We start from the raw sequence: 57,671 nt of genomic DNA, 5'->3' as shown, positions 1-57,671 counted from the left end.
TTTACACATGACTATTCAAACGGCTGTGTTAATTGAAACTTTACAAGCGCTTGGTGCCGAGGTTACATGGAGTTCTTGTAACATTTTCTCTACCCAAGACCAAGCTGCTGCTGCTATTGCTGCTGCTGGAACTGCAGTTTACGCATGGAAAGATATGACCGAAGAAGAATTCGATTGGTGTATCGAGCAAACCTTATTTTTTGGCGAAGACCGCAAACCACTTAACATGATTCTTGATGATGGTGGCGATTTAACCAATATGGTTTTAGATAAATACCCAGAATTAGCTGCAGGAATTAAAGGTTTAAGTGAAGAAACTACAACAGGTGTTCACCGTTTATACGAGCGCGTAAAAAATGGTACGTTACCCATGCCTGCTATTAACGTAAACGACTCGGTAACAAAATCTAAATTCGATAACAAATACGGTTGTCGCGAAAGTGCTGTTGACGCTATTCGTCGTGCTACTGATGTTATGCTTGCCGGAAAACGCGTAGTTGTTTGTGGTTATGGCGATGTTGGTAAAGGTACCGCAGCTTCGTTTAAAGGTGCTGGAAGTATTGTAACTGTAACAGAAATCGATCCAATTTGTGCTTTACAAGCTGCTATGGATGGTTTTGAAGTTAAAAAACTAGAAACCGTTGTTGGTAACGCCGATATAGTTATTACAACCACTGGAAATAAAGACATTGTTCGCACAGAACACTTTAAAGCCATGAAAGACAAAACTATTGTTTGTAACATTGGGCATTTCGATAACGAAATACAAATGGCTTGGTTAAACGAAAATTACGGCAACACTAAAAACACCATTAAACCTCAAGTAGATAAATATACTATTGATGGTAACGATATTATTGTACTTGCCGAAGGTCGTTTAGTAAACCTTGGTTGTGCTACTGGTCACCCAAGTTTTGTAATGAGTAACTCGTTTACCAACCAAACTTTAGCGCAAATCGAGCTTTGGAACTATAGTGATAAATACGAAAACGACGTGTACATGCTACCAAAACATCTAGATGAAAAAGTAGCCAAACTACACCTTGAAAAAATTGGCGTAGAACTTACCGAGCTTAAACAAGACCAGGCCGAATACATTGGTGTAACCGTTGAGGGTCCTTACAAACCAGAACACTACAGATATTAAGACAATACTAAATAATGTCACACTGAGCGCAGTCGAAGTGTTTTTCAGTATCTAAAAAACAAAATCCCAAGCAACATAAGTTTGGGATTTTTTTTGCTCTTTATTTTTTGGGCGTTACCACAAGGGTCGGGCTTTTCGCTATATCTTTTTCTCGTACCTCAAAAAAGGATGCCGCTACAATCCCTAACGCAAACTACTTCTCGATACTATTTATCGTGCCTTGAAACCACTCGAAGCGACGGTAACTTATAAAAAAACTTTAATAGTAAACACACGTCAGTTCGAGTGATCCCGATAACATCGGGATTGTATCGAGAACCTTTAATGATTAAATTTCTTTTTCGCTAAATTCGGTAGTTTATCAAACTCCCCATTTATTAAAGCTTCTTTCTTAGCTCTAGACCATTTTTTTATTTGTTTTTCAGTTTGAATAGCCATACTAATATCTGTGAATTCTGCATAAAACACCAATTCTAAAGGTCTTCGTTTATAAGTATAACTTTCTATATATCTTCCTGCTTTATGCTCTTCTAATCTTTTAGATAAGTTAGACGTTATACCTGTATAATAAGAATCATAAGAACATTTAAGGATATAGACATAAGATAATTTCATTTTCAAAATATAATTGCTTCTCGATACGATTTCTCGTGCCTCAAAATCACTCGAAGTGACGGTAACTTACAAGAAAACATAAATAGCAAACGCACGTCAGTTCGAGTGATCCCGATAACATCGGGATTGTATCGAGAACTTTTAATTGCTAAATCTAATTTGGTTTAACATAATATAAAATAAGACTTCTCTATACAATTTCTTCGTACCTCGAAATTACTCGAAGTGACGTGACGTACAAATTAATACTGCTCAAAATACCACCACAAACTGGAATCTATACTCGATTTCATTTTGTTAATATCGACTTCTTCTTTTAAAAACACGGTAAGGTTTTCATTGGCACGGTTACGGCCAATACTTTCTCTTATTTCAATAGTTTCAATTTCACTAAAATGCTCTAAATGTGTTTTAATTCTTGCATCTAGCGACTCATCGCCTAAAAAAATCTTGATGGTAGGTTGCGTTGGGGAATTACGAATTTCTGATCTAAACGGTAGCATAATCTCATCAATTTAAGTTAAACAATCTTGGTTTTAGTTGGTAATTACTAAAGTTACGAATTTATTTAATATCTTTTTCTAAATTAAAATGCAAATGAGTAACAGGCAACTAGACATATTAACTCAACAATTAGCGCAAATTGAAAACCTTATACCACAAATCAATTTAACTAATACTAAAACCTCTAAAGCCTCAATTGGTTGGCATTTAGATCATAGTTTGAAAGTATTTAATGTAGTTAGTACCGCAACAATACAATCGAATCCAGAAGATTACAAATGGACATTTAATTTCTGGCGGGCGCTTTTATTACCTATAAATTACATACCTCGCGGTAAAGCCAAAGCGCCTAAATACGTTTTACCTCCAGAAAACATACTCGAACAGGACATTCGCAATCAGTTAGAAACGGCAAGATTTAATTTAAATGCTTTGCAACATTTACCTAAAACTAGCTATTTTAAACATTTTATATTTGGCAAACTAAGCAAAAAGAAAACACTTAGATTTTTGCAAATGCATACACATCATCATTTAAAAATTATTAATAAAATATTATAAAAAAACCCTTCCTACGAATAGAAAGGGCTTCAAAAAAAATTAACTTCAAAAAAATTTACTCTAAATTTAATAAGGCTAAATCGTGAAAAAAGAAGTCTTTTTCATCATTCATAGAAACAAATAATCCGTTAGGGAATTTGCTTCCTAATGCTACGGTTGTAACATCGCAACCATCGGTTTCAATGGTTCCTAAATTTATTTCTTTAATAAAAGCATTTGTTTTTAAATCGAACACGTTAAACGTATGCGCTTGTTGATTCGAGACAATTACAAAGCCTTTATCTTGATATTTGGCAATACCAATACCTTCTATATCTTCAGTGAAGTATTCGCCTCCAAAACAACTTAATTCTTCGTCGCCCATACTTGGTTCGGCATAATATTTACGAATACAATGGCCTTCATCGGAATAATACACGATACCATTTTCGTTATCTACAGCAATGGCTTCAATTTCTTTTTTCCCACTAAAGTCACCAAACTTACGCACCAAGTTAGCATGTACGCCTAAACTATCGGATACCAATTCGTATTGATATAAATAACCTGTTTTTGGTCCTGATTTTCTTCCAACAATAGCGTAAATAGTTTCGGTTTTTGGCGATTTGTACAATGCAATTCCCATAGGTGCATTGTGTTCCAATTCGGTAGCATCGGTAAACACTTTAAAACCACCACCATCTAGTGGTTTCATATCTGGGACCGAAAATACGCGCATTTGTTGTTTTTCTCTTTCGGTGAAAGCAATTATATCGGTTTTGGTAGAATCGGTTAACTTAAAACCATATTCTAAATCGACGTTATTTGGACGTTGGATGTTTTTTATGCTTTTTTCATGGATTATTTTTCCATCTAAATCGAAGGCATAAACACCGCCGTTTGTTTTTTTATCGGTACCAAAAACTATACTTTTTGATGCATCGTTTGGGTTTACCCAAATGGCAGGATCGTCGGTATCGTTTGGTGTTTTTTCGGTAATAACTGTTGGCTCAATTACTGGCAATTGTTCTTTACAAGATACAATTGCCAGTAAGCTAAACCCGTATAAAAGTTTTTTCATTTTTATTTTTTAAATAAGTCGTATTTTATACCAATTGTAAAACGTTGCCCATAGTATTCGCGTTGCATTGTACGACTGCTTACACCTTGGTAAAAACGTAGTGGTTGGTTGGTAATATTGTTTAAGCTTGTGTATGCGCTTAACCCATTACCAAAAGCATATGTTGCGTTAAAATCTAAGAAAAATTGCTTGTCGTAGTAACGATCTTCAAAAGCATTTCCTCCAATTTCATCGATATAAGAATCTGAGAAATTACTAGATAAACGCACACTTAACTTGTTATTTGCATACCCTAAAGAAGCATTAAACATATTTGGCGCTGTGTTTGGTAAACCTAAATCGTCGCGCTCGTCGCCATCTTCGTTCCTAATACCATTAGCATCAGAGGTTAAATGTGTATAGTTTAAATATATATTAAAATCTTTAGCAAAACCTGGTAAGAAATCTAATTTTCTTTGGAAAGCAAATTCGAAACCTAAAACCGAAGCATCATCTCCGTTTAAAGGCTGGTATACTTCGAAACCTGTAGTGTCATCACCATAAGTATCATCGGTCGTTTCAGTTTGATAAGTATAAATAAAATCGTTTATTTTTTTGTAGAAAACACCTCCAGATAAAATACCAACAGATTTAAAATAATGTTCTGCCATAACATCAAAATTCATCGATGTTGTTGGATCTAAATCTGGGTTACCAAGTACAATTTCGTTGTCTTCGTTAATAATTTCTGCTCTAGGAATTAAATCGGCATAGTTAGGACGCGCCAAAGTGTTTGTCCATGCAAAACGAAAAACAGTGTTGTCGTTTAAATCGTGTTTTAAATGTAAACCTGGTAAAATATTAAGGTAAGAGTTAGTTTCGCTTACTGCTTCAACAATAATATCTTCATCGATGCCAGCATCTTCATCTTCTTCAATAAATGTTAATCTGTAACCTTCAGAGTCTAAATTTGTGCTTTCAATTCTAACACCAGCTAAAATGCTTAATTTGCTAGTTAATTGCTGACTTGTCATAATATAACCAGCGTAAACATTTTCGTTTACATCGAAGTTTCCGCTTTGGTATTCATCAACTAAATCTTCACCTTCAAATTGCGTAGCATCGGTTAAGTTTAAACTTCCAATAAACTCTGGTGTAGCAAAAGTTCCGGTTTGGTATTGGCTTCCAGCTAAAAAGTCTGGATCGGTATAATTTTTGGTTGGCAAAGTTCCTAATAAATCGAAGGCTGCATCCTCAGGAGAATATTCGGTAAAATCGTTATCTCTGTTTTTGTTTTTAAAACGCCCACGAACACCAAATTTTAAAAATCCGTCTTCGCTATTAAATAGGTTTACAGGTAATTTAAAGTTAACAAATACATTCATATCTGTTTCTTCGGTGTATTGGTTTTCTTCGGTTAACTCATCGAACTCAAAGTTATTATATGCGGCATCGGCTGCATTTACAGGTGTGTAAAGCGGAAATTGAGAGTCGTTATTATAGTTAATAGTATAGGCACTTTCGTGAACTAAATAACGTTCGTTTAAACGTTCTTCGGAAGCTTTTGCATAAGACGCCATCCAGTCTATTTGTAAGGTATTAGCCAAGTGATTACCACCTAAACTAAAGTTAAACATACGTTGGTCTTCTAAACGTGTGTTTTTGTTACGATTGTTATCTATACCTGCTTTTGTTTCGCGTTTAGCTTCAACAGGAAACATGGTTAAATTTCCGTTACTATCAACACTAAAATCGCCAGCTTCAATATCTTCGCCATCAAGAATTTCGTGTTCTAAAACAAAACGGTTTTCTCGATCGTCTCTCCAGTTGTAAATAGACTTAAAATAAACACTGTTATTATCGTTGAATTTATAATCTAAATTAGCCGAAAAACTTCTACGAATACGTTGCACTAAATATTGGCGTATTTCGAAAACGTTGGTGTATGGGTTAACATCAACTTCTTCTAAATTATCTTCGTCGCCATTATTGTACTCGAACTCATCGGTCCATTCGGCTTCAAAGTTATCACTACCAAAATCGTTATCGTTGATTGATGCAGACACCATCCAACCAAATTTACCGTTATCACTTCTATCACCTAATAAAAACTGACCGTTTAAAATACGTTTTCCGGTAATTGAATTTACACCAGAACCAGCGGTTGCAGATAAACGAAAGCCTTGAGGCGAAGTTCGTGTAATTAAATTTACCGAACCACCAAGTGCATCGGCATCCATATCTGGCGTTACGGCTTTATTAACTTCGATAGTTTGAATCATGTCAGACGGAATTAAATCCATTTGAACCTCTCTGTTATCACCTTCGGCAGATGGAATTCTACTTCCATTTAAAGTTACCGAGTTTAACTGCGGCGCTAAACCACGAACAATAATATTTCTAGCTTCACCTTGATCTACTTTCATGGTAATTCCAGGAATACGCTTAACTGCATCACCAATATTGGCGTCTGGAAATTTCCCAATTTGATCGGTAGAAACAATATTAGTAATATTTGTTTTATTCTTTTGAGTGTTTAAAGCTCTGGCTTGTCCACCAATAGAATAGCTTGTAATTTCAACGGCATCTAGTTCGGTGTTTTCTGAAGCTAAATGAATATCAACAGAAACAGTTTGTCCTGCCGTAACCGTTACCGCTTCTTTATAATCGGCATAGCCTAAATATTTAATTAATATGTTGTAGTTACCTTCTGGAATATCTACTAAGGTAAATTTACCATCAAAATCGGATACTGCTCCTTTTTTAAGTTGTTCAATTATAACTGTAGCCCCTGGAACAGTTATACCATTATCGTCTGTAATAACCCCTTGTAAATTTCCATTTTGTGCAAATGAAAAACTCGTAATTAATATTAAAACGAATAATGCGAAATAGTTTTTTCTCATTTTTTTATGATTAATTTTTAGTTGAGACAAAACTATGTTCCAGGCTATGTTTTTAGCTAAAATTAATGTTAACAAAAGGTAATAAACCACCCATTTTAGGCTATAAAAGAAGGCAACATTAACATTTAAGTAACATACAAAACATGTTTAGAAAACACCAACTATAAATTAATTAAATACGCCTGCAGGTCGTCCTTTTGAGCTATTGGTAGCTTTTTTCGCATTCTATATCGGGCAATTCTAACGCTATCTGGTGTAATATTAAGTATAGAAGCAATGGCCTTTGAAGTTAAATTTAAACGTAACAACATACATAAACGAAATTCGGACGATGTTAAGGTTTCATCTTGTAATTGCGCTTTTAAATTTTTAAAGAAATTGGGATGAATTTGACTAAAAAAGTCCATGAGTTCTGTCCATTCGTTATCGTTAGATAAATCGGAATTTATAGCTTTAGATAAATCGACTAATTTCGATTTTACGAACTCACCATTTCTAGATTTTAAATTGGTTAAAGTTCTAGACAAATCGGTAAGCATTTTGTTTTTGTGTGCTATTTTTAAACTGTAATTTGTAAGTGCCGAAATTTTAATATCTATTTCACGTTTTAACGCCTCTTCTTCGGCAGTTTTAATATCCAAATCGGCTTGAAGTAATTTTTGTTTATACTTTAACAGTTTTTGTTCTTGCTTTTTACGCTTTCGTAAATAAATTAACCAAAGCAAAAACACCAAAATTACAGCCAAACTTACCAATATAATAGCGGTTTGTTTTGCTTTACTAACTTGATTTTGCTGGTTTAATAATGCCACTTTAGCTTCAGCTTCCTTTACATTATGTAGCACTTGCATCGCGCTTACTAAATTAGCATTATGCACCTTTAACTCTTGTTCGCTAACCTGTTGTTGTTTGGTTGTGTAACTATAAGCCGTTTCAAAATCGTTTAATTCGGCATAGGTACGTGCTAAATCTTTTAATGCGCTTTCTTCTTGCGAAATATTACCCGATTTTAACGCTAACTGAAGTGCCTTTTCCGAAAACTTTAACCCTTCTAAAATAAAACCTTGTTTACGTTTTACATCTCCAAGATTGTTTAGGATATTTATTTTTAAATCGGAAAGACTATCGGTTTCAAAAGTATTGGCTTTTTCAAAAAATGTTTGAGCCAATTTGTATTGCTCTAAATCTTCATAAATACTCCCAATATTTTCGTTGGTTAGCGCTATTCCAGTACTGTCTTTTAATGCCTTGAAAATAGATAAACTATTGTTTTCATATTGCAATGCTTTGTTATAATCGCCTAATTTTTCAAAAACACTACCTAAAATCGCATTTGCCGTAGCTAAACCTTTTTTGTAATTAATTTTTTCGGCTAAAAAAACGCTTTCATTTAAATAGGTTTTAGCTTCATCAAATTGTTTTAAATTTTGGTGAATAGCCGCAATTTGATTATTTGCATAAACAAACAACGAATCGTTTTTTAATTGAAACTCTTGAGCAGTATGGTAATTTTTTATAGCCTCGCTATCTAAACCTAGGCTTTTATAAAAATCGGCTAATTGTATATAGTTTTTAGCCAACAGCATAGTATCTGAAGTTTTATTGGCAAGAATAAGCGCTTGCTTAAGTTGGTTAATTTTTTGAGTAACATGTTTTGAAACTTCTAGTTCTTGAGCTCCTAAAAAACCAACCAAAATTAAAAATACGCCAATAAAAAGTTGCTTAGAATACCGCATAAAAAACAAATATAAAAGTGCTAATAACTCACTTGTTTTTAAACTAGATGCAACCTAAACATTAATTTAGTATTAAACTTAATAAACACAGAAACCCTTTCTGAAAAAATCAGAAAGGGTTTATACTATATTTTTAAGAAACAGTGCTCCTAAATATTAAGCCTGAAAAGGCTCGATAGAAACATAAGATTTGTTATCTTTTTTCTTAGTAAACTTTACAATACCGTCAACTTTTGCATGTAAAGTATGGTCTTTTGATGAATACACATTTTCACCTGGGTGATGTGTGTTACCTCTTTGTCTAACGATAATGTTACCTGCAATTGCAGCTTGACCACCAAAAATCTTAACACCTAAGCGTTTCGATTCTGATTCTCTACCGTTCTTAGAACTACCTACTCCTTTTTTATGAGCCATTGTTTTAAGGTTTTATTGTTATACTTAAGCGGTTTTGCAATTACGCTTTACCACCGTCTAATTCGTCTTGCCATTTCTTTAACTCATCCCACTTACCTTCAGCAGCTAATTCAGCTTGCTTTGGCCAAGTATCTGTTACGTGGTTACCACGAACACCTGCGATAATTTCAGAAATTTTAGCAGCATCAGTTTTTGCTAATTGAGCGAAAGTGGTAATTCCAGCTTCAGCTAAAGTTTCAGCAATTTTTGGTCCAATACCTTCTACTTTCTTTAAATCATCACCTTTCGATGATTTTTTAGGAGCAGCCTTTTTAGCTTCTACTTTTGGCGCTTCCTTTTTTGGAGCAGCTTTTTTTGCTGGTTTAGCTCCTGAAGCTACAATGCTTTCAATTACGATTTCAGATAAGGCTTGTCTGTGACCATTTTTCACACGGTAACCTTTACGTCTTTTCTTTTTGAAAACTATAACTTTATCACCTTTAAGGTGCTTTAAGACTTTTGCTCCTACTTGAGCTCCGTCTATAGCTGGGGCGCCTACAGTTACATTGTCACCATCACCTAAAAGAAGAACGTTATCGAAAGAAACTTCTTTACCTTCTTCAGTTTGTAAACGGTTAACATAAACTTTTTGGTCTTTTTCAACTTTAAATTGTTGCCCTGCTATCTCTACAATTGCGTACATAGCGTAACGTTTATATTAATTAAATTATTTAAAAAATGAGTGCAAATATACGTCTAAATAATTAATCTACAAACGTTTTAAGTGTTTTGAATAAAATTTTTCGATTTTTTAAATAATTGCATCACTGTAAAGGTAGATACTAAGGTTGTTGCAAAACCCATAACTGCCACAATAAAGGTAACCATACCAACGCTTGTGTTAAAGGCATTGCCTTTTATGGTTTCGAATAATTCGGGTAAAAAGCTACTGTTAATTTCGGTACTGTAAACCAAAAAGAATACAGTAAATACAGCTGTGGCAATAAAACCAGTAATTAATCCTGTTTTAAAGCCTTCGCCATAGGTAAAGGCCGATAGATCTTCAAGTTTTTTAAACCTTATGGTTTCGTAAATACCGCAAGCCGTAATAAAGGCATTAAAAAAACTAAATGCAGGGTTAGTGTGTTTGTTCACCATGGCTAATACCAAAAAATAAGCTATTAAAATGGCACTAGTAACTAACCCAAAACGCAGTGGTAGTGATAAATTTTTCATAAAATGTCTTGTTTAGTTCCTTTAAATTTCGTGAAAATTTATCAGATTTAATAATTTTTAACCACATTTAAATAACTTAACACTACTATTTTCAGTAATTTTGCGATGTCTTAATTACAAATCAATTATACCATGAAATACTTAAAATTTATTTTAATGCTTGTTTTAACAGCTACTTTTTTTGTTAGCTGTAAAAATGAAACCAAACAACCTGAAGTAAAAACGGTTGAAGTTGCTACTGCAAAAAGTGAAAAAACATTAGACCCCAACGCTACTTATGCAAAAGCAGAATTTACTATTGATGGTATGACTTGCGCCTTGGGTTGTGCTGCACAAATACAAAAGAAAATTGCTAAAATGGATGGTGTAAAATCGGCTAAAGTTGATTTTGATAAAAAACTAGCCATGGTTGAATACGATAATGCCAAAGTAACACCAACATCGCTTACCGAAGCTGTAGCAACAGTATCTAACACTTACAAAGTAAACAACATGAAAACGGTTGATGCTTTTTCGTCTGAAAAAACCTGTGGTGAAGATTGCAAAAAAGCTTGCTGCACAAAAACCGAAGGCGAAAAAATGGCCTGCAAACCCGATTGTAAAATGGCTTGTTGCGCTAAAAAAGCGTAAAATCTGTCATTCTGAATTTATTTCAGAATCTGAAACAAGTTCAGATTAACAAAATTGTGACTTTTTTGATAGCGCTTTTTTATGCGTAATAATTAGTATTTTTGCTGAAATTAAAATAAAACCTATGTATACAGTTGTAAAAGAAGTTCACTCTTATTGGGCATTTTTAGTGCTAATTGTGTTGGCTATTGCTGTCATTAATGCTATTATTAAAAGCTTTGGAGATAAAACTTATGACCCAAACGATTTTAGAAAAGCCCTTTTTACCTTAATTGTAACGCATATTCAATTATTAATAGGAATTATACTTTATTTTGTATCGCCTCGCCTGCAACTTTTTGGTCAATTAGGTATGGGTGGTGTTATGAAAGATGCTATGAGTCGTCTGTATTTAGTTGAACACCCACTAATAAATTTAATAGCCGTAGCCTTAATTACTATTGGCTATTCTAAACATAAAAAGAAGCTAACTTCTAAATCTAAATTTAAGCTTATTGCTATTTTTTATAGTATTGGGTTAGTATTATTACTTTCAAGAATTCCTTGGAGTATGTGGTTGGGTTAAAACATATTGAGGCTATCTAAAAAGTGTAAAATCTATCATTCTGAATTTATTTTAAAACCTTAAACAACTGATTTTTTAACATACTATAGAATCTGAATCAAGTTGAGATTGACAAGAATGTAGCTTTTTAAACAACCTCTTTTTGTGTTTTTTATTTTTTAACTTCCTTAATTAAAAACAAGTAAACTGGAAAGTGATCGCTAAACCCATTGGTAAATCCATTACTCCAACTTTTAAACGGGTAACCTTTGTATTTTCCTGTATTCTGAATAACATATTGCTTATTATAAATTCCAGATTTATAATATTTAAACGAGCTGTAATCTTCTGTTTCAATTAAGGGTTTTGTTACTAAAATTTGGTCAAACAAACTCCAAGAATCCCGATAAGCTGTAGTACCTAAACCTTTTTTAAAGTAATTTTCAAACGGATTATAAATACCTTTTAAACCTATCTTTTCCCGATTACTTTTCGATTTTAAAACCTTTTTAAAACTCGCATTGTTTGGGTTATCGTTAAAATCGCCCATAATCACAATATTCGCATAAGGGTCTTTTATTTGAAGTGAATCCACCAGGTGCTTTGTTAATTTTGCTGCTGCCACGCGCTTTGGTCTACTTTTAGCTTCTCCGCCACGGCGCGAAGGCCAATGGTTTACAATAATATGTATTTTATCATTTTCAAGCATACCCGAAACAAGCAATTGGTCGCGCGTAAAAATGCGTTTTTGAGTTTTATTATCGTAAATTCTTAACTCATGCGAACTCGTTTGCGTTGGCGTAAAAAACTCCTTTTTATAAAGCAATGCCACATCAATTCCTCTTGCATCTGGCGAATTAAAATGTACGATACCATAATTTTGATGCCTCAATAGTGAATGGGAAATAACATCTTTTACAACCTTTTTATTTTCAACCTCCGAAAGCCCAATAATTACAGGCGATTTTTTAGTTTCATCTTTCCCAATATCTGCTAAAACTCGTGCCATATTGGTGACTTTTTTATTGTAAATAATTGTCTTATCAGTTTTAAGTTCCATAATCGGGCTGTATTCGTCAAATTTATTAGGATCGTTAATGGTATCGAATAAATTCTCCAAATTGTAAAATGCTACCGTATGTATTTTATAATTCTTTTTTTGACTGAATACTAAAAATGAATCAGTTATCAATAAACATAACAGAATAACCTCAACAAATCTTTTTAAAAGCTTCAAATTCATAAAAACTATATTACAAAATTTGAGTGGATTTATTTCAATTATAATTCAATTTTCTTACATTTAAAAGAATTATATGTCAATTAAACCCCTTATCATACCGCTCCTTTTCGGAATTATCTCGTTTACAGCACCTTGCCAAAACACTATGGTAATAGGCTCTATTCTCGATGCATTTTCATATCAACCCATCGAAGGTGTTACTGTTACAATTGAATCTACCAATGATTTTGTACTCACTAACATAAATGGCGAATTTAACTTTGAAGACAGTTTGCCATTAGGCGAGCAAATGCTTCAAATTTCTAAAACTGGCTATTTAAGTAAACGCATTCCTATAGTAATTAACGAAGGTAAAACCGTCGATTTAACTGGAATCACCCTTGAAAAAGACACCTCGCAAAACACCGATTTATTTACCATCTCACTTACCGATGATGAATTAAACGACGATTTTTCAGGAGCCGATAACATTTCTGGGTTACTTGCTTCGTCTCTAGATGTGTTTCAACGCACCGCAGCATTTGAGTTTAGCAGTTCCTTTTTTCGCATTCGCGGATTAGATTCCAACAACAGTTCTATCCTTATCAATGGCATTGAAATGAATAAAACTTTTAATGGTCGACCGCAATGGAGCAATTGGGGTGGTATTAATGATGCGTTGCGAAACCAAGAATTAACTTGGGGTTTAGCGCCTTCAAACTATACTTTTGGAGGTGTTTTAGGTGCAACAAATATAAATATTAGAGCTTCGGAAGCACGACCTGGAAACCGTATAACTTATTCTTCATCAAACCGAAGTTACACCAATAGGCTTATGGCAACTCATGCTTCTGGTTTAACAAAAAACAATTGGGCATACACCGTTTCAATCGGTCGGCGTTGGGGAAATGAAGGTTATCAAGAAGCTACAAATTACAGTGCCAATTCATTTTTTACATCAGTAGAAAAGCAAATCAATAGCAATCACAGTTTAAATTTTGCAGCCATCTATACACCTAATCGTCGTGGTAAATCGTCACCTAATACTCAAGAAGTTTATGGTTTAAAAGATATTAAGTACAACGAATATTGGGGTTGGCAAAATGGCAAAAAGCGAAATTCAAGAATCAAAGAAGTTAACGAACCTATTTTTATATTGAGTCATTACTGGAAATTAAATAATACCACCGAACTCAATACCAATATCGGTTACCAATTTGGAAAATTAAGCAATAGCCGATTGGATTATAATGGCACCGATTTGGTAAACGGTTTTCCGCAAGGTGGTGGCAGCAACCCAAGCCCAACCTATTACCAAAAACTACCAAGTTATTTTGAGCGCAATTTCCCCGATAATTTAGAGAATGCTTATTTGGCTTTAAATGAATTTCAGGACAACGGACAAATAAACTGGAATGACCTATACAGTGCTAATATTAACAACACTGCGAATGGTGGAAATGCTATTTATGCCTTATATGAAGATAGGGTTGATGATACTCAAATCACGTTTAATTCCATTTTAAATAAGGCGATAAACGAGCATGTTATTTTAAATGCAGGATTGAATTTTAAGGCATTAAGTTCTGAAAACTTTGCGAGCGTGTTAGATTTATTAGGAGCGCAAACCTATCTCGATGTTGATGCTTATGCTACCAGCATTGATGAAGCTCAAAACGATTTACGAAACCCCAATAGATTAGTCCGCGAAGGCGATATATTCAAATACCATTACAATATTTTATCGAATGAAATTGGTGGGTTTGCTCAAGCTCAACTCAGTTATAATAAAGTGGATTTTTTTGCCGCATTAAATGCTAAAAGCACCAGTTATCAACGTGAAGGCTTGTATCAAAATGGTGGTTTCCCCGATAATTCTCTGAGCAAAGGTGAATCCCTTAACTTTTTTGGTTTCGGCGTAAAAGCAGGAATGACTTATAAACTTTCTGGAAAACATATTTTTGATGTGAACGCAGGTTTTATCACCAAAGCACCAACCATTCAAAATACATTTACCAATTCGCGTGAAAATCATAATGTGGTTCCAAATATTTCCGAAGAGCAAATTACGTCTTTCGACTTGAGTTATATTTTTAGGTCGCCTGTTGCAAAAGCAAAACTAACAGGCTATTACACCAATATAGCCAATGCCAACGAAATTTCTTTTTATTTTGCCGATGGTATTGGTGGCGATAATGCAGTTTTTGTTCAAGAAATTCTTCAAGATATTAACAAGCTACATTTGGGAGCAGAATTAGGTGTTGAAGCACAAGTAACACCTACCATAAAGGTAAAAGGTGTTGCTTCCGTTGGGCAATTCACCTACAACAATAACCCTAATTTATACCTTTCTACCGAACCCGATGAAGATGCTGAAAACGCAGGTTTTATAAATGGTTTTAAAGACTTTGGAAAATCGTACCTAAAGCATTACAAGTTAGCTTCTGGTCCGCAAAATGCTTATTCTATAGGTTTTGAATATCGCGATCCCGATTATTGGTGGTTTGGAGCTACAGCCAACTTTTTTAGTAATACGTTTATTGATGTGAGTCCGTTAACCCGAACCTCAAATTTTAACACTGATTTTGATGGCAATGTGTTTAATGATTATGATGAAATCATAGCGCGAGAACTTTTAAAACAAGAACGTTTTGATGATTATATGGTGGTGAATTTGGTTGGCGGAAAATCATGGAAGATTGATAAATATTACATCGGACTTTTCGCAAGCATTAATAACCTTCTGGATGAAGTTTATAAAACAGGCGGTTTTGAACAAGGTAGAAATGCCAACTACCGCGAGTTACGAAACGATAAATCGCTCGAAACACCTGTTTTTGGATCCAAATATTGGTACGGCCGAGGCACAACATACTTTTTAAACTTAAATGTTAGCTTTTAAATCTTCAGTTATGAGAAAAATAGTCACTTTACTTTTATTGATTTTGCTGTCGTCATGTTTAAATAATGAAGACTATAGTTTACCAGATATTACCGTGGAAAATCCTGATATTCCTCTGGAACAAATCACGACGTTTTCAGCCATAAAATCGCTTTACGAACAGGCATTAAATAATGGCAACTCGACTACAAAAATTTACAGCGAGACCAATTTATATATTGAAGGTTACGTAATTTCTACCGATAAATATGGTAACTTTTTTGAAGAACTCATTATTCAAAATAAAGTTGATGATAACAACCCCAATAACGACCCAAGGCTTGGCTTTAAAATAAGTATCAATGCGAGTAGTTTAAGTGATACCTATCAATTTGGGCAAAAGGTTTTTGTAAAACTGAATGATTTAACCATTGGAGAAGACAGTGGCGTAATAACTATTGGAAAAGGCGATGCGGTTCAAGTGGAGCAAATTCAAGCATCAGAATATCAAGATATTATTTTTAGAACCAATGAGATTGCAAACATTCAACCAAAAATGGCTGGATTTGAAACACTAACATCTGCCGATTTAAACACACTGATTCAGTTAGAAAATATGCAATTAAACAGGTTAGAAATGGGCAGAACTTTTGCGGCAGAATCCTTTGATGAATTTGATGGCTTACGATTATTAGAAAACTGCAATACTGGCATATCTACCATTTTACAAACCAGTACCTTCTCCGATTTTAATGCATTGGTTGTTCCGCAAGGTAAAGGTAGCATCACAGGCATTTTAAGTCGTGATTATGGTGACGATTTTAACGTTCTTGTTATAAATTCTTCCGAAGCAGTAAATTTTGAAAATTCCAATCGTTGCGATCCTTTAGAATGGAACTGCGATTTAGCAACAACTTTAGGCACAAACAACTTATTATACCAAGATTTTGAAGACCAACGCAATAATCGCCCAGTAGAAATTGAAGGTTGGACCAATTTTATTGAAGCAGGAACTGAGGCTTGGGAAGGCTATTCATCAACATCATCAAACGCCTCTTTGGGGCGCTCGTGCAGATTTCAATGCGCCAGTTCGGGCGATGTGAGTAATATTGGCTGGCTGATTACACCGCCAATTAATTTAGATGAACAAGACGGCGAAACACTTCGGTTTAAAACCTCAAACAGTTTAGCCGATAGTAGTTTTATGGAAGTGTTGTATTCGCAAGATTGGGACGGCGACGAAGCCACAATTACTTCAGCGACTTGGGGTGTATTTTCAGATGCTTACATTGTAAAAGACACCGATTCGTTTGCGTCATGGTTTAACTCAGGAACCATCGATTTGTCCTGCGAAACAGGAACCGTTTATATCGCCTTTAAATTTACAGGTGGCGGCATCGAATCGTTTGATGGTATTTACGAATTGGATGAAATTAGTGTGGATTTTGCAGAGTAATTTTACTTTTCAGACCAGACAGGTTTTAAAAACCTGTCAGGTCTTGCATTTCGTAAATCAAACTAAAGTTTGAATATCGCATAAACCGGAAAATGATCGCTATAACCGCCATTGTATTTTTTACCAACATAGGTTCTAAAAGGCGAACCCTTGTAACGACCGCTAAAGGTTTTTAAAAAATCTTCATCAAAAATATTAGCCTTAAAAAACTCAAATTCATTGTTCGAGCTTTTAAAATAATTTGTGGTAAACATTATTTGATCGAATAAATTCCATTTACGGTGATGATAGGTTGTACCGCGACTGTAAGAACGTAAGGTTTCCATAGGGTTGTAAAGTCCGCAATTATTCACTAAATTTTTAATACTTATATTATCAGGTTCATCATTAAAATCACCCATAACAATAATTCTTGCATCATCGTTTTCCTGTTTTAGCTTCAAAATAATATCTAAAACTTTATTTGAAGAGGCCATACGTTTAAATTCGGTTTCCTTCTGCCCTTCTCGTCTAGACGACCAATGCGTTACAATAACATGCACACGTTCACCATCTAATTTTCCCGACACCAACAGGATATCACGTGTATAATCTGGCGAACCATCATCATCTCTTAATAAAACACTATAAGTTTCAGAATGCAACACCTCAAAAACAGCTTTATCGTAAATTAATGCTACATCAATGCCTCGTTCATCGGGCGAATCGTAATGCACAAAGCCATAATTGTAACCTTGTAAATGCTTATAGTTAATTAAATCTTGAATTACTTTAGCATTTTCAACCTCAGCTAAACCAACAATAGCGGGGTTTTTACCAGTTTCGCGCTTTCCAATATTAGATATGGCGTAACTTAATTTCCTGAGTTTATTATCGTAGCGTTTAGGCGTCCATCGTTTTACAGATGTTGGTAAAAAATCGTAGTCGTTGGTATGTTCCGATTTTGTTATATCAAACAAATTTTCAAGGTTATAAAACCCAATAGTTTGCAAATCGTTACGAACAGGAATATCATCAAAAATATCACTCATCATTAAAAATTTAACATCAAAAATATAAAAATTTAAGTGCTAACAATTGTGTAACTTTGCACATTATTTATTAATATGATAGAGAAAAAGGATATTACTTTAGAAAAAGCCGTTTTAATTGGTATCATTACGCAAAACCAACATGAAACCAAGCTTAAAGAATATTTAGACGAATTAGAATTTTTAACCTTTACTGCTGGTGGTTATGCTGTAAAACGTTTTACCCAAAAAATGGATGTACCAAACTCCAAGACTTTTATTGGTAGTGGTAAAATGGAAGAGGTTAAACAATTTATAGACGATAACGACATTGGTACTGCAATTTTCGACGACGAACTTTCGGCGGCGCAAGAACGCAACATTAGCAAAATACTTAACGTAAAAGTATTAGACCGCACTAACTTAATTCTTGATATTTTCGCCCAACGCGCACAAACCAGTTATGCCAGAACCCAAGTAGAATTAGCACAATGCGAATATTTACTGCCGCGTTTACGTGGTATGTGGACACACCTTGAACGCCAAAAAGGGGGTATTGGAATGCGTGGTCCTGGTGAAACCGAAATTGAAACCGATAGACGTATTGTACGTGACAAAATTGCTTTACTAAAAGCAAAAATAAAAACCATTGATAAGCAAATGGCAGTGCAACGTGGTAACCGTGGCAAAATGGTTCGTGTGGCTTTGGTTGGGTATACCAACGTGGGTAAATCTACCCTAATGAACACTATTAGTAAAAGTGAAGTGTTTGCCGAAAACAAGCTGTTTGCAACTTTAGATACAACCGTGCGTAAAGTGGTTATTCAAAACTTGCCATTTTTATTGAGTGATACCGTAGGGTTTATTCGTAAGCTACCAACGCAGCTTGTAGACAGTTTTAAAAGTACTTTAGATGAAGTTCGTGAAGCGGATTTGTTGCTGCATGTAGTCGATATTTCGCATCCTAATTTTGAGGAGCACATCGAATCGGTAAATAAAATTTTAGGTGAAATTGAAAGTAGCGATAAGCCAACCATTATGGTGTTTAATAAAATTGATGCGTACCAAGCTGAACCTATTGATGATGACGATTTAGAAACCGAACGTACCGAAAAACATTATTCGCTAGAGGAATGGAAAAGCACTTGGATGAACAAAATTGGCAACAATGCATTGTTTATTTCGGCGTTAAACAAAAAGAACCTAGATGATTTTAAAAAACGTGTTTACGACGAGGTTAGAGACATTCATGTAACACGCTTTCCGTACAACCACTTTTTATATCCAGACTATAACGAATTTGATGAAGACGACGCCTAAAACCACAAACTCAACAAACTTTAAAACCAAAATAGCATCTTTTTTAAAAAAGAAATGGGTAAAGTTTTGTTTGATTGGTGTTTCAGCCGTAGTTGTATTTTTTATAGGATTATATATTAGTATTTATTTGGGTTTATTCGGAAAATTGCCAACCACCGAAGATTTAAGTTCTATAAAGCAAGAAGAAGCTACCCAAGTGTTGGATGCTAACGGAAAACTGATTGGCAAATACTATGTTTTCGATAGACAACCTTTAAAGTTTGAAGATTTCCCGCAACATTTAATTGATGCTTTAGTCGCCACTGAAGATGCTCGGTTTTACGAGCATGACGGTATAGATAATGTTAGTTTAATGCGTGTGTTTGTTAAAAGCATCATCTTACGGGATAAATCGGCAGGTGGTGGTAGTACCATTACATTGCAATTAGCCAAAAACTTATTTGGTCGAAAACATTACCCTATTTTTGGTATATTAATTAATAAGTTTCAAGAGTCTATTATTGCCAAACGCATAGAAGAAATTTACTCTAAAAACGAGATTTTAACGCTCTATTTTAATACGGTAACCTTTCCAGATAATACTTATGGTGTTGAAAGTGCGGCGCAAAAATTCTTCAGTAAGTCGGCTAAAGCACTTACCAAAACCGAAGCCGCTATGTTGGTGGGCACGCTTAAAGCCAATAGCTATTACAACCCAAGATTGCATTTGGAGCGCTGCGAAGACCGACGAAACATAGTGCTTAATCAAATGGTGAAGTACAACTATTTACCTCAAGATTCTTTAGAGTTGCTTACAGCAGATTCTCTGCAATTAAACTACCGCTCGTTTAATCACGATGTTGGTGTTGCGCCTTATTTCCGTGAGCAAGTAAAGCAAGAATTAGCACAAATTTTAGACTCGATAAATGAAGCCAATGACACGAATTATGATTTGTATAAAGATGGCTTAGTAGTACACACTACTTTAGATTATAAAATGCAAACATTGGCCGAGGCCGCCATGAAATCGCATTTAACCAAGTTGCAACCGGCTTTTGAAGCGTCTTATGGTAATTATGCGCCTTGGAAGAGTAAATCGAAGTTACTTGAAGCTAGTATTAAAAACCTTAAAGCTTATCAAGTTTTAAAAGAAAAAGGCTTGTCGCATGAGCAGATAAAAGATTCCTTATCGGTAAAACGAGATATGGAAATTTTCAATTGGGAAGGCGACACCATCAAACCGCTATCAACTATCGATAGTTTGCAGCATTATTTAAAACTTTTAAACACGGGCATGCTATCTGTAGAACCTAAAACAGGCGCTATAAAAGCTTACATTGGTGGCATTGATTACCGTTATTTTAAATACGATCATGTATCGCAAAGCGAAAGACAAGTCGGCTCAACTTTTAAACCTTTTGTTTACACTGCAGCCATTGAAAACGGCATGAAACCGTGTACCTATTTTTCATTAGCCGAAGTCACTTATAAAAATTATGATGATTGGACGCCGAGTAACTCTGGAAGCGATAAGGAAGATCCATACATTAATTATACTCTAGAGAAAGCCTTGAGTAATTCCATAAACACCATTGCAGTTAAGGTTTTAAATGAAGTTGGCATACAAAAAGTTACCGAACAAACTAAAAAACTGGGTATTGCCAAAAAACTTCCGCAGCAGCCGTCGTTAGCTCTAGGTGTTGCCGAAATTAATTTAAAAGAACTCACCGGAGCTTACGCCAGTTATTTAAATAATGGGCATGCTGTAAAACCTTATGCGATAACTAAAATTGAAGACAAGCAAGGTAATGTTATTGCAGAATTTAAACCAAAAGTTAACAAAACGCAAGGATTTAGTAATTACACCAGAGAGGTGATGTTAGAGATTATGAAATCTACGGTAAATTCTGGAACGGCATCGCGCTTGCGTTCCTCTTACGGATTACAAAACGCTATTGCAGGCAAAACAGGAACTACTCAAGATAATAAAGACGGTTGGTTTGTAGCCCTTACACCAAATTTAGTTACCGTAACATGGGTTGGAAACGATAACCATAGTATTGGTTTTAAAACCACAGGTTTGGGACAAGGCGCAAATTCGGCGTTACCTATTTTTGCTAATTTTTATAAGTTGTTAAACGCTGATGCGGAATTTAACGCCATTACAAAATCTAATTTTGATGCGCCTTCACAAAATGTTGTTGAAGATTTAAATTGCGAACCCGAAAAGCGCGACGGCTTTTTAAAACGTCTATTTGGTAAAAAGAAAAAGACTAAAGATTTTGACGAAAAATAAAAAAACCCGTTAGTTTTAAAAACTAACGGGTTTTTAGTTAAAACTTATTAAACTTTTAGAATTTATAACTTAATCCTAAAGTCCAGTACGTTTGTAAATCGTTATCAACATCATCAAAACCAGTTGCTGTTGCAGGATCTTGAGCTAAAGCATAGTTTAATGCTTCTTGTTTGTTGCTACGTAAACCAAAATCGAAACCAACACCAATCATTTTCCAAAGGGTGTAGCTAAACGAGTTCGTCCAAGTTAAGTTTGATAAATCGCTTGATTTATAACTTTGAAACATTGATAAGTTGGTTTTAAAACCAATTGCTCCAAGTTGTCTAGTATAATCTGCTACAATTTTAGCACCCATCGATGACTCGAAAACCGCATCGTTATCAGCAAAAACAAAGTTGTAGTTTAATGGGTGAACCACCACAATTAAATTAGTAATTGGTGTCCAAGTAGCACCAACACCTAGATCTAAATATCCAGGATCGTTAAAATTGTTTAATATCGTTGTTCTGTATTCCATTAACGCAGAAGCTGCCAATGTTTTTGTTAAGTTTCTACCGTAAAGCGATGTGATATTAAATACATCGGTAGTTGGTTCGAAGCTATCGTCTTCATCTGTATCATTATCTTTATCATCTAATTTTACCCAGCTTAAGTTTGTTGTTAGGGCGTTTCTCCAGAAGAATTTGTCTTCAATTAAATTGGCAAAGGCATTAAAAGTAAAACCAATATTACCAGAGTTGTTGTTTGGTTTATCTTGCGCATACCAGTTGTTAAAGCTAGATAGCGAACCACCAATAGTACCAAAAGCACCAGTTCTCCATCCTGGTAAGGCATCAATTTGCGCTTGCAATGCATTGGCTTCAGCTTGCGCTTTATCGGCAATAGCCTGCTTTTCGGCTTTTTGCGCTTGTAATTCTTCTTTAGTTTGCGCGTTTAACGAGAATACTCCAATAAAACATAGAGCTAGTAAAAGTGTTTTTTTCATTGTGAATTATTTATTTTTCTTTGCAAATATACGTTTAAGACCCCGCCTTTAGTTTAGAGTCACATTAAAATTATTTTTTTTTGAAAAGCGGCACCGACGAGCAGGCTTCGCCATACATAATAGATTTTGCCACAGGTTTTAGCTTGGTGGCCATCATAATATACGCGTTTTGCGGCACGGGTTTTTTCGAGCAACCTTTAATAATAACAGGCTTGTTTTCGTATTCAATTACAGGTAAACTCGCAATAATATCTTGATAAATAGCTGTTTCTAAAGTTTCCAAATCACCAATGACTATTTTTTTAGCATAAGGTTCTAAATGAACGCTTAAAAGCATATACGCCCAACCCGGAATAATAGCATCGCTACTGCAAGTTAATGCTACGTATTGATTTTGATATTGCGACCAATCGTGCGCGATTACTTGTGCCCTAAAATCTTTTTCACGAAGAACAAAACCTTCAAAAAGCCAATCCTTAATATCGAAAAGGACACGTTCTCCTTCAGGATAAAAATCTTCCAAATCTAAAGTAACCAGTTTGCTATTCGCTACGCGATTTATTATTTCGTCTGCCATAATGTAAAATTAACTAATTTTATTTGTAACCTTCTGCTTGTAAGGAAAATAACTGCGAGTAAAGGCCGTTATTTTGCATTAATTGTTGGTGTGAACCAATTTCAATGACTTTACCATGTTCTAGAACTAAAATTCTATCAGCCTGCCTTACGGTGCTAAATCGGTGTGAAATTATAATACTTGTTTTGTTTTCAGTTAGCCCAATAAATCGTCCAAAAACTTCGCTTTCGGCTTTCGCATCCAGTGCCGAAGTAGGCTCATCTAATATAATAACGTTAGCATCCTTCATGTAAGCTCTTGCCAGGGCTACTTTTTGCCATTGTCCGCCAGAAAGTTCTTGTCCGTTTAAAAAGCGTTTTCCTAATTGTTGATTGTATCCGTCTTTGAGTTCTGAAACCACATCGTTGGCTAAACTTAAGTTTGCAGCATCTTCAATTTTTAGCTGATTTTCTATTTCGTTAATATTTCCAACGGCGATGTTTTCTTTCACGGTAAATTCATAACGAAAGAAATCTTGGAAAATAACACCAAAGAAGGTTTGGTATTCTGCTTTGTTAAATCGGTTAATATTGATGCCATCTAATAAAACTTCACCAGATGTTGGCTCGTAAAAACGCAACAATAACTTCGTTAGTGTGGTTTTTCCAGCACCATTTTGACCAACAAACGCCATTTTTTCACCTGCTTTTAAGGTGAAATTAATACCTTTTAGAATTTCTTGATCGGATTCAGGATATGAAAAGCGCACGTTTTTAAATTCAAAACCATGTTTAATTTCCTTAGGTAACGGCACATCTTCTTTAGCTTTCTCATCGATTTTTATATCTATAAACTCGAAATAATCTTGTAAGAACAGCGCACTTTGCGAGATACGTGTAAACCTAGAAAAGAAGTCTTGTAAATTCTTCATGAGTCGGTTAAACGACCCTGATAAAAATGTTAATTCACCTAAACTAATAACACCAGAAAGCACCCGATAAATTATAAAAACATAGGCGGCGTAGTAACTTAAGGAACCTAAAACATTAAAAAGGAATCCTAAAGAAGAGCGTTTTATGGCTAATTTTTTATTAAGATGAAAATACTCTAACGACAGGTTTTTAAAACGATTTACAATAAAATCTGTTAAACTGAATAGCTTAACTTCTTTAACCGTTTTATCATTTGCACCAATAAATCTTAAATAATCTAGCTCGCGACGTTCCGAGGTCCAACTTCTGGCTAAAGAGTATTGTTGCTGGCTAAAATATATTTCGTTTATAAACGATGGAATAATGCTTAAAAGCAACAGAATAATTAAATACGGATCGAAAAAAATTAAACCAGCAACCAGCGTAGAAATCGAGATGACACTTTGCAATTGCCCAAGAATGTTAGACATTAAATCTACTCGACCTGTGGTTTGCGTTCTAGCGCGTTCTAGTTTATCGTAAAACTCGGAATCTTCAAGTAAACTAATATTAATTTGATTAGTCTTTTTTATGATAGTTACCGAGGTGGCAATATTATACTGGTCGCCTAAAATACCGTCGGTTAGCGAAATGGCTCTACTAATTAAATCGGACAGAATTACCAACCCAAATTCTATGCTAACGTAAGTCCATAGTTTGGTATAATAACTATTTTCTAGTGATGTTTGAAGAATAATTTCATCGATAATTTCCTTACCAATCCATAAAATAATTACTGGAAGCAAAGCACCAATAAGCCTGCAAAAAGCCGAAAGTAAAAACAGTTTTTTGTTTACATTCCAAATTTCTTTAAAGAATCTGGGAATAAATCGTAAAGCATTAAATAAGGATTTGAAACTGGTTGTTTTGCCATCTTTTAATGATTTAGGAACGCGTTTAGCCATACAAGTATTGTTTTTTGGGTATGCCTATTTCAGTTTATGGCAATTAGCAACTACCGATTATAAAAAGTCTTCACGAATTGGCGCGAAGCTATCTATCAACTTTACGTTTTCGGTTAACGTTTGTATGCAATGGTTTAGGTTTGATGCTATTTTGAAAACATCACCTTCATTTAAAGTAAATTCTTCGTCTTCTACAAACAGTTTTAAAGAACCACTCGCAACATAAGTAATTTGTTCGTGTGGGTGTTTGTGTGGCGGATCGGGTTGTTCCATGGGGCCGTTACTAAACTCAATAACCGTTACCATAAGATCATTTAAATGCACCACTTTACGATTAAGATCTGGACTTAAAGCCTCAAAACCATCGGTACTTTTTATAACAGGATTTTCCATAAATGACATTTTTTTTATTAATAATGTAGCGTTAAGCCGTTACTGAACACTGCGACTGAGACTGAGACTGAATACTGCGACTAAGACTGCAACTAAACATTAAAGCATCCCCAATTCTAGCTTCGCTTCTTCACTCATTAATTCTTGAGTCCATGGCGGATCGAAAGTAATTTCTACCTCGGCGTTGTTCACCTCGTCTAACGATTTTACTTTTTCTTCAACCTCTTGCGGAAGCGTTTCGGCCACAGGGCAATTAGGTGTTGTAAGCGTCATTAAAATTTTAACGTCGTTATCTTCATTTACAAATACATCGTAAATTAATCCAAGTTCGTAAATATCAACAGGTATTTCTGGATCGAAAATGGTTTTAAGGACACGAACTATTTTTTCGCCTAATTCGGCAGTATCTATTGTTGAATCACTCATTTTATTAAATGTTTATTCGTTTATCTGTTAATACGTTTAATTGCTTTCTTAACAAAGAAACGGCTCAACAAATTAACTTAATTAAGTTGTGTTTGGTACGCTATAGCATACATTTTAAGTTGTTTAATCATGCTTACTAAACCGTTGGCGCGTGTTGGCGACAAATGTTCTTTTAAGCCAATTTTATCAATAAAATCGGTGTTAGCTTCAATAATATCTTTTGGATGCTGATTTGAGAATACACGAATTAAAATAGCAATAATACCTTTAGTTATAATGGCATCGCTATCGGCTGTAAAAGCCACTTTATTATCATTCATTTCGGCGTGTACCCATACTTTACTTTGGCAGCCTTTAATAATATTATCATCGGTTTTATATTGGTCGTCAATTAAGGGTAAATCTTTCCCTAAATCAATCATATATTGGTAACGTTCTTCCCAATCTTCAAACATTGAGAACTCGTCTATAATTTCGTTTTGAATAGCTTCTATCGTCACGTTTTTACATTATTTTAAAAGTTGAAAGATTTTACTTAACTATTGAAAATGAACCAATTTCAACATTACTCAACCCAACAACTTAAATTGAGAAACAAAAATACAATAAGAATTATTGCTATTCAATGTTTTCTGAAAGAGATAAGATTTCTTTAACAAGATTTGCGATTTCTTTTGGCGGATTACCATGATCGAACGGCGCTGACTCGTAGGTTTTACCGTTTTTAATAATAGTTAGATGAGCAAGAGCTGCACCATCGAAAGCATACTTTTTACTTGGTGCTTTTAATTCTGATATTTTATTAAAGTCGATAGCATTCAGCAAAACCAGTACCTGATCCCAGCTTGCTTTTTCACAGGCCTTTTTTACTGGTGTACCACCGCGTTTTATTGCAGTTGACACATTATCTTCATCGATTACAACTTCTTTAAAAAAACCTCGCGATGTCGCTTTATAAACTATTGAGGTTACATTTTCATTTAAGGCAGATAAAAGCAAATTACCATTATTAAACACCGAAAAACCAGTATTGGTAAATGTTACAGAATCGGCTTCGTTTAAGGCTTTTAACAGGGCATTTTCTGTAGACACCAATTCTGGACGACACATACGCTTTGTTGATGCCATATTGTTAAATGCCAAGGTAGAATTATTTAAACTAAACGTACCAAAAAACCGATTACATCCCGAAAAACCATATACTTTTTGGGTTTCTTTATCGAAATTTATTTTTAAATTAAAGGTTGAAACATCGTCGCCATGCAACTTATTAATGGTGTAATCGCCGTGTAATTCTGGGAACGAATCTAAATTTTGAGTTTCATTAATTTGCATGGTCTTTTGGTTTGAAGCATCGCCACCGCATTTTAATAACACGAATGCGAAAGCGAGTAATATACTTTTCATAATTATTTTTTTATTAATTCTGAAATACTTACTACAAAAAGAAAACCAAACTTAACTCAACATCATTTTTGCTTTTATAACGCCTTCCACTAAGGCATCAATTTCGACTTTGGTGTTGTAGAATGCGAAAGATGCTCGCACAGTTCCTGGAATTTTAAAATAATCCATAATGGGTTGTGCGCAATGGTGACCTGTACGAACCGCAATGCCTAATTTGTCGAGAATAGTGCCAACATCGTAAGGATGAATACCTTCTAAATTAAATGAGATTACCGATGTTTTATGTTTGGAAGTACCGTAAATTTTTAAACCGTCAATGCTTGAAAGTTTTTCTGTGGCGTATTCTAAAAGTTCGTGTTCGTAAGTGGCAATAGTATCGAAACCTATGGCATTCATATAATCGATAGCTGCACCAAAAGCGATGCCACCACAAATGTTTGGGGTACCGGCTTCAAATTTATGCGGTAAAGCGGCGTAAGTTGTTTTTTCGAAAGTAACTTCGGCAATCATTTCGCCACCACCTTGATATGGCGGTAGTTTGTTAAGCCATTCCTCTTTTCCGTAAAGCATACCAACACCTGTTGGTCCACACATTTTGTGGGCTGAAGCTACATAAAAATCGACATCCAAATCTTGAACATCGGGTTTTATATGTGGGCACGATTGTGCGCCATCCACCAAAACGGCTGCACCAACGCTGTGGGCTTTTTCGATGATATATTCTATTGAGTTTATAGTACCCAAAGCGTTTGAAATATGATTTACAAAAACCAGTTTAGTATTTTGGTTTAGCAACTCGTTGAATACGTCCATTTCCAATTCGCCAGCTTGGTTCATTGGAATAACTTTTAAAGTCGCTCCTGTGCGCTTGCAAAGCATTTGCCAAGGCACAATATTACTGTGATGCTCTAAAGCTGAAACGATAATTTCATCGCCTTTTTTTAAGATGGATGAAAATCCGTTGGCTACTAGATTTATTCCATGCGTTGTACCCGAGGTAAATATAATTTCGTGCGCATGTTTTGCATTAAAATGCGCTTGAATTTTATGTCGTGCTTGCTCGTAAACATCGGTGGCTTCTTGACTTAAAGCATGTACACCACGATGTATATTGGCGTTGTAGTTTGAGTAATAATCTACAATAACATCGATAACTTGTTGTGGTGTTTGCGATGTTGCAGCATTATCGAAATACACCAAAGGTTTACCGTTTACTTGACGTGACAGTATGGGGAAATCTTTACGTATTTGATCTACTTTAAACATGGTTTTGGGTTTAGCCCCGATTGAGGCATTTGTTGGAGCTCGCCCGATAGGGAAGCGACTGCCAAAAGCGGGATTAGCTTCTAAAAAAAATTAACACTAAAGGTCGAAACCTAAACTTACGCCTAATTTGCTGGCTATAATTTTTGTAATGCGTTGTTTTAATTCTGGAATTTTTACCGAGCTTAACACATCGTTACTAAAAGCATACATTAATAAGGCTTTGGCTTCTTTTTTAGGAATACCGCGCGATTGCATGTAAAACATAGCGCTTTCGTCTAACTGACCAATGGTACAACCGTGTGAACATTTTACATCGTCGGCAAAAATTTCGAGTTGCGGTTTGGTGTTTATAGTGGCTTTGTCGCTAATTAAAATGTTGTTATTAGCTTGAAAGGCATTGGTTTTTTGCGCTTCTTTTTCTACCACAACTTTACCGTTAAATACGCCAGTAGATTTATCGTTAAAAATACCTTTGTAATCTTGATGACTTTCGCAATTTGGCTCGATATGGTGTACTAATGTGTTATGATCGACGTGTTGCTTATTACCAATAATGGTTACGCCTTTTAGGGTAGAATCGATACGCTCACCGTTTTGGTAAAAATTAAGGTTATTACGTATTAATTTTCCACCGAACGAAAAGGTGTGCACCGATGCCAAACTTTCTTGCTTTTGTTTAATAAACGTATTGTCTATTAACGATGCATTTTCGTTATCGTTTTGTATTTTGTAATAATCTACAATGGCACGTTTTGCTGTAAAAATTTCGGTAACGCTATTGGTTAAAACAGGATTATTTGTTAAACTTTGATGACGCTCAATTATTTGCACATGCGAATTCTCGTCTACCACCACTAAATTACGCGGTTGTAACATGGTAGCAGCTTCGTTACCCGTTGAGAAATGTATAATTTGAATTGGTTTTTCTACCAATTTATTTTTTGGAATGTGAATGAAGGCGCCTTCGCTTGAAAACGCTGTATTTAATGACGACAAACTGTCTTCGCTAGCGGCTTTATTGAAATAATTTTCGATAACCAAACGGTATTTTGGTTTTGATAATGCCGAAGACATTAAGCAAACATCGATACCTGCGTGCGTGGTTTGCGATAGGTGCGATGAGTATTTGCCATCGATAAAAATGATTTTATAAGAGTCGATATCGTGGATGAAATACTTTTTTACATCTTTATATTCGAGCGCTGTTTCTTGCTTCGGAAACACGCTGTAATCCTCTTTTAAAACACTGTTTAAGGAGGTATATTTCCAAGCTTCTTCCTTTTTGCTAGGAAAGCCTTTTTCTTTGAAAACTTTTATAGCATCGTTTCTTAAATTATTCACATACGACCCCATATCTGAACGGTCTTCGAATACTAAATGCGATGATAATAATTTGTCTTTTAAACTCATTTTTTTTCAGTTTACAGTGGCAGTTTTCAGTTTACAGTTACACTGCTTACTGATACTGAGACTGGTTTACTTTTTAAGCGTTCACTTCTTCTTTAATCCAATCGTAACCTTTTGCTTCTAGCTCGTGAGCCAGCTCTTTCGTGCCAGATTTTACAATTTTACCATTGTATAATACATGTACATAATCTGGAACGATATAATCCAACAAACGTTGGTAATGCGTTATAACAACCACCGCGTTATTTTCGCTTTTTAATTTATTTACACCATTTGCCACAATGCGAAGCGCATCGATATCTAGTCCAGAATCGGTTTCATCAAGAATAGCCAATTTAGGATCTAACATCGCCATTTGGAAAATCTCGTTACGTTTTTTCTCACCACCAGAAAATCCTTCGTTTAAAGAACGTGATAAGAAATTACGATCGATTTCTAATAAATCAGCTTTTTCGCGAATTAATTTTAGCATGTCTTTTGCCGGCATTTCCTCTAAACCTCTAGCTTTACGCGATTCGTTAATAGCCGTTTTAATAAAGTTTGTTACCGAAACCCCAGGAATTTCTACAGGATACTGAAACGATAAAAATATACCTTTGTGGGCACGTTCTTCGGCAGCTAATTCATCAATATCTTCACCATCGAAAACAATTGTACCATCGGTTACCTCATATTCTTCTTTTCCTGCAATTACCGAAGACAATGTACTTTTACCAGAACCGTTTGGCCCCATTATAGCATGTACTTCTCCTGGTTTAACTTCAAGGTTTATACCTTTTAAAATGCTTTTATCTTCAACGCTAGCGTGTAAATTTTCTATTTTTAACATACTACTTTTATTGTTCTAAATTAACTACGTTATTATCGCTCTTTGGTGCTTCTACTTTTAAAATTTCAATAATTTCTACTTTATTTTCCCAAAGAATTTTTTCGTCTTTTTTATTGGTTACTTTTCCTCTTATGGTTACTTCCACCATATCGGTTGGTTGATTTTTATAGGGTTTTGCCATGGCATCTAGCTCCAACATTTTATCTGTAATAAACACCCCATAAATCTCGGCATGGGTTTGCAAAACAGCCGCATCGCCAAAATACACAAACTCACCTTTTAATAAGGTTAACCCATCGCTTTGCTTTGCTGTACGTGAATTATTTGTTTCGATTGTTGTTGGTGATTCTTGTTTTAACTCGGATTTTTTCTCGTTTTTACAACCGATAAAAACGATTAAAATTAAGACCGCAAAGACTGTTTTTTTCATTTTGAGTTTCAGTTTAAGACACTTTGACTGCGCCGATTGTGACTTCAAAAATTTATCCAACACTACCTTCTAAACTTATTTCTAATAATTTTTGAGCCTCAACTGCAAATTCCATTGGTAACTTGTTAAGTACCTCTTTACTAAAACCATTTACAATTAAAGCGATGGCTTTTTCGGTATCGATACCACGTTGGTTACAATAGAAAATTTGGTCTTCACCAATTTTACTGGTTGTGGCTTCGTGTTCTATTTTAGCCGATTTGTTTTTAGCTTCAATGTATGGGAAGGTGTGCGCACCACACTCGTTACCCATTAATAAACTATCACACTGTGAAAAGTTACGAGCGTTTTCTGCTCTGGAGTTTATTTGAACCAATCCGCGGTAACTGTTTTGTGATTTTCCTGCCGAAATACCTTTTGAAATGATAGTCGATTTCGTGTTTTTACCTAAATGAATCATTTTGGTACCGGTATCGGCTTGTTGGAAATTGTTAGTTACTGCAATAGAGTAAAATTCACCTACCGAATTATCGCCTTTTAATACGCAACTTGGGTATTTCCAAGTAACGGCAGAACCTGTTTCAACTTGCGTCCAAGAAATTTTAGCGTTTTTCTCGCATAAACCACGTTTGGTTACAAAATTGTAAACACCACCTTTTCCTTCGGCATTTCCCGGGAACCAGTTTTGTACTGTAGAGTATTTAATTTCGGCATCATCAAGAGCAATTAACTCTACAACTGCGGCGTGTAATTGGTTTTCGTCGCGACTTGGTGCTGTACAACCTTCAAGGTAACTTACATAGCTTCCTTCATCAGCAATAACAAGGGTTCTTTCAAATTGTCCTGTTCCTGCTTGATTGATTCGGAAATAGGTTGATAATTCCATAGGACATTTTACGCCTTTAGGAATGTAACAAAAACTACCATCACTAAATACGGCAGAATTTAAAGCGGCGTAAAAGTTATCTTTTTGAGGAACAACCGTTCCAATATATTTTTTTACAAGTTCTGGATGCTCTTTTATAGCTTCAGAAATACTCATAAAAATAATGCCTTGTTCAGCTAATGTCTTTTTAAACGTCGTTGCTACCGAAACCGAATCGACAACCACATCCATCGCTACACCAGCTAACTTTTTTTGCTCGTCTAGAGAAATACCTAGTTTGTTAAAAGTGTCTAATAATTCTGGATCTACTTCGTCTAAACTATCGTATTTTGGTTTGCTATTTGGTGCCGAATAGTAAGAAATAGCTTGAAAATCTGGCTTCTCATAATTCACATTCGCCCAGTCTGGTTCAATCATGTCTTGCCAAATTCTAAACGATTCTAATCGCCATTCGGTCATCCATTCTGGCTCTTCCTTTTTCTTAGAAATAGCACGAACAATATCTTCATTTAACCCAACAGGAAATGTTTCAGATTGTATATCTGTGTAAAAACCGTACTCGTATTCTTTGGTTTTTAATTCTTCTCTTAAATCGTCTTCAGTATACTTACTCATTCTTCGATTTTATAATTTTGATAAGTCTTCCTTTTGGAAGATATAGAAAGGTTTTAAAGTGAAAATGATTCACCGCAACCACATGTTCTATTGGCATTTGGGTTGTTAAATACGAAACCTGTTCCGTTTAAACCACCCGAATACTCTAAAGTTGTACCAATTAGGTACAAAAAGCTCTTTTTGTCTACAATGATTTTTACACCATTGTCTTCAAAAATTTTATCGTCATCATTGGTTTCTTTGTCGAACTTTAAATCGTACGACAATCCCGAACAACCGCCACTTTTAACCCCTACACGAATGTAATCGCTAGCTGGGTTGTAGCCGTCATCGTTCATAAGCTCGATAACTTTCTTTTTCGCTGTTTCAGAAACTTTTATCATATAAATTCTAAATTGAGTGCAAATATACAATTTAAGACGCGGATTACCATATAACCTTACATTATATTAGTATATAGTTTTATAGCTTTTTCTTATGGATTTGTGAAGTTTGGATTACTGATAAATTCGTAATCCGATAATGTTAAAAGGAAGGCTTTTAGTGCTGCTTTATCATCATTGGTTAAGCCAACGCCACCTTGCGATACTTTTTTCATGAGTGGATCGATGGTTGAAGAATTTTTTAAACCTTCGGAGTAATGATTTATAACCTGATCGAGTGTTTCAAAGCGACCGTCGTGCATATACGGCGCGGTAAATGATAGATTACGAAGCGATGGTGATTTGAATTTTCCGTTATCGGCAGGATCGCCCGTTACGGCGCCTAAGCCTAAATCGGTAAAAGTTTCATCTAAACCATTATTATGGAAAATATTATCTGTCCATAACGGATTTTTATCACTACCATGACAATGAAAACAGTCGCCACGTTCTTCATCCATAAATACATTGAAACCCTCAAGTTCTTCTGGTGTTAAATCAGTTTCACCTAACAAATATTTATCGAATTTTGAATTTGACGAAATTAGAGTTCGCTCAAACTGAGCAATAGCTTTTACTACCAAAGTAGAATCGATGGTTAATGTTTGAAAAGCTTGCTGAAACAATTCTGGATATTCTGAATGCTCTTGTAATTTTGCTTCTACTTCTGGCCATGTGCTATTCATTTCATTAATGTGCACTACAGGTTCTAAGGCTTGATTTTCAAGGCTGAAGGCGCGTCCGTCCCAAAAGAATTTTTCGTCGTAATTCCAAGCTAAATTAAACAATGGCATGGAGTTTCGTGGGCCTAAAACACCATTAATGCCATCGCTAAACTGGTTAATATCTGTAAAAGCATTTTCTGGCGCATGACAATCTGCGCAGGCTTGCGTATTGTTTCCCGATAAAATAGGATCGAAAAACAGTTTTTTTCCCAAAGCAATACCTTCTTCGGTTTGCGGATTGTTAATAGGAATTACAGGGTCTATAATGTTTTCTGAAAATAGCGTTGGTATCTGTAAAGGGCTTTCGGTTGGTGCATCAACATAATTTTCGATGGGCTCGCTTTTACAAGCCACCAAACTTAAAATGAAACTGATATGTAGAAGCCGTGTTTTCAAAAAACTATTATTCAACCGATTTTAAACTGAATGCATTTTGTCCGTTTTCATACATCATAACTTGCGCATCATGGTTTGGCATTAGCATATTGTTTAGCTCAATTAAATCCCAAGTGTTTGGAGTTTTAAACCACTCGGCAATATTCATTTCAACGGTTACTGCAGTGTTGTTTGAGACGGTAATTTCTCCTAAATCTACTTCAATAAAAGTATCTGTAAATTGAAGTTCGTCACCCGAATTATCTACCGCTCTAATGGCGTGGTAAGCGTAGCCTACTTCCGCGGAAGCGTTATCGATAAACTTGCCTTCGAGTTGCATGTAATGGTAGCCGCCACCAAGCATTTCGGGAACGCTCCAAGAAGCTGCATTTAAATCTGGATAGTTTTGATAATTATCATCGTTATTGAAACCGAAAGTAAAAGACAAATTATAAACACCTGGCGGAATGCTTGCTGTTGGTGTAAACGACAACCCTTGATTGTTGGTTACATCTATTAAATAGTAGCCATCAAGTGAAAAACTAGCATTGTCGGTATTGGTTAAGGTGATGTTTGAAATTAAATAACGGAGTTTTTCTATACTCATTTGTTCGCCATTGGCATTGGTAAACTGAATTGTATTGAATTCGGAATTTGTTACGGAAATACCATCCCAAACATGCGTAAAGTTAAAGTTAACATTGGAATTTAAAACGTTATCATCTTTATCTTCATGACATGAAAAAAACATGAAACAAATGCATAATATTGAGGCTAAGTTTTTCATTGTAAGTTTATAATTAATAAATCTGTAAATCCTTTGTTTTCTGTAATATCGGTGTTGCTGCTACTAGATTCTCCAACGGCAACAAAACTACCATCATTAAGTTGTGCGGCATCGTATAAAAAATCTATGTCGCTGCCGCCAATGTTTTTTTGCCAAATCAAGTTGGCATTAGAATCGAGTTTTAATAACCATGCATCGTTTTGACCTTCATTTTTATCAACATCGCCATCGGCACTTCGGGAACTTCCAGAAATAAGCAGGCCTCCATCTTGTGTTTCGAAAACCGAACGACCAACATCAAAACTGCTTCCGCCAAAAGTTTTCTCCCAGATTAAATCGCCATTGTCACTAATTTTTACAACCCATAAATCGGCAGCACCATTATTAAAGCTAACGTTTCCATTGTTACTTCTAGTATCTCCAACAATCACATAATTATTGTCTGTTGTTTTTATTATCGCTCTTGCTTCATCAATTTCGGTACCACCAAAAGATTTTTCCCAAAGCAATGCGCCTGTTTCCGATATTTTCACAACCCAAAAATCGTAAGAACCAATATTTCCCGCAATGTCAACGTCGTCACTATCGGAGGAGCCTACAATTAAATAACCATTATCGTTGGTTTGTACTACACTGTAAGGTGTATCGGTAAATGAACCGCCGTAATAATTACTCCATTGTTTATTGCCAGAAGCATCGAGTTTTATGGCCCAATAATCGCCACCTGCATGCTTGATGTTTTGTTGTTTGCTAATACCTTCACCTCCCGAAGCAGTGACGTCGAGTACACCGATGAGCAAAAAGCCATTATCAACCGTTTCAATTAGAGAAGTACCATTATCATCACCTATAAATCCGAAGTTTTTTTGCCACAATATCTCACCTGAAGTATCTAGCTTTAGCAACCAATAATCTTTAGCGCCAGCGTTTTCAGCAACATCAAAATCATCACTTTTGCTAAATCCAAAAATAGCGAAGCCACCATCTTGTGTTTGGATGATTGAGGTTCCTCTGTCGTCATCACTTCCACCAAAGGCTTTTTGCCATTGCAATTGATGGTTCGCAGTATATTTTAACATCCAAAAATCGAACGAATCGTTAGTCTTTCCAACGACATCAAAATCGTTACTTTGTGTATAACCTAAAATGGCATAACCACCGTCGGAAGTTTTTGTAATAGCTTGAGCATTGTCATTTTTACTTCCACCAAGTGTTTTTACGAATTGAATTTGAATGTTTTTCTTGGTTTCATCATTTTCTGAAGCACAACCTAGTACCATCAAAATGATAGTGAGAGAACCTAGAATAGCTTTAAAAGCCTTCATTTAAAAATTTGGATTTAGTTTGCGCTCTTTCTAACAATAAAAAGACCTCCTTCAATATCGCTAATAACAATATTACCACTTGCAAAGTAGGGATACACATTCCATGCGCCATTAAAATTGGCATTATTATTGGCCGGATAAGTATCGAAATAACCCACTTCGGTCATGTTAGTATTTGCAATATCAGAAATATCGATTACACGCATACCTGCGCGATAACTAGCTTGGTAAAACAAATCACCTTTTACATAACCATTATGATCTATCGCTAAGAAATCGGATAAATATTGCATATGAAAACTAGGATTGTCTAAATCGGTTAAATCGAAAACCAAAGTTCTGGTGTTGGTTCCTGTATTAACCTCATCTAACTCATCACCCAAAATAAAATACTTAAAATCTTCGGTAAACCAACCTTGATGCGTATACTCTACATTTGCATAACTAATAGTTGAAATTACGGATGGATTAGACTTATCGGTAACATCGGCAATAACCACTTCGTTTTCATTACTTCCAATAAGTATTTCCTTGCCAGCATAATCGGCATCTGGACCGTTATAGGTAACCACTTGCGCATCGTGACTATAGCCACCGTCTAGCATACCGCCTTCAACCACTGGACTTACAGGGTTTTGAATATTTACAAAAATAGGACCGCCCGCATAAGTAGATGTTCTGCTAGCACCAACAATATAAGCATAGCCACTCGCTTCGTTTATAACAATATTATGTGAGCTTCCAAAATCGGTTAAATGCGCATCGGCTGTAAAGGTTTCTGGCGCATTTGCTACGTTGCGAAGTTTAGTTAAATCGAATACTTGCATACCATGTTCTCCTGCCCTATCTGCCACAACAAACACATAATTATTATAAACTTTTACATCGCGCCACGCGCTAGAAATAGTAGCTGTTGGCAATTTACCAAGATATACGGGGTTTAAAGCATCGGTAATATCAACAAAACCTACACCATTATTTACACACATTATGGCATATTCTTTATTGTTCGCAATGTCCGTCCAACCCCAACAATCATTACCCTCAGTAGCACCGAAAATTGACAAAGGTATATGGGCGATTAAATCGTAATCGTTACATGGATAAACATCGGCAAAACCATTTTCGCAAGCCGCTAAAACCGTTACAGGTTCTTCCTCTTCTTCTTCGCAGGCATCACCAATTCCATTATTATTTTCATCTTCTTGAAGCGGATTTGCAATGGTTGGGCAATTATCAACCGCATCATCAACACCATCTCCATCGGCATCAACAAATTCTGCTTCGCCTAATGGTTCGGTTTTACACGACTGAAACACCACTAACGTAAGACTAACTAAAAAAATGAAACAAAATGATTTAAGGCGTATATACATCTTTTTTAATTAATAACTAATAAATTTTAGTTTTGGTATAAATATAGTAAAAACGAAAATAGCTTCTTATTTTTGCAACATGATTGAAGACAAAAACCAACAACGCACGCAATTAAGTGATTTAGGTGAATTCGGATTAATAGACCACCTTACCAAAAACTTTAAAATTAAACACAAATCAACAATAAAAGGTATTGGAGACGATGCCGCTGTGCTAGATTTTAAAAAACAAATTGTAGTGACTACCGATTTATTGGTTGAAAGCGTACATTTTGATTTAAGCTACATGCCATTAAAACATTTGGGATACAAATCTGTAATTGTAAACCTATCGGATGTGTATGCTATGAATGCTGAAGCGACTCAGGTAACGGTTTCAATTGCGGTATCAAACCGATTTCCTTTAGAAGCTCTTGAAGCCATTTATGCAGGTATTGAAACCGCTGCTAAAATTTACAATATTGATGTTATTGGAGGCGATACCACCTCATCGAACACCGGATTATTAATTTCTGTAACCGCAATTGGTGAAGTTGATAAAAGTAAATCAGTATACAGAAACGGCGCCAAACCAAACGATTTATTGGTTGTTAGTGGCGATTTGGGCGCTGCCTATATGGGCTTGCAAGTGTTAGAACGCGAAAAAGAAGTTTTTAAAGTAAACCCCAACAATCAGCCAGATTTAGAACCTTACACTTATATTGTGGAGCGCCAGTTAAAACCTGAAGCCAGAAAAGATGTGATAAAATTATTGAGTGACTTAGAAGTTAAACCAACATCAATGATTGATATTAGCGACGGTTTATCGTCTGAAATTATGCATTTGTGCAAACAAAGTAATGTTGGATGCGATTTATATGAAAATAAAATTCCTTTGGACCCTCAAGTGATTTCAACTTGCGAAGAATTTAATATAGATAGCACAACAGTTGCCCTAAATGGTGGTGAAGATTACGAATTACTATTTACCGTTTCGCAGGACGATTATCCTAAAATAAAAGCCAACCCAAATTTAAGTGTTATTGGTTTTATTAAAGAAGAAAAAGAAGGCTTGCATTTAATAACTCGAGCAGATACTAAAATTCCGCTAAAGGCACAAGGCTGGAAAAATTTTAAAGACTAAATGGTAATTAAATCGCCTACAACTAATGGTGGTGTAGATATTGACGTTGTAGCGGGAATTTGCCCATGACGTTTAACAAACATTGAAGCCAACACATCGTTAATTTCGCGATAAATTGGCGTGAGCTCTACTAAGTACCCATTGCTATTTGTGGTTAGTTCTTTTTTACAATATTTGCACCGATATTCTTTTACATGATAAGTAACATCTCTAGACACTTGGTAATGATGCCCAAAGAATTTACATTGAAGGTTTTTCATTTACTATCCAAATCTTTTTAATTAGTTAATTAGAGACTATTAAACTAAAAAAAAAGACGGATAAATTTAAACGGCTGAGGCGCTAATCGACGAAGTGACAATTTTATCCTGTAAACGCTGATTACGCACTGCATGAATTTTCTCTAAAACCTCGTTTATCTCTTTAAAATTAGGTGTTAGCGCAGTTAAATCGCCATTACTATTTGTAGTTAATTCCTTCTTGCATTTGCTGCAAGTGTATTCTTTAACGTGTCGTGTAACTTTTTTTGTTACGTGGTAGTCATGCCCAAAAATATTACAGTAAATTCGAGGCATTAACGCTGCTTTGATAGGTGAATAATTTCTCATAGTATTTGATTTGGATTATAAACCTAAGAAAAAAATTCAAAAACACGGTAAAATGTTATATTTTTTCGATGAAATGCATTGCGGTTTTTAAAAATGCCTGCGAATTCTCGATATAACTCATATGGCCGTCTGGAAATGAGACGATTGCACAGTTATTTAATTCGGCCTGACGTAAAAGTGATTTATAAAACAAAACAGGGTCTTTTTCTCCTGCAATAATTAAGGTTTTAAATTTAGCCACTTTCAATACATGCTGTCTATCAGGTCTTGCTTTCATGCCTTCTAAGGCCGCAATTATACCTTGTAAGGGTGTTTTTAACGCTTCAGTTATAGTTTCTTTAATTTGCGCTGCGTAAAGGGTGCGGTTTTTAGGCCAAAATAAATTAGCAATCGCCATTCTTATAAAAAGTTCATGATTAGTTTTAACAGCTTCAATCGCTCGATCACGGTTTTGTTTTCTTTCTATAGAATCTTCCTCAGCAGTCGAATTCATTAAACACAAGCCCGAAACCAATTCTGGCCACTTTTCGGCGAAAGCCAAAGCTACATAACCACCCATTGAATGCCCAATAAAATGCGCTTTAAATACATGTAATTCCTTTAAAACGGCATAAACCACCTCTGCCATAAATTCCATAGTATGCACGTAACCAAAACAGTCCGTTTTACCGTGTCCTGGCAAATCTATACATACGACACGATGGGTTTTACTTAAACTAGAAATAAAGGGCTGCCACATGCCACTATGCTCTAAAAACCCATGCAACAACACTAAAGTATCACCATCACCTTCAGCAGTATAAAAAACAGTGGCTTCTTTAAAATGTAACGTCATGCAATTAAGCCTTTACTTTTTTAATAGCGGTAAATGCTTTATCCACATATTCGTCTTCAACCAAAATAGTAAACTCGTTGGTGGTTGAAATAACTTCGTACAACACCACTCCTTCCCAAGCTAAACGCTTAAAAAAGTGATAATATAAACCTGCAATTTTAGAATTATCTTTAGGTAAATTAATACTAATAGCAGTTAAACCATCTTGTACAGCTAAAAACGTTTCGTTTTGTAATTGGTTTTCAATAAAACTTTTTAAACTACTTGATATTATAATGTTACTTTCATGAATACCGCGTGTAAACGTGTAAAATAATTTAGATTCTTGATTAATGCGCTCAAGAATTTTAGCATGGTTATCAATTATAGTATCGGAGTTCTTAACCGTAAAATCGGTTAAATTTGAGCGCACCGTAATATCGCCCAAATTTTGAATAACCCGCTTCATTTTAATAGAATTCGATAACGCCACCGGTGGGTTGTAACGCCTTAAAGCCATCATTATAGCTCCTGGTTTTACCTCTTTTTTAAGCATTTGGCTTATAGGCTCGGTAAGCTCAATGGCCAAGGCACTAAAATTAATAATGTTTCGAGATAGCGCTTCTTCTAGGTACGGCTGCGATATTAAAATATCTTCTACACAATTGGATACTGTCTTCATGTTAATTATTTAACAATTTGTGTAAAAATAAATCTTTTTTATTAAAAACATAGTAAATTCTAAAACTAGTTATAATTTAGCATCAAATTAATTGAAAATGAAGGTATTGAAATTTGGAGGAACCTCGGTAGGTTCGGTAAAAAATATGAGCAACGTTAAAAGCATTATTAACGATGGCAACAAAAAGGTAGTTGTACTATCGGCAATGTCTGGCACAACCAATGCTTTAGTAGCTATTGCTCAACATATTCAAGAAAAAAACCCACATGAAGCTTTAGAAAACATAAACAAGCTTCACGAAAAATATACTGCAACTATTAACGAGTTATTACAAGAAAAAACGTTAAACTATAACGTAAAAAGTTATGTTAACGATGTGTTCGACTTTTTAATAGAGTGTACTTATAAAACCCACACCCAAGCCTTAGAAAACAAAATTTTGGCTCAAGGCGAATTGCTTTCAACCTATATGTTTAATAGCTATTTGGCTCAAGAAGGCATTAGTGCTGCGTTATTACCTGCCTTAGATTTTATGCGTATTGACGAGCACAAAGAACCTAACTTTACTTATATAGAAGAAAAATTTGCCGAAGTAATTAAAAACGCTGGCGAAGCAGAAATATACATTACACAAGGTTTTATTTGTTTAGATGCAGATGATGACATATCGAACCTGCAACGCGGCGGAAGTGACTATACAGCAACCATAATTGGTGCTGCCATAAAAGCTGAAGAAGTACAAATTTGGACCGATATTGATGGGATGCACAACAACGACCCACGTCATGTAGAAAACACTAGACCAATCTCTAACTTGTCGTTTGACGAGGCTGCGGAATTAGCCTACTTTGGCGCCAAAATTTTGCATCCGCAAACTATTTCTCCAGTTAGAAAAGACCAAATTCCTGTACGCCTAAAAAACACTATGGATCCGGAAGCTTATGGCACATTAATTTCTGAAGAAACTTCGGAAAACGGCGTAAAAGCTATTGCTGCTAAAGATAATATTACTGCTATTAAAATTAAATCGGGCAGAATGCTACAAGCACACGGATTTTTAAAACGTGTTTTTGAAATTTTTGAAGTTTACGAAACCGCAATCGATATGATTACCACCTCTGAAGTTGCTGTTTCTTTAACTATAGATGACGATAAAAACCTAACTAAAATATTAAGCGAACTTGAAAAATTCTCGACTGTTGAAGTTGACACAAACCAAAGTATTGTTTGCTTAGTTGGACATGCCGTAGTGAACCACCAAGACACCTTTAAGTTATTCCAAATACTTCAAGATGTTAAAATAAGAATGATTTCTTATGGTGGAAGTAACAACAACATTTCACTATTAATTGATACCAACAAGAAGATTACCACACTACAAAAGCTAAATAATTATTTATTTGAATTAGTCACTCTGTAAATCACAAATTTAGCGTGGAAAAAAGGGATTGTTAATACAATCCCTTTTTATTTTTTAAGAATTCATAATATCCTCAATTTCATCGGCTTCAATAGGTATGTTTTTCATTAAGTTAATTGGTTCGCCTTGTTCTTGAATTACCACATCGTCTTCTAAACGAATACCAAAGCCTTCATCTGGAATATAAATACCTGGCTCCACGGTAAACACCATATTAGCTTGCATTGGGTCGGTTAAAATACCGTAATCGTGTGTATCTAAACCAATATGATGCGATGTACCATGCATAAAATATTTTTTATAAGCTGGCCACTCAGGATTTTCATTTTGCACATCGGCCTTATCAAGCAATCCTAAACCTAAAAGTTCTGATGTCATTAATTTACCAACTTCCACATGATATTCTGCCCAATCGGTTCCTGGTAAAAGCATTTTAGTCGCTTCATTCTTTACGCGGTTTACCGCATTATAGACTGCTTTTTGGCGATCGGTAAATTTACCTGAAACTGGTATTGTTCGGCTTAAATCGCTCGAATAATTTGCATACTCGGCAGCCACATCAAATAAAATTAAATCGCCCGCTTTACATTGTTTGTTATTTTCAATATAATGTAATACGTTGGCGTTATTTCCAGAAGCAATAATTGGCGTGTACGCAAAACCTTTTGATCGGTTTCGTAAAAATTCGTGCATAAATTCGGCTTCAATTTCGTATTCCCAAACATCTGGTTTTACAAAACTTAAAATTCTACGAAAGCCTTTTTCGGTAATATTACAAGCCTTTTGCATAAGCTTGATTTCTTGTTTTTCTTTAACCGAACGCAAACGCTGTAAAATAGGCGCGCTTTTGGCTACACTATGCGCAGGATACTTTTCTTTAAGCCATTTTGTGTATCTATCTTCTCTAGTTTCAAGCTCAACGTTAGCGCGATAATGTTCGTTGGTATTTATATAAACAGTGTCGCATTGCGTCATCAATTCAAACATCACTTTCTCCATATCTTGCAACCAATACACTGTTTTAACGCCACTGGTTTTAAAAGCCGATTCTTTGGTTAACTTTTCGCCTTCCCAAACAGCAATATGCTCGTTAGTTTCTCGTAAAAACAATATTTCGCGGTGTTTTTCTTTAGGGCAATCTGGAAAAATAACCAAAATACTTTCTTCTTGATCTACACCACTTAGGTAAAAAATATCGCGATGTTGGGCGAATGGCAAGGTGCTGTCTGCACTTATTGGATATATATCGTTAGAATTAAAAACTGCCAAACTATTAGGTTGCATTTGTGCTGCAAATTTGGCTCTATTTTTTATAAACAACTCACTATCAATAGGTAAATATTTCATATTTAAGTTTGTATTTTTATTTGTGTAATTTTACAAAGCTACAAAAAGCAAAATAGCTTAATAAATGATTTAACAAAATGCTAAATGTTCTTCAATTTGCTTCTTTAAAACCATTCTAAATACGTACCAAAAAAGGAGGTAAAGTTTGTTAAAAATTGCTTTGAGCCGTACATTTGTTAGATATAAATAAACTAAAAAAATAATGGGCGGATTTTTTAAATCTTCAATAGGAAGAAAAGTAGCCATGGCACTTTCGGCGTTCTTCCTTATGGTATTCTTACTACAACACTTCGCAATTAATTTATTATCAGTTTTTAATCCAGATGTATTCAACGAAGTATCTCATTTTATGGGAACAAACCCAATGGTACAATTTGCATTACAACCGGTTTTAATTTTTGGTGTTGTGTTTCATTTTATCATGGGATTTGTATTAGAAATTAAAAACAAGAAAGCACAAGGTGTTGCTTATGTAAAAAACAATGGAGCTGCAAATTCTAGTTGGATGAGCAGAAACATGATTTGGAGTGGTGCTGCAATTTTAGCATTTATTGTACTTCATTTTATCGATTTCTGGATTCCTGAAATTAACACAAAATACATTCAAGGTGATTGGTCTGGAACACTTGAAGGTGTTGAAGGCTTTCGTTATTACGAAGAGCTTACTCACAAATTTGTAAGTCCTATTCGCGTAGGTGCTTATGTATTAGCCTTTATATTTTTAGCATTGCACTTATTACACGGTTTTACATCGGCGTTTCAATCGGTTGGTGCTACTGCTGGTCGTAAAAAAACATTACAAAGTATTGGTAAAGCTTACTCAATTATAATTCCGTTAGGATTTATTTTCATTGCACTTTATCATCATTTTAACCATTAATCTTAAATAATATGGCTTTAAATTCAAAAGTACCAAAAGGTCCAATTAAAGATAAATGGACAACTTATAAAGATAAAATCAACTTAGTAAATCCTGCAAACAAACGTCTTATCGATGTTATTGTTGTAGGCACAGGTTTAGCAGGAGGTTCTGCCGCTGCAACCCTTGCCGAGTTAGGATATAACGTAAAAGCATTTTGTTATCAAGATTCACCGCGTCGTGCACACTCCATTGCTGCCCAAGGTGGTATAAATGCTGCGAAAAACTATCAAGGTGATGGCGATTCTACATACCGTTTATTTTACGATACTGTAAAAGGTGGCGATTACCGTTCTCGTGAAGCTAACGTTTATCGTTTAGCTGAAGTGTCGGCAAACATTATCGACCAGTGTGTGGCTCAAGGTGTTCCTTTTGCTCGCGATTATGGCGGATTGTTAGACAACCGTTCATTTGGTGGTGTATTGGTATCAAGAACGTTTTACGCTAAAGGACAAACAGGTCAGCAATTATTATTAGGCGCATATTCTGCAATGAACCGCCAAATTGCTCGTGGTAAAATAGAAATGTTTAACCGCCACGAAATGCTTGATGTTGTAAAAATTGATGGTAAAGCAAGAGGTATTATTGCTCGTAACTTAATTACTGGCGAAATTGAACGTCATTCTGCTCATGCTGTTGTAATTGCTTCAGGCGGTTACGGAAATGTGTATTTCCTATCGACTAACGCTATGGGAAGTAACGCTACTGCGGCTTGGAAAATTCATAAAAAAGGCGCGTATTTCGCAAATCCATGTTATACACAAATTCACCCAACTTGTATTCCACGTTCTGGTGATTATCAGTCTAAATTAACATTGATGTCTGAGTCGTTACGTAACGATGGCCGTATTTGGGTACCAAAACATATGGATGATGTTATTGCGATTCGTGAAGGCAAGAAAAAACCAACCGATTTATCGGAAGACGAACGCGATTACTACTTAGAGCGTCGTTACCCAGCTTTTGGTAACTTAGTACCTCGCGATGTGGCTTCTCGTGCTGCAAAAGAGCGTTGTGATGCTGGTTACGGTGTTAATGCAACTGGTGAAGCCGTTTATTTAGATTTTGCTTCGGCCATTCAACGTTACGGAAAAGAGCAGGCTAAAATTCATAATATTGAAAATCCTTCAGCTCAAAAAATATACGATTTAGGAAAAGCTATTGTTGAAGCTAAATATGGAAACTTATTCCAAATGTATGAGAAAATCGTAGATGAGAATCCATACGAAACTCCAATGATGATTTATCCTGCAACCCACTACACCATGGGTGGTGTTTGGGTAGATTACAACTTAATGACTACCGTTGATGGTTTATACTGCATTGGTGAAGCTAACTTCTCCGATCACGGTGCTAACCGCTTAGGTGCTTCGGCATTAATGCAAGGTTTAGCCGATGGTTATTTTGTATTACCTTACACTATTGGCGATTATTTGGCTAACGAAATTCGTACTGGACAAATCCCAACAGATACCCCAGAATTTGACGAAGCCGAAAAAGAAGTTAAAGACAGAATTGATTTCTTTATTAATAACGAAGGAGAACACTCTGTAGATTATTACCACAAAAAATTAGGACAAATAATGTGGGATAAATGCGGAATGGCTCGTAACGAACAAGGCTTAAAAGAAGCTATGAGCGAAATTAAAGCTCTTCGTGAAGACTTCTGGAAAAATGTAAAAGTTCCAGGAAACGCAAATGAAATGAACCCAGAACTGGAAAAAGCTGGACGCGTTGCCGATTTCTTAGAACTTGGTGAACTTTTTGCTAAAGATGCTTTAAACAGAAACGAATCTTGTGGCGGACACTTTAGAGAAGAATCTGTTGAATTAGATGGCGAACAAAAAGGCGAAGCAAAACGTAACGATGAAGCGTTTACTTATGTTGCTGCTTGGGAATATAAAGGCGAACCTGCCGATGCTGTATTACATAAAGAGGAATTAGAATTTAACGATATCGAACTGAAACAACGTTCATACAAATAAGAAAGGTTATGTCAGATAAAGGAATGAATTTAACATTAAGAATCTGGAGACAGAAAGACTCTAATTCAAAGGGTCAAATGGTTGATTATAAAGTTACCGAAATTTCAGAACATATGTCTTTCTTAGAAATGATGGATGTTCTAAACGAACAATTAATTGCACAAGGTGAAGAGCCTGTAGCTTTCGATCACGATTGTCGTGAAGGTATTTGCGGTATGTGTTCTATGTACATTAATGGTGAAGCTCACGGTCCAGATCGTGGTGTAACTACCTGTCAATTACACATGCGTATGTTTAACGATGGCGATACCATTACTATTGAACCATTTAGAGCAGCGGCATTCCCTGTAATTAAAGATTTAGTTGTAGACAGAACATCTTTTGATAGAATACAACATGCTGGTGGTTATATATCGGTAAACACATCTGGTAACACACAAGATGCGAATGCCTTACCAATCTCAAAACATGCTGCCGATGAGGCTATGGATGCTGCAACTTGTATTGGTTGTGGTGCCTGTGTTGCAACGTGTAAAAACTCGTCTGCAATGCTATTTGTTGGTGCTAAAGTATCGCAATACGCACTATTACCACAAGGACAAGTTGAAGCCGCCGATCGTGTTAAAAACATGGTAGCACAAATGGACTTAGAAGGCTTTGGTAACTGTACAAATACAGGTGCTTGCGAAATTGAGTGTCCAAAAGGTATTTCGTTAGAAAATATTGCACGTATGAATCGTGAACTAATGAAAGCTTCGGTTTCATAATCCGATAAACAACATATAAAAAAACTAAAAGCCTAAGTATCTTTACACTTAGGCTTTTTTTATTGATTAATTTAGCTACATTTATTTTTTAAAACCAATTGCGCGTATTAACCACAATGCAATACCCACTTTAAATAGATGCTAAAACAAGCCCCAATATGTATTCTGTTATGTTTAATTGGATATCTAGCAAATTCTCAAACCCAATTACAACAAAACTGGTTTAATGAAAGCGAACTACTAAAACACGTTAAAACGTTGTCATCAGATGCTTTTGAAGGTAGACGCACTGGAACAAAAGGCGCTGAAAAAGCTAAAAAATATATCATTAATCAATTTCACGCACTTGGAGTAAAACCTTTAACCAATAAATACAGTCAGGATTTTTCGTTTGGTCGTCGCACAAAACAATACGAAGCCACCAACGTTTTAGGTTATATAAAAGGCACAAAACACAAGAAAAAATATATTGTAATTAGTGCGCATTACGATCATGAAGGCATTAAACAAGGTCAAATATACAATGGTGCCGATGATAATGCTTCGGGCGTTGGTGCTTTATTTAGTCTTGCAGAATACTTTAAAAACAACCCGCCAGAACATACCGTAATTTTAGCCGCTTTTGATGCTGAAGAACTCGGTTTAAAAGGCTCAAACTATTTTACAAAAAACCCTTTGGTTCCGCTTCGAAATATTATCGTAAATCTAAATTTAGACATGATTAGCAGGAGCGAGAAAAAGGAGCTATTTGTTGTAGGCACCGAAACCAACGAACATTTTAAAAGTATTATTGAAAGCTACAAGAAAACACCAGATTTTAAACTGGTTATAGGTCATGACTCCAACGACAAATTAGAAAACTGGACGTACTCATCCGATCATGCCAACTTCTATAAAAAGGATGTTCCGTTTTTATATTTTGGGGTTGAAGACCATAAAGATTATCATGAACCTACTGATGATTATGAGAACATTCTCCCAAAGTTTTACATAAAAGCCGTAAACGCCATAATTTCAGTTTTTAAAACTATCGATACAACGCTTTAAAAAAAAGCCTTCAACTGAATATTTCCAGTATGAATAACGCGACTGGTTTCTGTTTTTCTACCAAAATAACTCAAATTTAAATCGAGATATTTGGTTAATTTTTTCTGAGCTAAAAGGGTCCAAGTAAAATTTGTTCCAGGTTGTAAACCTTCAAGCATTTGATAGGCTACTGGTGTATTAGCATCACCTTTAAAAGTATTAGAAAAATAATTAAATTCACCGTTTAAAGCACTTTTTTGACTACTAGCCAAACTAAAAGAAACACCATACTTTTGTTGCTCTAAATATTCTAAATCATTAATTGTATTGTCTTTATTGGTATATTGATAAAACAAATCGAAACTAGAATTGCCGCCAAATAAATACGATATTTTAGGATTAATACGAAACTGATTTATATTAAAGTTTTTACTAGAATAGTTTTCGCTTTCGCTTTCGTTTTTATCGTGAGCCGTTAAAAAATTAATCAGCCAACTCTCTACAATTTTATGGTTAAAATTTAATTGATGACTTCGCAACCTACTTGCCAACGAACCAACCGACAGATAACTTTGCGTGGTATTATCTAAAAACGTGTACGAGGTGGTATAACACTGTTTACCACGATTAAAAAAGAACACATTTCTAAAATTTAGCTGTAATCCCAATTGGTTTTCTTCGTCTTTTTTAAAAGGATTCAAATTAAATGTATCTCCTACGCGTCTATTTTTTCTATCGATTAAATAACTAGTTTGATTGTAAAAATGTGACAAAAACTTACTCAGCTTATTTTCACTAACCGCCCAAGTTGCTGGATTTAACGACAGCGTTCCACTAAACTTATTTTGGTGAGTTTTAATATAAACTTGATTTGGTAAAAGCACTCGAATGTAAGTACCTTGATCGGTAAATGGTGCCACTTCAAATTCTTCGAGTTCTTGTATGCCGTTGTTATTATAATCAATCCATGCATAGCTTCCTTGTCCGGGTTCTACTTCAACATAGGTGAAATCTTGTTGTGGTAAACGCCCAGAGTTAGTTTCGTAATTCAGGTTTAATTGAGCTATTTGCTTAAAAAAATGTTGACTAAACTGCATGCGTGAGTTTACCGATTGTTCATCTTCAAAAGCTTCATCATCATAATTTAGTTTTCGGTAATTAGCAAATAATAATAAATTGGTGGTTTTATTCTGTATAAGTTTAGATTTTAAATAATAGGTATTCGAAGCATTTACACGCTGTAAACTATTATTTTTAATGCTATCGTTTACGCGATGTTTATAACCTATTTCAGCAAAAACCTTAGTACTATCTCCTACCCCAAAATAGACATTGTACGATTTAAATCGCTGACTTAAATCGGTTAAATTTTGTGTAGCTTGCTCGCGTTGTTGGTTATCTTCAATGGCATATTTTGTACCTAACCAACTTTTTTTCATATTATAAATAAGTTGATTGTACGAACGCAGAAACTTCGATTCGTTTGAGGCTGAACTTGAATTTAAATAACTTGAATTTGAAACCACCAAAAATCTATTAAACCTAAACTGCGCATTAAATACGTGCCTGTTTCCGTTAAATCCGTTTGAAAAATTTAAATGTTGAAATTTATAATTTGCCACACCATGTTTATTATGCAACATATTAGCGCCAGCATTCATTAAGGTTTGGTTTCCTAACCCAAAACCAATGCCTGTAATGTTATTAACATCTAAATTCCAGTCCCGATTAAATTCTGGTGTGTATAACCCTTCAATATTTCTAAAATTACTCGAAATATAATCAGCATCAATAAAAGCATTCACACTGTAAATACTGTCTTTTTTAACGATAGCTTGGTTTATGGCTAACTTTCCGGCAAAACCATTATTATCATCATCATTTACATCAGAAAATAAATTTAAATCGTTTTTACTTACTGAAGCTTCAAAATTAACTTGGGTATTTTCAGTTGGTTTATAACTACCATTTACAACAGCTATTTGTAATTTTGTAGGCGCTACAAGCTGTGTAATTGGCGCATAACCGCCTAAATTTTCGCCCACATATTCGTAAATATTATTAATCGCATTACTGTTACTTAAAACATAATCGCCTTGATTTTCACCAACATAACTAAAAGTTACTAAATACAGTTCGTCCTCAGGGTTGGTAGAAAACACAAAAGCTTCGTTACCATCAATAAGGTTTTTTGTGTATAAAATTCGGTTTTCGTCGTATTCTTGTTGTGTTTCAGATGGAGCCACCATTAAACTAGCATCATCGCCAGCATTAGCTAAATTAGCGACTTGTTCTTCAGATAAATTTTGCTGTAAAGGCTGATTTTTAGAATCGTTTTCAGAATACACCGAAACGCCTATTTGTAACTTTTCACTGGCATAATTGCTTCCTCCGTAGGCCACAAATCGGGAATAATTACGATCGCTAAATTGGTAATCGACCGTTATACGCATTTCGGAAGTTATAGGAAACGTTGCGTTAAACGTAATTTCTCCGGCGTTATAATCGATAATATAATCTTCGCTTTCGCCACGTTTAAGCGCTATACCATTTACATAAACCGTTTCACTACCCGACACCACCAAAACATACAATTCGCCATTTTGCCCTTGCAATTTATAAGGCCCTTGGTTGCCTTCTTGTGCCACAAATTGACTTGTTGTAAATTGCCCTCGAACAATAGCTCCTGCTGCAAAAATATTTGTTTGGTTGTCGGTTTCACCTAAATCAACATTAAGATTTAAACCCTGTACACGTTTAGAAAAATTGGCAAAATACGAGTTGTTATTTACCAAATCGATATCGCCTGCACGTACGCGCCAACGCTCGCTAAACAACTCAATAAATACTTGATCGAACTCATCTAAACGCTGGCTGTAACCACTTTCTTGCAAAGGCACATTAGCATCTTGAATAGAGGCTCGCAGCGATACTTTATCGTTTAATTTACCTGTAATTTGTAAATCTAACTCGCTATTTAATACCGAATTTTGGTTATTCCCTACCGTAACGCCACGAGCAATACTTCCCGATGTATTTAAACCATTAAAAGGTACAAAAGTATTCTCGCTATTACTTTGGGTAAATTTATAGAGTTGATTTTGAGCATTGCTATTCTCAACAATAATACTTTCGTCGAGTTGCTGATAGGTTTTGGTTAAAAATTCTGGAAACTTTAAATACTCAATAATAACCGAATCGGTTTCAATAGGTTGTTTAAAAGTTAAAATGGCCTTCGGAAAATTAACCGAATACATCGAACTATCTAACAAAACCTCAGTTTTTGTTTTTATAAAAAAGTAATTGGAATTTAAACTAACGCAATCAATTACAATGGTATCTTTAACAGCAACTTTTTTAACTCTGTAATTTGAGGTGTTATTCTGCGCAAGTGCGCAAAACCCTAAGAAAAACATCAAAATAGCAACAGTTAATTTCATTTGTTACTTAAACTAAAAATAGATTAAATTATTTTGTTTCCCTTCATTTTGAAAACATCAAAAACCCTCTTAAACCTCTATAATTTAAACAAATAGAAAAAACCCTTTCAAATTACAACCAGAAAAAAACTTTAAAATCTCTTTAAATTTAATAGTGTAAAAGTAACGTATTATTTATTTTAGCTGAAACATTAAACTTATTAAAATAAAACGCCAAATTTTAATTTGGAGGTTTTACAAACACCACAATTATGAAAATTATTTCCTATAACGTTAACGGTATTCGCGCTGCATTAAACAAAGGTTTTATAACCTGGTTAGAAGCTGCAAACCCCGATGTTATTTGCATACAAGAAATTAAAGCTCTTAAAGAACAACTCGATTTAGATGTGTTTACCAATGCTGGCTACAAATACCAATATTGGTTTAGTGCACAAAAAAAAGGCTATAGTGGTGTTGCTATTTTAAGTAAAATTGAACCTAAACATGTTGAGTATGGCACGGGAATTGAGTCAATGGACTTCGAAGGTAGAAACCTGCGTGCCGATTTTGATAAATGTTCGGTTATGAGTTTGTATTTACCATCGGGAACTAACGATGCACGATTAAGCCATAAATTTGAATACATGGATATGTTTCAAGACTACATTAACAACTTAAAACAAAGCGTACCAAACCTAATAATTTGTGGCGATTACAACATTTGTCACGAAGAAATAGATATTCACAACCCAAAAATGAAAGGTGTTTCAGGGTTTTTACCCGAAGAACGCGAATGGCTAGGTAACTTTATTGATAACGGATTTATAGATTCGTATCGCTTTTTAAACCCCAAAAAACAAGAATTTAGCTGGTGGAGTTACCGCGCCAATGCTCGTGCTAACAACAAAGGTTGGCGTTTAGATTATGCCATGGTTTCACAACCCTTACAAGAAAATATAAAAAGAGCCGTTATACTCACAGATGCAGTGCATAGCGACCACTGCCCTATTTTAGTAGAAATAAACCAATAAACAATTCAAATCAACTTAATTTTAATTTACATGCTTAAAAAAATCTCCATTTTGTTACTTATAGCGGTAGTTTTAACCGCATGTGTTTCGCCAAAAATTTATAAAGAACTGGAAGACAAATACAACACCTTAAAAAAAGAAAACCGCGACCTGTCTACCAATAACGAAATGCTAGAAAGCGCCAGAAATATGGCCGAAAACGAATTAAAGCAACTAAAAAAAGCCTATAACGAAGCCGTAACCGAACGCGACCAATTAAGAGCCGATTACGCCGCAACCAAAGCTAACTTAGATGCCTTAAAAGCCTCTTACGAAGCCTTAGAAAAAAACAGTTCGGCAGCCATTGCTAAAAACTCAGAAAAAAACAGAGAACTTTTAGCGCAACTAGAAGCCAAAGAAGATGCACTTGCAGCAGAAAGCGCTCGTTTAGAAAATCTTAAAAATGCCTTAGCCGAACGTTCTAACCGCGTAGCAGAATTAGAAAAAGTTATTGCCGATAAAGATGCTGCCATGAGTGCGCTTAAAGATGCTATTTCACATGCTTTAACCGATTTTGAAGGTAAAGGTTTAACCGTAGAACAACGTGATGGCAAAGTATACGTTTCAATGGAGAATAAACTACTTTTCAGTTCTGGAAGTTGGGCCGTTGGTACCGAAGGACGTCGTGCTGTACAGCAATTAGGAAACGTTTTAGGCGAAAACCCAGATATTGCCGTTTTAATTGAAGGCCATACCGATAATGTACCCTATTCTGGTAACGGACCATTAACAACCAATTGGGATTTATCTACCAAACGCGCCACTGCTATTGTAAATATTTTACGCGAAAATCCGCAAATAACTCCAGAAAATTTAACCGCAGCTGGTCGTGGAGAATTTGCTCCAGTAGCTACAAACAGCACACCAGAAGGTAGAGCAAAAAACCGTAGAATTGAGGTGATTTTAACACCAAAATTAGACGAACTTTCGCAGCTATTAAACGAATAAAATAATAAGTGCGTTACCACAAGGGTCGGGCTTTACGCTATATCTTTTTTGTGCCCTTATGCACAAAAAAGGATGCCGCTGCAATCCCTAACGCAAACCTTAACACAGTTTTAAACCTTTCAGTTAAAAATCAACTGAAAGGTTTTTTTATCTTTATCGTTTAGTAATAACAGTAAAAATTGTTATTCCACATTACAAAACGGAATCCATTAGCAATTAAAAGTTTCAATAATAAGATGCTGAATCAAGTTCAGCATGACAAAAGGAGTAAAATGAAATACACAAACCTACCAAATACCAATATAAAAGTTAGTAAAATTTGTTTAGGTACCATGACATTTGGTAACCAAAACACCGAAGCCGAAGGCCATGAGCAACTTAGTTACGCGCTCGACCAAGGTGTTAATTTTATAGACACAGCCGAAATGTATCCCGTTCCTGCAAGTCCAGAACATCAAGGTGCAACCAGTAAAATTATTGGAACATGGCTTAAAAAAACAGGCAACAGAGACCAAGTTGTTATTGCCAGCAAAATTGTTGGTAGAATAAGCGATTATACGGCGCATATAAGAAGCGGCGGATTAAACGAAGCGTCGATTGAAGAAGCTGTAAATAAAGAATTAAAACGCCTTCAAACCGATTATATCGATTTATATCAAATTCACTGGCCAGAACGTTTAACAAACACTTTTGGCGTACGTAATTACAAGCACGACCCAAGTGACGAATGGCAAGAAAACTTTTATGAAGTTTTACAAGCGCTTGATAAACAAATTAAAGCTGGTAAAATTAGGCATGTAGGCTTAAGTAACGAAAAAGCTTGGGGCATGATGCGTTTTTTACAAGAGCACAAAACCCACGATTTACCGCGAATGATAACCACGCAAAATCCGTATTCGTTATTAAACCGAACTTTTGAGGGTGATAATGCCGAAGTTTCTATTCGAGAAAATATCGGGCTGTTAGCCTATTCGCCAATGGCGTTTGGTGTGCTTTCTGGTAAATACATAAAAGGTGTAGCCGAAGATGATGCGCGTTTAAAATTATTCCCAAGATTTGCACGTTACAGTAGCGCACAGTCTACCATGGCAACTCAAAAATATTTAAAAATTGCTGAAGATAATGGTTTAACTCTTGCACAAATGAGTTTAGCATTTGTGACACAGCAACCATTTGTAACGAGCAACATTATTGGTGCCACCAAAATGAATCAGTTAAAAGAAAATATAGCGAGTATAAATGTAACTTTAAGCGATGCTATTTTAGAAGACATTGATGCTGTAAATGCCGAAATACCTAATCCGGCACCTTAATAAAACAAGTTGTGTATAATTTACCCAAACCCAAAACTGAATGAAAAAAGTTTATATTTTGATACTACTATTTGCAATTTCGAGTTGTGGAAATCAAACTGAATTGCAAACCCAAATTGACCACTTACAAACTCAAAACGATAGTCTTAAATCGGAACTGAAAAAGTATGAAAACAAATATGTGTTTGATAATGTAAAGATTAAGCATTATCCGATTAATGGCAGTCAAGTAAAAAAAGGAACGAAATATTACGGAGAATTTGTTTTTGTTCCTGATGTTAGAGACGACTATTTACTGTTTGGAACGGAAAGAGATGAATCAAAACAGGGTTATGAAATTAAAAATCCGATTACTTTAAAAACGGAAAAAGGAGATTTTGGAGCTTATAGGTTTGAAATAGATATTGTGAGTGATACGACAAACTTACTATTCAAACCTTTAATAAAAAATGAACTTTCATTGAAACACCAAAATGCAGGATATAGTGGAATAATGATTTCGGACAAACTAATTGTGAATTAAAAACTATGCACAACAATTGCTATAATTCATTGCGGTTGAATTCCTAATCGGAATTCACCACAATTTTGCTATCTTTCGACTACGGCGGAAAGAATCCTGCGGATTTTTCCCCAACGAAATCATAGCCGAGACCGTCAATCTCAACTTATATCTTAAACCTTCAAGGAATATTTAATTAGTAAATCTTGAAGGTTTTTTTAAATGCTTAACCGTTGATAAGAAAAAACAATTTACAAGCTGTAACCTTCTCCAAATTTCAGGTTTAAACTAATGCCGTGGCTATTACCTAAAGGCGAATTATTTGTAGCTATATTGTAATTGTAAATAAAGCGTAAATGTTTGCCAAGATAAAGACCCGCTAACAAATTAAAGCTTGATGATGTTCTGTAACCACCACCAACTTCAAACTTGTTTTTAACACTAACAGCAACATTAAAATCGATTTGTATTGGCGCACCCTTTTCGTACTTAATAAGTATGTTGGGTTTTATCATGATGTTATCGTATTTGTTGCTAAAAAAGCGATAACCTAAATAACCGTAAGCCGGACTTGAAAGTCGAATATTTTGTTCGCTAGCCAATTTATCGCCCATAATGTTTGGAGCAGAAATACCAACATAAAACGACGCATGGTTGTATAAAAAGCTTAAACCAATAGTAGGTATGCTGGCGTTAACATCTTCAGCAAAACTAGGGTCGTTTAGTATGTTAAGTTCGGTTAAATTGTCCTGAAATTGTTGCAAACCTGCCGTTAACCCAAACGACAAAACGTTTTGGGTGTAATGCTGCCAATACGGACGATCGTTTCTAAAATCGAAGAATATTTTATACGAAAACGCAGCAAAAACGCTTGTAGATTTAGTGACTCCAATTTCATCTCTAACAATGCCGCCTCCAATGGCTAATTTTTCATTGTTTAAATTACCATGACCACTAAGCGACAGTGTTCGTGGGCTACCATCAAAATCATTAAAAAAGCCGTTGTTTCCTAAGACAATTTCCGTACTTCCGCCAAGACCAGCATAGGCGCTATTTATAATAAACGGATTGTAATTATATTCTGAAAATAACGGACTCTGTTGGGCGTTAAGGTTTGTAAAAATACAAACAAACGCTATTGTAAATAAAGTTTTTATATTTTTAATATGTCTCATTGTATTAGCGCTTAATAACTACAAATCCTTTTAATTTTTTTAAGTTATGTGTTCCCGAAATTTTGATATCAAAAAAGTAGGTGCCACTTGGTAAATTGCCCGCTCCTGATTTACTCATGCGATTGGCAACACCTTTAAACACGTTGCTCGTATTATTGTAATTGGAAATAGTAAATACTAAATCGCCCCATCGGTTATAAATATTTACGGTGTTATTTGGACTGTTTTCTATACCAACAATTTCCCAAAAATCATTGATGCCATCGCCGTTTGGAGAAAAGCCATATTTAGATTCTGCTAACGGAATAGGAAGCGTTTCTGTGATGAAACTTTCTTCCGAACAACCTGTCGCGTCACCATCTACATTATATGGCGTAATGGTTACAAAAATCTCCGTGTTTTCAGGTAAATCTGAAGCTAAATCATAAGTTGAAATGTCACCCACATCAACATTGTCTAAAATATCATTGCCTCCAAAAGTTGTTCCAACGGTTAAACGATATCCTGAAGCATCGGTAACGGTATTCCAAGATAAATCCGTAGTAATTGCAACATCAGTAGCGCCGTTAACTGGATTTGTTAAACTCGTACAGTTTGGTGGTGTTGGAAGTGTTTCTGTGGTAAAACTTTCTTCCGAACACCCCGTAGCATCACCATCTGTATTGTATGCTGTAATGGTTACAAAAATTTCGGTGTTTTCAGTTAAATCTGAAGCGAAATCATAAGTTGAAACATCACCAACATCAACATTGTCTAAAATATCATTTCCGCTAGAAGTCGTTCCAACGGTTAAACGATAACCTGTGGAGTTGGTAACGGTATTCCAAGATAAATCCGTAGTAATTAAAACATCAGTAGCGCCGTTAAGCGGATTTATTAAACTCGTACAGTTTGGTGGTGTTGGAAGAGTTTCTGTGGTAAAACTTTCTTCCGAACAACCCGTAGCATCGCCATCTGCATTATAAGGTGTAATAGTTACAAAAACT

The 57,671-nt window shown here is 35.2% G+C and carries 53 protein-coding genes (1 of these 53 running past the window's edge); 18 read left to right on the top strand and 35 right to left on the bottom strand.

Translation table 11 applies throughout. From position 1 onward, the window contains the following. A protein-coding gene (ahcY, locus tag PK35_RS13145; RefSeq protein WP_044627022.1) for an adenosylhomocysteinase crosses the window boundary here: on the top strand, nt 1-1,147 show its 3' portion. 170 nt of this gene lie to the left of the window's left edge; only the last 1,147 of its 1,317 coding nucleotides appear in the window; its start codon lies off the left edge, out of view; it ends in the stop codon at nt 1,145-1,147. Between the two features lie 321 nt (nt 1,148-1,468). On the opposite strand, the gene PK35_RS13140 is transcribed toward ahcY, so the two are convergent. Further along, on the bottom strand, nt 1,469-1,762 hold the full coding sequence (locus PK35_RS13140) for a GIY-YIG nuclease family protein (RefSeq protein WP_044627021.1): 294 nt from the start codon (nt 1,760-1,762) through the stop codon (nt 1,469-1,471). Nucleotides 1,763-2,004: 242 nt separating this feature from the next. Next, on the bottom strand, nt 2,005-2,265 hold the full coding sequence (locus tag PK35_RS13135) for an RNA-binding protein (protein WP_044627020.1): 261 nt from the start codon (nt 2,263-2,265) through the stop codon (nt 2,005-2,007). A 94-nt stretch (nt 2,266-2,359) separates the two neighbouring features. Here PK35_RS13135 and PK35_RS13130 point away from each other — a divergent pair, with 94 nt between their 5' ends. Further along, on the top strand, nt 2,360-2,827 hold the full coding sequence (locus tag PK35_RS13130; protein WP_044627148.1) for a DUF1569 domain-containing protein: 468 nt from the start codon (nt 2,360-2,362) through the stop codon (nt 2,825-2,827). A gap of 55 nt (nt 2,828-2,882) precedes the next feature. Here PK35_RS13130 and PK35_RS13125 read toward each other — a convergent pair whose 3' ends face one another. The 6 genes from PK35_RS13125 to PK35_RS13100 form a co-directional block, all read right to left on the bottom strand. Further along, nucleotides 2,883-3,887, bottom strand: coding sequence for a phytase (locus PK35_RS13125; RefSeq protein WP_044627019.1), 1,005 nt, complete (start codon nt 3,885-3,887; stop codon nt 2,883-2,885). A gap of 2 nt (nt 3,888-3,889) precedes the next feature. Further along, nucleotides 3,890-6,772, bottom strand: a complete 2,883-nt coding sequence (locus PK35_RS13120; protein ID WP_044627147.1) for a TonB-dependent receptor — start codon at nt 6,770-6,772, stop codon at nt 3,890-3,892. Nucleotides 6,773-6,933: 161 nt separating this feature from the next. Continuing rightward, the gene (locus PK35_RS13115; RefSeq protein ID WP_044627018.1) at nt 6,934-8,508 is read right to left on the bottom strand and encodes a tetratricopeptide repeat protein; all 1,575 of its coding nucleotides are present in this window, start codon (nt 8,506-8,508) and stop codon (nt 6,934-6,936) included. 156 nt (nt 8,509-8,664) lie between these two features. Continuing rightward, nucleotides 8,665-8,925, bottom strand: coding sequence for a 50S ribosomal protein L27 (gene rpmA / locus PK35_RS13110; protein ID WP_044627017.1), 261 nt, complete (start codon nt 8,923-8,925; stop codon nt 8,665-8,667). Nucleotides 8,926-8,965: 40 nt separating this feature from the next. Next, nucleotides 8,966-9,607, bottom strand: a complete 642-nt coding sequence (gene rplU, locus PK35_RS13105) for a 50S ribosomal protein L21 (RefSeq protein WP_044627016.1) — start codon at nt 9,605-9,607, stop codon at nt 8,966-8,968. A 77-nt stretch (nt 9,608-9,684) separates the two neighbouring features. Further along, nucleotides 9,685-10,140, bottom strand: coding sequence for a DUF4199 domain-containing protein (locus PK35_RS13100; protein WP_044627015.1), 456 nt, complete (start codon nt 10,138-10,140; stop codon nt 9,685-9,687). Nucleotides 10,141-10,272: 132 nt separating this feature from the next. Between PK35_RS13100 and PK35_RS13095 the strand changes: the two genes are divergently transcribed. Beyond that, a complete protein-coding gene (locus tag PK35_RS13095; RefSeq protein WP_044627014.1) occupies nt 10,273-10,770 on the top strand; it encodes a heavy-metal-associated domain-containing protein in 498 nt (165 codons plus the stop codon). A 124-nt stretch (nt 10,771-10,894) separates the two neighbouring features. Then, nucleotides 10,895-11,335 carry a hypothetical protein gene (locus PK35_RS13090; protein ID WP_044627013.1) on the top strand — a complete coding sequence of 147 codons (441 nt, stop codon included), beginning with the start codon at nt 10,895-10,897 and terminating at the stop codon, nt 11,333-11,335. Nucleotides 11,336-11,486: 151 nt separating this feature from the next. Here PK35_RS13090 and PK35_RS13085 read toward each other — a convergent pair whose 3' ends face one another. Next, nucleotides 11,487-12,557 (bottom strand): endonuclease/exonuclease/phosphatase family protein, encoded by a 1,071-nt coding sequence (locus PK35_RS13085; RefSeq protein WP_052825993.1) that lies wholly within the window; start codon nt 12,555-12,557, stop codon nt 11,487-11,489. A gap of 73 nt (nt 12,558-12,630) precedes the next feature. Between PK35_RS13085 and PK35_RS13080 the strand changes: the two genes are divergently transcribed. Both PK35_RS13080 and PK35_RS13075 read left to right on the top strand, forming a co-directional pair. Next, entirely contained in the window at nt 12,631-15,438 is a 2,808-nt protein-coding gene (locus PK35_RS13080) for a TonB-dependent receptor (RefSeq protein WP_044627012.1), read from the top strand. Nucleotides 15,439-15,448: 10 nt separating this feature from the next. Beyond that, nucleotides 15,449-16,873 (top strand): DUF5689 domain-containing protein, encoded by a 1,425-nt coding sequence (locus tag PK35_RS13075; protein WP_131474415.1) that lies wholly within the window; start codon nt 15,449-15,451, stop codon nt 16,871-16,873. A 62-nt stretch (nt 16,874-16,935) separates the two neighbouring features. Here the strand turns inward: PK35_RS13075 and PK35_RS13070 are convergent, their stop codons facing one another. Beyond that, nucleotides 16,936-17,904: an endonuclease/exonuclease/phosphatase family protein gene (locus PK35_RS13070; RefSeq protein ID WP_044627010.1), complete on the bottom strand. Its 969-nt coding sequence runs from the start codon at nt 17,902-17,904 to the stop codon at nt 16,936-16,938. A 75-nt stretch (nt 17,905-17,979) separates the two neighbouring features. Between PK35_RS13070 and hflX the strand changes: the two genes are divergently transcribed. Both hflX and PK35_RS13060 read left to right on the top strand, forming a co-directional pair. Then, nucleotides 17,980-19,203, top strand: a complete 1,224-nt coding sequence (gene hflX, locus PK35_RS13065) for a GTPase HflX (protein WP_044627009.1) — start codon at nt 17,980-17,982, stop codon at nt 19,201-19,203. Further along, nucleotides 19,187-21,478, top strand: a complete 2,292-nt coding sequence (locus PK35_RS13060; RefSeq protein WP_052825992.1) for a transglycosylase domain-containing protein — start codon at nt 19,187-19,189, stop codon at nt 21,476-21,478. Before hflX ends, PK35_RS13060 begins: the two co-directional genes overlap by 17 nt. Before the next feature lie 55 nt (nt 21,479-21,533). On the opposite strand, the gene PK35_RS13055 is transcribed toward PK35_RS13060, so the two are convergent. The 17 genes from PK35_RS13055 to PK35_RS12975 all read right to left on the bottom strand — a co-directional run bounded on the left by PK35_RS13055 (nt 21,534) and on the right by PK35_RS12975 (nt 37,564). Beyond that, complete coding sequence (locus PK35_RS13055; RefSeq protein ID WP_044627008.1) at nt 21,534-22,463, bottom strand: DUF3078 domain-containing protein; 930 nt, start codon at nt 22,461-22,463, stop codon at nt 21,534-21,536. Between the two features lie 70 nt (nt 22,464-22,533). Continuing rightward, nucleotides 22,534-23,040: a DUF2480 family protein gene (locus PK35_RS13050; protein WP_044627007.1), complete on the bottom strand. Its 507-nt coding sequence runs from the start codon at nt 23,038-23,040 to the stop codon at nt 22,534-22,536. A 19-nt stretch (nt 23,041-23,059) separates the two neighbouring features. Continuing rightward, the gene (locus PK35_RS13045) at nt 23,060-24,895 is read right to left on the bottom strand and encodes an ABC transporter ATP-binding protein (RefSeq protein ID WP_044627006.1); all 1,836 of its coding nucleotides are present in this window, start codon (nt 24,893-24,895) and stop codon (nt 23,060-23,062) included. Nucleotides 24,896-24,952: 57 nt separating this feature from the next. Beyond that, nucleotides 24,953-25,288, bottom strand: coding sequence for a cupin domain-containing protein (locus PK35_RS13040; protein WP_052825990.1), 336 nt, complete (start codon nt 25,286-25,288; stop codon nt 24,953-24,955). Nucleotides 25,289-25,387: 99 nt separating this feature from the next. After that, a complete protein-coding gene (locus tag PK35_RS13035; protein ID WP_044627004.1) occupies nt 25,388-25,714 on the bottom strand; it encodes an SUF system Fe-S cluster assembly protein in 327 nt (108 codons plus the stop codon). Between the two features lie 77 nt (nt 25,715-25,791). Next, nucleotides 25,792-26,214 (bottom strand): SufE family protein, encoded by a 423-nt coding sequence (locus tag PK35_RS13030; RefSeq protein ID WP_044627003.1) that lies wholly within the window; start codon nt 26,212-26,214, stop codon nt 25,792-25,794. Nucleotides 26,215-26,332: 118 nt separating this feature from the next. Next, a complete protein-coding gene (locus PK35_RS13025; protein ID WP_044627002.1) occupies nt 26,333-27,121 on the bottom strand; it encodes an META domain-containing protein in 789 nt (262 codons plus the stop codon). A 51-nt stretch (nt 27,122-27,172) separates the two neighbouring features. Next, nucleotides 27,173-28,387 carry an aminotransferase class V-fold PLP-dependent enzyme gene (locus PK35_RS13020; RefSeq protein WP_044627001.1) on the bottom strand — a complete coding sequence of 405 codons (1,215 nt, stop codon included), beginning with the start codon at nt 28,385-28,387 and terminating at the stop codon, nt 27,173-27,175. 96 nt (nt 28,388-28,483) lie between these two features. Then, complete coding sequence (gene sufD, locus PK35_RS13015; protein WP_044627000.1) at nt 28,484-29,797, bottom strand: Fe-S cluster assembly protein SufD; 1,314 nt, start codon at nt 29,795-29,797, stop codon at nt 28,484-28,486. A gap of 73 nt (nt 29,798-29,870) precedes the next feature. Then, entirely contained in the window at nt 29,871-30,623 is a 753-nt protein-coding gene (sufC, locus tag PK35_RS13010; RefSeq protein WP_044626999.1) for a Fe-S cluster assembly ATPase SufC, read from the bottom strand. 7 nt (nt 30,624-30,630) lie between these two features. Next, entirely contained in the window at nt 30,631-31,053 is a 423-nt protein-coding gene (locus tag PK35_RS13005; protein WP_044626998.1) for a hypothetical protein, read from the bottom strand. A gap of 52 nt (nt 31,054-31,105) precedes the next feature. Beyond that, nucleotides 31,106-32,554, bottom strand: coding sequence for a Fe-S cluster assembly protein SufB (gene sufB, locus PK35_RS13000; protein WP_044626997.1), 1,449 nt, complete (start codon nt 32,552-32,554; stop codon nt 31,106-31,108). 53 nt (nt 32,555-32,607) lie between these two features. Then, entirely contained in the window at nt 32,608-32,937 is a 330-nt protein-coding gene (locus PK35_RS12995) for a HesB/IscA family protein (RefSeq protein ID WP_044626996.1), read from the bottom strand. A 92-nt stretch (nt 32,938-33,029) separates the two neighbouring features. Further along, complete coding sequence (locus PK35_RS12990; RefSeq protein ID WP_117624678.1) at nt 33,030-34,097, bottom strand: cytochrome-c peroxidase; 1,068 nt, start codon at nt 34,095-34,097, stop codon at nt 33,030-33,032. Between the two features lie 7 nt (nt 34,098-34,104). Next, nucleotides 34,105-34,863: an MbnP family protein gene (locus PK35_RS12985; RefSeq protein ID WP_044626995.1), complete on the bottom strand. Its 759-nt coding sequence runs from the start codon at nt 34,861-34,863 to the stop codon at nt 34,105-34,107. Then, nucleotides 34,860-36,188: a hypothetical protein gene (locus PK35_RS12980; protein ID WP_117624677.1), complete on the bottom strand. Its 1,329-nt coding sequence runs from the start codon at nt 36,186-36,188 to the stop codon at nt 34,860-34,862. The genes PK35_RS12985 and PK35_RS12980 overlap by 4 nt, the downstream gene beginning before the upstream one ends. Nucleotides 36,189-36,202: 14 nt before the next feature. Then, on the bottom strand, nt 36,203-37,564 hold the full coding sequence (locus PK35_RS12975) for a choice-of-anchor B family protein (RefSeq protein WP_052825989.1): 1,362 nt from the start codon (nt 37,562-37,564) through the stop codon (nt 36,203-36,205). Nucleotides 37,565-37,643: 79 nt separating this feature from the next. Here PK35_RS12975 and thiL point away from each other — a divergent pair, with 79 nt between their 5' ends. After that, nucleotides 37,644-38,687: a thiamine-phosphate kinase gene (thiL, locus tag PK35_RS12970; protein WP_044626993.1), complete on the top strand. Its 1,044-nt coding sequence runs from the start codon at nt 37,644-37,646 to the stop codon at nt 38,685-38,687. Here the strand turns inward: thiL and PK35_RS12965 are convergent. The 4 genes from PK35_RS12965 to PK35_RS12950 form a co-directional block, all read right to left on the bottom strand. Continuing rightward, nucleotides 38,684-38,947 carry a hypothetical protein gene (locus PK35_RS12965; protein ID WP_044626992.1) on the bottom strand — a complete coding sequence of 88 codons (264 nt, stop codon included), beginning with the start codon at nt 38,945-38,947 and terminating at the stop codon, nt 38,684-38,686. The two genes, thiL and PK35_RS12965, sit on opposite strands and share 4 nt — an antisense overlap. Before the next feature lie 66 nt (nt 38,948-39,013). Then, nucleotides 39,014-39,295 (bottom strand): hypothetical protein, encoded by a 282-nt coding sequence (locus PK35_RS12960; protein ID WP_238320917.1) that lies wholly within the window; start codon nt 39,293-39,295, stop codon nt 39,014-39,016. 55 nt (nt 39,296-39,350) lie between these two features. Next, entirely contained in the window at nt 39,351-40,130 is a 780-nt protein-coding gene (locus PK35_RS12955; protein ID WP_044626991.1) for an alpha/beta fold hydrolase, read from the bottom strand. A 4-nt stretch (nt 40,131-40,134) separates the two neighbouring features. After that, nucleotides 40,135-40,791 carry a hypothetical protein gene (locus tag PK35_RS12950; RefSeq protein WP_044626990.1) on the bottom strand — a complete coding sequence of 219 codons (657 nt, stop codon included), beginning with the start codon at nt 40,789-40,791 and terminating at the stop codon, nt 40,135-40,137. A 97-nt stretch (nt 40,792-40,888) separates the two neighbouring features. On the opposite strand from PK35_RS12950, the gene PK35_RS12945 reads away from it, so the two are divergent. After that, nucleotides 40,889-42,211, top strand: a complete 1,323-nt coding sequence (locus tag PK35_RS12945; protein ID WP_044626989.1) for an aspartate kinase — start codon at nt 40,889-40,891, stop codon at nt 42,209-42,211. 54 nt (nt 42,212-42,265) lie between these two features. Here the strand turns inward: PK35_RS12945 and PK35_RS12940 are convergent, their stop codons facing one another. After that, nucleotides 42,266-43,558, bottom strand: a complete 1,293-nt coding sequence (locus tag PK35_RS12940; RefSeq protein WP_044626988.1) for an aminopeptidase P family protein — start codon at nt 43,556-43,558, stop codon at nt 42,266-42,268. A gap of 202 nt (nt 43,559-43,760) precedes the next feature. On the opposite strand from PK35_RS12940, the gene PK35_RS12935 reads away from it, so the two are divergent. From PK35_RS12935 to PK35_RS12920, 4 genes are all read left to right on the top strand, one after another. Next, nucleotides 43,761-44,438, top strand: coding sequence for a succinate dehydrogenase cytochrome b subunit (locus PK35_RS12935; protein ID WP_044626987.1), 678 nt, complete (start codon nt 43,761-43,763; stop codon nt 44,436-44,438). 11 nt (nt 44,439-44,449) lie between these two features. Next, entirely contained in the window at nt 44,450-46,462 is a 2,013-nt protein-coding gene (locus tag PK35_RS12930; RefSeq protein ID WP_044626986.1) for a fumarate reductase/succinate dehydrogenase flavoprotein subunit, read from the top strand. Between the two features lie 23 nt (nt 46,463-46,485). Further along, complete coding sequence (locus PK35_RS12925) at nt 46,486-47,229, top strand: succinate dehydrogenase/fumarate reductase iron-sulfur subunit (RefSeq protein ID WP_044627141.1); 744 nt, start codon at nt 46,486-46,488, stop codon at nt 47,227-47,229. Nucleotides 47,230-47,367: 138 nt separating this feature from the next. Continuing rightward, nucleotides 47,368-48,276, top strand: a complete 909-nt coding sequence (locus PK35_RS12920; RefSeq protein WP_044626985.1) for a M28 family peptidase — start codon at nt 47,368-47,370, stop codon at nt 48,274-48,276. On the opposite strand, the gene PK35_RS12915 is transcribed toward PK35_RS12920, so the two are convergent. Further along, nucleotides 48,273-51,695 (bottom strand): hypothetical protein, encoded by a 3,423-nt coding sequence (locus PK35_RS12915; protein WP_044626984.1) that lies wholly within the window; start codon nt 51,693-51,695, stop codon nt 48,273-48,275. The two genes, PK35_RS12920 and PK35_RS12915, sit on opposite strands and share 4 nt — an antisense overlap. Before the next feature lie 251 nt (nt 51,696-51,946). Between PK35_RS12915 and PK35_RS12910 the strand changes: the two genes are divergently transcribed. From PK35_RS12910 to PK35_RS12895, 4 genes are all read left to right on the top strand, one after another. Continuing rightward, the gene (locus tag PK35_RS12910; protein ID WP_044626983.1) at nt 51,947-52,708 is read left to right on the top strand and encodes an exodeoxyribonuclease III; all 762 of its coding nucleotides are present in this window, start codon (nt 51,947-51,949) and stop codon (nt 52,706-52,708) included. Nucleotides 52,709-52,738: 30 nt separating this feature from the next. Then, a complete protein-coding gene (locus PK35_RS12905) occupies nt 52,739-53,695 on the top strand; it encodes an OmpA family protein (protein WP_044626982.1) in 957 nt (318 codons plus the stop codon). 272 nt (nt 53,696-53,967) lie between these two features. Beyond that, the gene (locus tag PK35_RS12900) at nt 53,968-55,008 is read left to right on the top strand and encodes an NADP(H)-dependent aldo-keto reductase (protein ID WP_044627140.1); all 1,041 of its coding nucleotides are present in this window, start codon (nt 53,968-53,970) and stop codon (nt 55,006-55,008) included. Nucleotides 55,009-55,048: 40 nt separating this feature from the next. Beyond that, the gene (locus PK35_RS12895) at nt 55,049-55,531 is read left to right on the top strand and encodes a hypothetical protein (RefSeq protein WP_044626981.1); all 483 of its coding nucleotides are present in this window, start codon (nt 55,049-55,051) and stop codon (nt 55,529-55,531) included. Between the two features lie 230 nt (nt 55,532-55,761). Here the strand turns inward: PK35_RS12895 and PK35_RS12890 are convergent, their stop codons facing one another. Both PK35_RS12890 and PK35_RS12885 read right to left on the bottom strand, forming a co-directional pair. Beyond that, the gene (locus PK35_RS12890) at nt 55,762-56,685 is read right to left on the bottom strand and encodes a PorP/SprF family type IX secretion system membrane protein (RefSeq protein WP_044626980.1); all 924 of its coding nucleotides are present in this window, start codon (nt 56,683-56,685) and stop codon (nt 55,762-55,764) included. A gap of 4 nt (nt 56,686-56,689) precedes the next feature. Continuing rightward, on the bottom strand, nt 56,690-57,671 hold a 982-nt coding region (locus PK35_RS12885; RefSeq protein WP_044626979.1), incomplete at its 5' end, for a T9SS C-terminal target domain-containing protein.

Source organism: Neotamlana nanhaiensis, from assembly GCF_000943555.1.
Taxonomy (GTDB): Bacteria; Bacteroidota; Bacteroidia; order Flavobacteriales; family Flavobacteriaceae; genus Neotamlana; species Neotamlana nanhaiensis.
This window is presented reverse-complemented; position numbering and strand designations above follow the sequence as displayed.

Bases quoted from the DNA above. Each gene is read 5' to 3' on its own strand.
- PK35_RS13040 (WP_052825990.1), bottom strand. From the start codon at position 25,288: ATGGAAAATCCTGTTATAAAAAGTACCGATGGTTTTGAGGCTTTAAGT.
- PK35_RS12920 (WP_044626985.1), top strand. From the start codon at position 47,368: ATGCTAAAACAAGCCCCAATATGTATTCTGTTATGTTTAATTGGATAT.
- PK35_RS12930 (WP_044626986.1), top strand. From the start codon at position 44,450: ATGGCTTTAAATTCAAAAGTACCAAAAGGTCCAATTAAAGATAAATGG.
- PK35_RS13080 (WP_044627012.1), top strand. From the start codon at position 12,631: ATGTCAATTAAACCCCTTATCATACCGCTCCTTTTCGGAATTATCTCG.
- PK35_RS12980 (WP_117624677.1), bottom strand. From the start codon at position 36,188: ATGAAGGCTTTTAAAGCTATTCTAGGTTCTCTCACTATCATTTTGATG.
- PK35_RS13060 (WP_052825992.1), top strand. From the start codon at position 19,187: ATGAAGACGACGCCTAAAACCACAAACTCAACAAACTTTAAAACCAAA.
- PK35_RS12925 (WP_044627141.1), top strand. From the start codon at position 46,486: ATGAATTTAACATTAAGAATCTGGAGACAGAAAGACTCTAATTCAAAG.
- PK35_RS12935 (WP_044626987.1), top strand. From the start codon at position 43,761: ATGGGCGGATTTTTTAAATCTTCAATAGGAAGAAAAGTAGCCATGGCA.
- PK35_RS13045 (WP_044627006.1), bottom strand. From the start codon at position 24,895: ATGGCTAAACGCGTTCCTAAATCATTAAAAGATGGCAAAACAACCAGT.
- PK35_RS13140 (WP_044627021.1), bottom strand. From the start codon at position 1,762: ATGAAATTATCTTATGTCTATATCCTTAAATGTTCTTATGATTCTTAT.
- sufB (WP_044626997.1), bottom strand. From the start codon at position 32,554: ATGAGTAAGTATACTGAAGACGATTTAAGAGAAGAATTAAAAACCAAA.
- PK35_RS13125 (WP_044627019.1), bottom strand. From the start codon at position 3,887: ATGAAAAAACTTTTATACGGGTTTAGCTTACTGGCAATTGTATCTTGT.
- PK35_RS12910 (WP_044626983.1), top strand. From the start codon at position 51,947: ATGAAAATTATTTCCTATAACGTTAACGGTATTCGCGCTGCATTAAAC.
- PK35_RS12965 (WP_044626992.1), bottom strand. From the start codon at position 38,947: ATGAAAAACCTTCAATGTAAATTCTTTGGGCATCATTACCAAGTGTCT.
- PK35_RS13020 (WP_044627001.1), bottom strand. From the start codon at position 28,387: ATGTTTAAAGTAGATCAAATACGTAAAGATTTCCCCATACTGTCACGT.
- PK35_RS13120 (WP_044627147.1), bottom strand. From the start codon at position 6,772: ATGAGAAAAAACTATTTCGCATTATTCGTTTTAATATTAATTACGAGT.
- PK35_RS12895 (WP_044626981.1), top strand. From the start codon at position 55,049: ATGAAAAAAGTTTATATTTTGATACTACTATTTGCAATTTCGAGTTGT.
- PK35_RS12940 (WP_044626988.1), bottom strand. From the start codon at position 43,558: ATGAAATATTTACCTATTGATAGTGAGTTGTTTATAAAAAATAGAGCC.
- PK35_RS13025 (WP_044627002.1), bottom strand. From the start codon at position 27,121: ATGAAAAGTATATTACTCGCTTTCGCATTCGTGTTATTAAAATGCGGT.
- PK35_RS13130 (WP_044627148.1), top strand. From the start codon at position 2,360: ATGAGTAACAGGCAACTAGACATATTAACTCAACAATTAGCGCAAATT.
- rplU (WP_044627016.1), bottom strand. From the start codon at position 9,607: ATGTACGCAATTGTAGAGATAGCAGGGCAACAATTTAAAGTTGAAAAA.
- PK35_RS13090 (WP_044627013.1), top strand. From the start codon at position 10,895: ATGTATACAGTTGTAAAAGAAGTTCACTCTTATTGGGCATTTTTAGTG.
- PK35_RS13085 (WP_052825993.1), bottom strand. From the start codon at position 12,557: ATGAATTTGAAGCTTTTAAAAAGATTTGTTGAGGTTATTCTGTTATGT.
- PK35_RS13005 (WP_044626998.1), bottom strand. From the start codon at position 31,053: ATGAAAAAAACAGTCTTTGCGGTCTTAATTTTAATCGTTTTTATCGGT.
- PK35_RS12915 (WP_044626984.1), bottom strand. From the start codon at position 51,695: ATGAAATTAACTGTTGCTATTTTGATGTTTTTCTTAGGGTTTTGCGCA.
- PK35_RS12890 (WP_044626980.1), bottom strand. From the start codon at position 56,685: ATGAGACATATTAAAAATATAAAAACTTTATTTACAATAGCGTTTGTT.
- sufD (WP_044627000.1), bottom strand. From the start codon at position 29,797: ATGAGTTTAAAAGACAAATTATTATCATCGCATTTAGTATTCGAAGAC.
- PK35_RS13095 (WP_044627014.1), top strand. From the start codon at position 10,273: ATGAAATACTTAAAATTTATTTTAATGCTTGTTTTAACAGCTACTTTT.
- PK35_RS12950 (WP_044626990.1), bottom strand. From the start codon at position 40,791: ATGAAGACAGTATCCAATTGTGTAGAAGATATTTTAATATCGCAGCCG.
- hflX (WP_044627009.1), top strand. From the start codon at position 17,980: ATGATAGAGAAAAAGGATATTACTTTAGAAAAAGCCGTTTTAATTGGT.
- PK35_RS13055 (WP_044627008.1), bottom strand. From the start codon at position 22,463: ATGAAAAAAACACTTTTACTAGCTCTATGTTTTATTGGAGTATTCTCG.
- PK35_RS12995 (WP_044626996.1), bottom strand. From the start codon at position 32,937: ATGATAAAAGTTTCTGAAACAGCGAAAAAGAAAGTTATCGAGCTTATG.
- PK35_RS12900 (WP_044627140.1), top strand. From the start codon at position 53,968: ATGAAATACACAAACCTACCAAATACCAATATAAAAGTTAGTAAAATT.
- rpmA (WP_044627017.1), bottom strand. From the start codon at position 8,925: ATGGCTCATAAAAAAGGAGTAGGTAGTTCTAAGAACGGTAGAGAATCA.
- PK35_RS13070 (WP_044627010.1), bottom strand. From the start codon at position 17,904: ATGAGTGATATTTTTGATGATATTCCTGTTCGTAACGATTTGCAAACT.
- PK35_RS12975 (WP_052825989.1), bottom strand. From the start codon at position 37,564: ATGTATATACGCCTTAAATCATTTTGTTTCATTTTTTTAGTTAGTCTT.
- PK35_RS12960 (WP_238320917.1), bottom strand. From the start codon at position 39,295: ATGAGAAATTATTCACCTATCAAAGCAGCGTTAATGCCTCGAATTTAC.
- thiL (WP_044626993.1), top strand. From the start codon at position 37,644: ATGATTGAAGACAAAAACCAACAACGCACGCAATTAAGTGATTTAGGT.
- PK35_RS12905 (WP_044626982.1), top strand. From the start codon at position 52,739: ATGCTTAAAAAAATCTCCATTTTGTTACTTATAGCGGTAGTTTTAACC.
- PK35_RS13075 (WP_131474415.1), top strand. From the start codon at position 15,449: ATGAGAAAAATAGTCACTTTACTTTTATTGATTTTGCTGTCGTCATGT.
- PK35_RS13115 (WP_044627018.1), bottom strand. From the start codon at position 8,508: ATGCGGTATTCTAAGCAACTTTTTATTGGCGTATTTTTAATTTTGGTT.
- PK35_RS13035 (WP_044627004.1), bottom strand. From the start codon at position 25,714: ATGAGTGATTCAACAATAGATACTGCCGAATTAGGCGAAAAAATAGTT.
- PK35_RS13100 (WP_044627015.1), bottom strand. From the start codon at position 10,140: ATGAAAAATTTATCACTACCACTGCGTTTTGGGTTAGTTACTAGTGCC.
- PK35_RS12955 (WP_044626991.1), bottom strand. From the start codon at position 40,130: ATGACGTTACATTTTAAAGAAGCCACTGTTTTTTATACTGCTGAAGGT.
- PK35_RS13135 (WP_044627020.1), bottom strand. From the start codon at position 2,265: ATGCTACCGTTTAGATCAGAAATTCGTAATTCCCCAACGCAACCTACC.
- PK35_RS12985 (WP_044626995.1), bottom strand. From the start codon at position 34,863: ATGAAAAACTTAGCCTCAATATTATGCATTTGTTTCATGTTTTTTTCA.
- PK35_RS13050 (WP_044627007.1), bottom strand. From the start codon at position 23,040: ATGGCAGACGAAATAATAAATCGCGTAGCGAATAGCAAACTGGTTACT.
- sufC (WP_044626999.1), bottom strand. From the start codon at position 30,623: ATGTTAAAAATAGAAAATTTACACGCTAGCGTTGAAGATAAAAGCATT.
- PK35_RS12945 (WP_044626989.1), top strand. From the start codon at position 40,889: ATGAAGGTATTGAAATTTGGAGGAACCTCGGTAGGTTCGGTAAAAAAT.